The organism is Corynebacterium simulans, from assembly GCF_001586215.1.
Lineage (GTDB): Bacteria > Actinomycetota > Actinomycetes > Mycobacteriales > Mycobacteriaceae > Corynebacterium > Corynebacterium simulans.
On the sequence record NZ_CP014634.1, the window covers coordinates 689,682 to 746,965 of the forward strand.

Sequence of the window (57,284 nt, forward strand, 5' to 3'; positions counted from 1 at the left end):
CTTCGGACCGAGCGGGCCCTCGATGACCTTGCTCTGTTCATCCGTCGGCGGGAAAGGCTTATCCAGAGCAGCAGCAAGTTGCTGGGGGCTTAAAAGTTTAGTCTGCGAGCTCATCAGAAACCTGCTTTCCTTCTGCTTGGATGGGACAAATGGACCGGATTGCGCAGCGCCCACAGGACTCATTTTCCCGGGCGGTCAAGTGCTGACTGGAAAGTTCAGCTACCAGCGCGGGCAGCTTCCCAGCGAATTCTTCTAGTTCTTCCGGCAGCACAGCAGCTTGGTCGCGGCTGGTGATGGACTTTTGATCAGTGCCTGGATAAACCAGCACGCCACCACCTCGAGCCATACCCTCACCCGTGCGGATTACAGGACCGTGTGCCTTGTCTTCGTTAGCGTCGCACAGCTGACCATGCGCCAAAGCCAGCTGATAGGTCTTTAGCTGCGCATTGTCTTTGGCTTCCTCACGAGACGGCGCGCTGCTGCCCGTCTTGAGGTCAACCACCATGTAGTCTTCGCCTGCTTTAACCAGGCGGTCCATATAACCTGCCACCTTAATTCCCGGCATGACCTCCACGGAGACCGGAACCTCCACGCCAACCAGCTCAAAGGTAGAAGCAGTGTCCAGGGCCCACTGATGCGTGCGCTCAAGCAGGCGCTCAAAGTCCGCGAGCTCGGAGTCTCGCTTCCAGCTGGGCGCATTAAGGATGAGGCCAAAAGCATCCTTGACCATCTTTTTGCCAAGTTCTGGATCCACGCCGCGGCCCAGCGCCTCAAGATATGCATGCGCCATGGTGCCGCGCAGCAACGCCAGCGGCGTCTCTTCTTCCTCGCTCAAGTTTCCAAGTACTGCATTGAGCGGACAACGCAAGAGCGCCTCCACGCGGGATGGCGAGACACGGCCAGTGGGCGTGCCAGAGTCTTCCGTTTCTTCCGCTACCGCCACCGAGCGTGCAGCCCACCATTGCTCAGGATGGGCTCCGGGCACTCCGGCCTTGGCAAGCCGTGCGAGCTGACGTGCCGCCTGACTGCGCTCAGCCTCCCCGCTTTCAGGATCCATGACAACACGGCGCAATTGGGCCACGAAAGAAGGCACCGAAAGCACCGCTACCTCGAGCGGGTCAATTTCCCGCTCACCGCGCACTGATACCGGTTCGGGTTCGGCCACTTGCAAGCCCAACTCTTGCGGCAAACGCACCGCGCGCAGGCGCTTATTTGCTTCCCGGCGTTCGACTGCACCGGGCACGTCCACGCTGCCCTGCCGCGCAAACTCACTAATAAAGCGCGACGGCTCTTCGGGCACGTCAGCATCGGGTGCATCGACCGCGGCAAGCAACAAACGCGCACGATGGCGGGTCGTGGCCACATGGAACAAGCGGCGTTCCTCCCTCAAGCGGCTTGCCACATGGCTTACCGGCGTGCCCGGGGTAATCGACCGATCCAGCAGATCAATTAACGCTTCCTGCTCAAAGATCGATCCCGTCTCACCGAGGGAAGGCCAAGCACCTTCCTGAGCGCCAGCGATGACAACAGTGTCCCATTCCCGGCCCACCGCACCGTGCGCAGTAATCACCTCTACCGCCTGCGGGATAGCGCTGCGGCGGTCACGCACGCCGGTGGGCAATTCTTGTTCTTCGATGTGCCGCAGGAAGGAATCGAGCGAAGCTCCGGGACGGCGCTCAGAGTAGTCACCTGCAGCATCAAAAAGCGCCATCATGGCATCCAGGTCGCGGTCTGCCTGCGAGCCGGTTGCACCACCGCGCAACGCAGCCGCCTGCAAACGAGCATCGAGCCCAGTGGCATTCCATACCTCCCACAGGATTTCCTCGATAGAGGCTTGCGCACCAATGGCAGCGCGGCCTGCCTGCACAATCGCGCGGATGCGCTCCAAGATGGTTTCTTCGCGCTCGGTCAAAAGCCCCGCGAAATCCGGCAACTGCCCTTCCAAAAGTCCACGCAGCGAATCAATGCCGCGCGCTTGTGGCGCCCACCGCCGCAGGCCACGAATCAGGCGGCGCAAGGTTACGGGATCCGCTCCGCCCACAGGCCCGGTGACTAGGTCTTCGAGTTCCGCATTGCTGAGCTCATGCTCGAGCGCCCGTAATGCCAAAAGTACCGACTTGACCAGCCTTTGCTCGGCCAAGATTACGTCCGTGGGATTGATATGAACCGGCACGCCAGCGGCTAGCAGCGTGCGGCGAATCTGGCCGATATCTCCGCTAGAGCGGACGATGACGGCGATATCGCGCCAGTCGACGCCGTCTTCCAAGTGCCGGCGGCGCACCGCGTCGGCCACCACATCACGCAAGGTCGAGCGCGAGTCCACGATGCTGATGCAGGCAGGCGCTGGACGACGCCGCGGTTCATCCAGCACCAGCTCATGCTCTGCGGGAAAAGAAGTCAAGAACTCCGAATTGGCACCGCGGAAAGCAAAGACCGCTTGGTCAGGGTCACCTGCTACTACGGTCAGTTCCGCCCCACGCGAGAGCTTTTGCACAAGCAATCCGGAGGTTGGATCAAGCAGCTGGGCATCGTCAACGATGATGGTGTGCCACGGGTGGTTTTCGGTAGCGCTAGAGCGCAGCAGTACCTCGTTGACTAACTCCGCCGCCGAATAAGAGTGTAGGCCGGCTAGCTGCTGGGTGCGCTCATATTCCAGCAGGAATTCACCCGCCGCAGTCCACATCGGTCGGTCATACTTCTTACCCAACTCCATGAGCTCATCAGGACCTTGGCCGCGCTCGATAGCGCGCAACAGAAGGTCGCGCAATTGGCGCGCGAAACCCTCGAAGGTCAGTGCCGGCCGTACCTCCGCCGGCCAGCTGCCGCGATGTTCTTCGGCTTGGCCCTCGAGTAGTTCACGGATGACGGCGTCCTGCTCCGCGCCGGTGATAAGGCGGATCTCCTCGTCCGCTGCATTACGCAACAGCGCAAAGGCCAGCGAGTGCACGGAGCGCACCATGGAGGCCTGCGCCGCGTAATCCTCAAGGTGTTCTGCCAATTCACGGCGCAGGATGGCGCCAGATTCCTTGGAGGTGGAAACAACCAGAATGCCCGAAGGATCGGCGCCGCTGCGCAGCTTTTCCAAAACCACGTCAATCAGCAGGCTGGAAACGCCGGCACCAGCCGAGCCTAAAACGCGCCAGGCACCTTTTTGCGGCAGCGGAAAATCCCAAGTGCGCGTGCTGTAATTGGCATGGCGCGGCACGAGGCGCACTTGAGGGGAAGGCGGCAAAACGACGCCTACACGGGCAGTAGAACGGGGATCGTAACTCACCCGTTTAGTATTTCAGATGCCCTGGACACCAGCAGAGCTTCGACCCTTTCAATATTCGAACGCGTGGTTGACTTCGAAGCGGGATGCAAGTTATTGACGTAGCGGCGATAAGCTGAGGCACGCAACAACAACTGCGGCATACCTGGCACGTGTCCAAAGCGCGAACAAATTCCATCATCCACAGACTCGGCTACTAGGCCGTCGACAATAACGAGTGCCGCGCTCCAGCCCAGTGGACGTGGGGCTGCGGAAGGCACGACGTCGACAAGCGCCGGCGGATTCGCCCCAGAGTAAACGGTCGTGCCCAGCACGTCCACGTGCGCGATGCCCACGGGGAGGCTATCAGTTAGCTCCGCCGAATAGGCCTCCCCTGTCTCCGCCCAAGCGGCACGCTCGGCGCGAGCGAAAACGTCGTCACGCTGGCCAACATTCGGCATAGGAAATGTAGAAAGCGCCGCGTCCAAGCGCAAGGCCATCTGTGCGGTTTCATCGATGCGCCCACGCAGCTGCCCTGGAACATACTGATTGGCCTTCCAGCCCGCAGCTGTAAAACGGGCATCCGTGCTAAGGACCGGCCTCACCACGCGCGCGCCTTCTACGACGAGCTTCTCACGGACCTTGGCGGACCATCCGGAAAGCTCGTTGGCGCGGGCGAAGACAACGTCACCTACCTTGATGCCGTGATCCCACTCCGGTCCCAGAACCTCACTTTGGACCTGGCGGAGATTGGCGCCAGCGTGAAATGCATTCAGCACGTGCTCTGGAGGAAGCAACATTTAGTTCTCCTATTCCGGCTTATGCGGATCTTTAACCCGCGGGTTTGGATACGGCCATGGATTCGGCTCGCAGGTTACATCCTCGTTGGGATAGACTTCTTTGGAATCTTTTTCATAGAGCTCAGCGTTGTTCAAGCTAAGCGTCTGCTGCATCATGACCGGCGCAAGCTTCCCGTTGCCGCCACACGCCTGGTGGGAGGCATAGCCAATGGCATGGCCAAACTCGTGGTTGATGAGGTACTGGCGGTAATTGCCCAAGTCACCTTCGAATGGCAGCGCCCCGCGCACCCAGCGGGACTCGTTGAGATTGACCGTGGACTCACCAGTGATTCCGGTGTGGCAGGAAGTTTCCGTTTCCAGCTGCGCGCCGCAGAGCTCAGCGGTGGTTTCCAGGGAGGTCAAGCGAATACGCGTATCCGGATTTTCATCGGCCTTTACGTGGGCGAATTCGAAGTCACCGGTAGCCGTCCAACCGCGTGGATCCCCCAGCGTTGCATCGACCATGGCAGCAAAGGCGGAGTCGCCTCCGTACGGGGTCGTGTCGACGCCGTTTTCAATCTCTACCGAGTAACGAACCTTCTTCTTGCCGCCCTTACCCGCATGCGCGCCGGCGGTACCCGCATCGCGGTAAGTATCGTCGCCCTTTTCCGAGAAATCACCGCCGGCAGGTAGCCCCTCCTTCGCCACAGCAATGTGGCTGGCCTTGGCGGGATCGGGGCCTACTCGGTCTTCTTCGGAGGTAGCCGCCGCGTCTCTGCCGGAAGCTACGGTGGCCTCTTCTTCTTGCGCGGGACGTGCGACGTCGACAAGCACCCACACGGTCAGCACCACCATCACTGGGATCGCAACAACGCGCCACCAACCATAAGCCTGTGCAAACCTGACGATCCACGGATCTTGGCCAGGCTTGCGGTGCGGGTGACGTGGGGCGCGTTGCGAACTATCCACAGGGCTTTTCATGAGGAAATAGATTACCCGTTGCGCCCTTTTTGAGGGCAATTCCTCGCTTGGGCGCAAACCTCATGGGTTTAAGCGCCTGCAAAACCGACGGCATGGGTCTTAGCGACGCCGATTTCTGCATAGACCACACGGTCAGTGCGGACGATGTACTTGCGGCCCTTGGTGTCTTCCAACTCCAAGGTAGCGTTATCTGCCAATGCGGAATTGACCTTGGCTACCAGCTCTTCCTGAGTGCCCTCTGCGTGAATGACGAGCTCACGGGCGGTGTCTGCGAAACCAATCTTGATATCCATGGAAAGGTCTCCTCCTTAAAAGTTTAATTTAAAGTCTCAATGGCCCCACTATAGCCGTACCGGCTACTATCAAGTTGTGTCATTTCAACAGTCTGAGCCCTCGCAATCACCTACCTTTGCGTCCCTCGGCGTCGCAGCAGAGATCGTAGATGCCCTGGCCAGCCGCGGAATTGAGCGCACGTTCGCCATTCAGGAACTGACTCTTCCGATCGCGCTCGGCGGACAAGACCTCATCGGCCAAGCCCGCACTGGCATGGGAAAGACGCTCGGCTTCGGCATCCCAGTTCTAGATCGTGTGTTTGACGACGCCGATATTAAGGAACTAGACGGCACCCCTCGCGCCCTCATCGTGGTTCCTACTCGCGAGCTTGCGGTCCAAGTCGGCGAAGATCTTTCAGCTGCTGCTCGCAATCTCCCGGTCCGCCTTGCCACTTTGTACGGCGGGCGCCCTTATGAAGAGCAGATCAAGATGCTCAACAAAGGCGTCGATGTTGTCGTAGGTACCCCGGGCCGCCTTTTGGATCTGGTTCAGCAAGGCCACTTGAACCTCGAGCACGTGGCAATCCTCGTGCTCGACGAGGCCGACGAGATGCTTGATCTGGGATTCTTGCCAGATATTGAAAAGATTCTGGAAGCTCTCCACGGCAATGCGCACCAAACCATGCTGTTTTCTGCCACCATGCCTGGCCCTATTTTGACCTTGGCACGTACTTTCATGTCGCGGCCTATCCATATCCGCGCCGAATCAGGCGACGAGAACCAAACTCATGCTTCTACCCGCAAGGTGACCTTCCAGGCTCACCGCATGGACAAGTTGGCAATTGTCTCCCGCGCGCTGCAGGCGGAAGGCCGCGGCAAGACCATCATCTTCGCCCGTACCAAGCGCTCGGCAGCGGAAGTTGCAGACGAACTAGCTCAGCGCGGGTTTAGAGTCGGCGCAGTGCACGGTGATTTGGGCCAAGCAGCGCGTGAAAAGTCCCTCAACGCATTCCGCGGGGGCAAGGTGGAAATTCTCGTCGCCACCGACGTTGCCGCACGCGGTATCGACGTCGACGATGTCACCCACGTCATCAACTATCAGGTTCCAGATGACCCTATGACCTTTGTCCACCGCATTGGCCGCACTGGCCGCGCAGGCCATACCGGCACCGCAATCACCTTGGTGGGCTACGACGAGCTGGGTAAATGGCGCTTTATCAACGACGAACTCGACCTCAACGAAGCAGAACCGCCGCAGTGGTTTAGCACCTCCCCCGAGCTTGCCGAGGCCCTAGGTTTTGAAGAGGGCATTGCCGAGTCCGTCGGCCCCGCGACTAAGGTAATCGGCACAACCCGCCTGCGCGAAAAGCCTTCGCCACGCAATTCCACCCGAACCCGCCGTTCCAGGAGCCGCCGTCGATGAGCAAGACCCCAATCCTTCGCGCGAGCGCGACTGACTGGAAGTTGACTGGCGCCATCGCTGCGGTGTGTGCGATCGCTGTAGGAGGAGCCTACTTTAGCGCCGATATCCGCGACTCTGAGCTGGTTCCGGCAAGCCATGCCATGCCTGACGACGTCGAGGTGCTCGCGGAACCCCCGGTCAAGCTTGCCGAATCCTTCCGCTTGCCCAATACGCCCGTGCCGGGCCAATACCGCGCGCTTTCTGCGAAGGGGCTGACCATCACGCACGAGGGTGAAACAATTACTGCCTCTGACCCGAATGGCAATCCGGTATGGCACTACACGCGTGCGGGTTTAGACTTGTGTTCCCTGGGCACTGCTTGGGGCAAGGTAGTTGCCACCTACCGCACCGGCGTGGGCTGTGGCGATACCGTGGCTATTGATGCGGCGACGGGTCAGTACTCGGATACGCGCAGCGCTATCAATTCCGAAGATGTCGTGGCCATTGCCTCCAATGACCGAGTAGGCACCGTCTCTACTGAACGCGTAGACATTTGGCGCTCGGACATGGTGCGCACCATCGAGTACGGCGATGTTAAGGCCAAGCAAGAGCCGGATATGCAGGAACACGAGGAGTGTTCCATCACCTCGGCTCTAACGCGCACTGAAAACCTCGCCGTTACTGAGTCCTGCCCAGAGAATCCAAACGTTACGTCGCTGCGCCTGATGGGCGCCACCCCGGAGGATTCGCGTAAGCCGGAGATTTCCGCCGATGCCACCATGGATAATCAAGGCTCGAGGCTAATTGCAGTGGGCCAAAAGGCCGCGGCGGTCTATCAGCCCGGCGAGACCCCGCGCATCGATTCTTACTCTGAGACCGGCGAAAAGACCGCCTCACAACCGGTTGCGCCTTCCCCGGAGGTTAATAACTCTTCGACGCCTTTCGCACCGGCTACAGCGGATCTTCCACACCACATGTCTTGGTTTGATGGCCAGCGCCTCTATTTGTTTACTCCGACTACGCTCAAGGTGGACCACGTCTTTGAGGACGCAATCGGAACCGGCATGGCAGTAGGAGATCGCCTGCTTATGCCAACCGATGAGGGAATCGCAGTGGTCAACTGGAGCACCGGTGAAACCGAACGCAACATCCCCGTCGACCGCGGCGACTACGAGGGCCCCGTCTTCCTCACGCAGTCTGGAACCGCCATCGTGGAACAACGCGGCGACACCGCAGTGGGCCTTAGCGCGCTTTAAAGCGCTGCCCGCACAATCGCCGCTGCCAGCGGCCCTAGCTAGCCACGAAAGTTGGCCTCGGCCCACTTCGCGGAGTCCGGCACGACCATCACGAAATACAGCGCGGCAAGAGCGCTGGCAAGAGTGATAACACCCAGCACCGCAGCGCCGCCGCTAAACATCTGGAAAGAGCTCGCGGCAAGGATGATCTCGACGAGGACCACTGCTCCCCTGCCCCAGCGCTTACCCTTTACAAAGGCTAGGGCACCGATAATCACAAAGCCGAACACGATGAAGATGAAGACAGCGGTGCCGAAACCAACGAAGTTGGAAGCGCCTGCCTCAGAGACCATCGAAGCGTTCTCAGCACCCTTCAATTCACGGATAATGAGGAAGAGGCCGAAGGCAATAACAGCCACGGACTGCACGATGGCAATGCCCGCAGCAATCAGCACCGAGCGCGGCGCGCCCGAATTCGCCGCGGCGCTTTTTTCAAACTTTTTGGCAGTGTTCTTCTTCGAATTCTTCTCAGTCACGCGCCACAGTCTACTCACCTGTTTAAAGCATGAGACGCATTGTCATGCCGTTACGGCGCGCGGATTTGATAACGCGTGGAAACAAGTACTGCCAATACGCGCCCTTAACTTTCGACGCGGATGCGCATCGGGGGCATCTGTCCAGAAGTAGATTTGACGGGATCCAAGTCACCACACTCACCTAAAATCACCCAAAGTGGCAGGTAAACTAATTATTGCCAGCTTTCTTGCAGGAAGAAGGGCGCCATTTTTCGCCGTTCACTTGCATGAAAGTCAGTGATCTTTGCCACAATTTATCTCTTAACCCTAGCGGGATGGAGGTAAACATGTCATGATTCTCAAGTAGCAAAAACAACGGGCTGTTTAAGCAGTCCAAAACTTGGAAAAACATCCAAGTGAACACAAAGTGAATCATGGCGGTGCCGACGCTGGCCCTAACTCGAGACAGGGCCCCACTGAGTGCAGACCGGTTCACTCCCACCCCTGTTAATTGCTGTAGTCCGCATTTGTGGACCGCAGAGACCTGTCATGCTGTCTAAATTTTGTTAGGAGATTTCAATCATGGATTGGCGCCACGAAGCTGTTTGCCGCGACGAAGACCCAGAGCTGTTCTTCCCAGTAGGCAACTCCGGCCCTGCACTTACCCAGATCGCAAAGGCCAAGCTGGTTTGCAACCGCTGCCCAGTTTCCTCCGCTTGCCTGAAGTGGGCACTGGAGTCCGGCCAGGATGCCGGCGTCTGGGGCGGTATGTCTGAGGAAGAGCGCCGCGCTCTCAAGCGCCGCCGCAACCGCGGCCGCGGCCGCGCACGCGTTACCGTTTAAATTTCACTCCCCTAATTCTCCGCTGACCTAACCCGATTTCCCACCGGCTGATCCAGCCACTAAAGTCAGTGGGTAAGTAATTTATCCGCTCACCTATTAGCAAGGAGGCCGCCCATGTCTAAGCGTGGTCGTAAGCGCAAGGATCGCCGTAAGAAGAGTGCAAATCACGGCAAGCGTCCTAGCGCATAAATAAGCAGCACGACAAAGGCTCGCTCTCCCTTCATTGAAGGAAGGCGAGCCTTTTGCTGTATCTAAAATAAGCTGCTGAATCTACCTTTGGATTTTAATTCCAGCGAACCTCGGTACGAGTTATTTCGATGGTGATGCGCTGACGCAGCGACTGTGGCGCTTTGGTGCCAGAACAACACTTGCGAACGAGCGCACGAACCACTTCTTCGCTTTCAAGCCGTGCTTGGCATTCGTCGCACTGGGCAATATGTTCACGGATTTCTAGCGCACGCGCATAGCTTGTGCGCTCATCCAATAGCTCGCAAAACAGTGCCTGGACCTCAGGAGAATTACATGCGCCGCAATTGTTTCCTGTAGCGTTGCTCATTGCTTCTCCTCCATGTCTGGGTGGTTGAGACCGATGCCTTCTTCTCTAGCCACGTCTTTCAACGCGCCACGAAGGAGTTTTCTTCCACGATGTAGCCGGCTCATGACCGTGCCAAGTGGAGTGTCCATAATTTCTGCGATTTCCTTGTACGCCAGGCCTACGACGTCGGCGTAATAGACAACCATGCGATAATCCTCCGGCAAATCATTCATAGCCTCGGAGATCGCGGAATCCGGCATCAACTTCAATGCTTCAACTTCGGCCGATTCCAGGCCGGTCGAATCATGGCCGGCAGTTGTATAGAGCTGAAAATCGCTCAAATCATCTGCTGAAGATTCCGCCGGGCGGCGCTTCGCCTTGCGATAGGAGTTGATGTAGGTATTGGTCATGATTCGGTAGAGCCAAGCTTTGAGGTTGGTGCCTTGCTTGAAGGAGCCAAAATTCTTATAAGCCTTCAGATAGGTCTCTTGAATCAAGTCTTCGGCGTCCTGCGGGTTGCGCGTAAGACGCATGGCTCCACCGTAGAGTTGGTCGAGTAAAGGCAGTGCTTGCTCCTCAAAGAGGCGCTGACTGTCCTTAGCGCTAGTAGTTTTTGTAGCCACGTATCCCATCCTAATGGGTTGGCATGACGCGGCTACTAAAATGCGGCTTATGTCCAAGTCCAAGAAAACTCCGCATGCCGCTACCCCAGCTTTAAAGCTCTTGGAAGAGGCGGGAATCCCACATAAGGTGGCAATCTTCGAGGGCGGTACGGATCATTTCGGCGACACTGCCGCAGCGGAACTAGGCATCGATGCTGATCGCGTATTCAAGACTCTGGTGGTCGATCTCACCGCGGGCAAAGGCGCCAAGCGGGAATTAGCGGTTTGCGTGTTGCCAGTCTCACACAAGCTCAGCCTAAAGAAGGCGGCCGCGGCATTCGGTGCGGCGAAGGCGACGATGGCCGATCCTCAGGATGCCTCGAAATCCTCCGGCTATATTCCAGGCGGAATCTCTCCGCTAGGCCAAAAGCACGTTCTTCCCACCGCAATTGATGAAACGGCTGTCCTCTTCGACACCATCTTTTTCTCCGGCGGGCGCCGTGGCCTCGACATCGAAATGAATGCGGAGGACTTAGCCAAGGTTCTCGATATCACTTTCACCGACCTGGTCGCGCAGTAGTTGGCGCAACCATCGTTCTAGAACAGCCCTTCCGAGGGTTGTTCTGCAATAAGCTCGGCATAGTCGTTACGCACGTTGCCCACGGCTGGATCCGCGGGCCGCGCCTGAAAACCGGTGACGGTGCTTGGCTCGAGCAAAGGCTCGCCTGCCAGCCATGGCCCGATTTCCTCCTGCCGCAGGAACTTAGGCAGGCGGCCGTGCAGCCACGCCATTTCTTCGGTGGCTTCGGTGGTAATCATCGTGGCTGAAAGCCTGTCTTGGCCCGAGGACCACAGCCCGGCAGCAAAGAGCATGCCCTCTGGGCCGGTGACGTAATAGGGCGTCTTCTTGCCCTTGCCCTTGGCCTTGGTTCCACCGCCTGGGCTTGAAACGTCAGCTTTCCATTCGTAGTAGCCATCCAACGGAATGATGCAGCGATTGCGTGCGAAAGCCTCGCGGAACGAAGGCTTAGTCGCCACGGTTTCGGCACGCGCGTTAAAAAGCGGCGGACCGTTTAGGTCCTTCTTCCAATGTGGGATAAGACCCCAGCGTGCTGGCTCCACACGTGCTACGGATTCCTGTACACGCACCACGGCAATCGGCTGTGTCGGGGCGATGTTATAACGCGCCGGCGGCAGCCCTTGTGGGGCGTGGACCTCCTCAATACCTGGCCAGTCGCCAACCGCGGCGAGTAAAGACTCGCTGAACAAAACAAATCTTCCGCACATGAACTTATATTATGGACTACATGTCTTTGTATTGGTCAGCCCCGCGTGCCACCGGCCCACTGGATTGGGAACAACCCATTCCAGGGTCGAAGTCGATCACTAACCGCGCCTATATTCTGGCAGCGTTGGCTGACTCTCCATCTATCCTGCGCAATCCGTTGCAGTCACGCGATACGCGTCTTATGGAGGCAGCGCTTGAGTCCATGGGCGTTGCCTTCCGCCACGAAGGCAACGACGTCCACGTCAATCCGGGCCCGCTGCACGGCGCCACCGTCGAGTGCGGTCTCGCAGGAACGGTCATGCGCTTTGTCCCACCCGTCGCAGCACTAGCCAATGGCCCTGTCCGCATCGACGGTGACCCGCAAGCACGCAAGCGCCCAATGGGCACGATGCTTTCCGCACTGCGCAGCCTCGGCGTTGAGGTCGAGGGCGAGGGCCTGCCCTTTGCCATCTCGTCCACGTCAGTTCCAGTAGGCGGCGCAGTGACTATCGACGCCTCCGGTTCCTCCCAGTTCGTCTCCGGGCTCTTGCTTTCGGGCGCGCGCTTTAGGGAAGGCATCACCGTCACCCACGAAGGCGGCCCGCTTCCTTCCCTGCCGCATATCGAGATGACCTGTGCGATGCTGCGCCAAGCCGGCGTCGAAGTCGAAGAAAGTAACAATACCTGGCGCGTTAGCCCCGGCCCCATCGCCGGCGGGGAATGGAACATCGAGCCCGATCTCTCCAACGCCACTCCGTTCATGGCCGCAGCAGCGGTTGCTGGCGGTCGCGTAACCATCCCGCAGTGGCCACAGCACACGACCCAGCCGGGCGCTGAGATGTGCGAGATCCTGCAAGCCATGGGCGCCCACGTGGAACAAACAGAAGATTCCGTCACCGTCATCGGTGCCGCGGACGGCGACCTGCATGGCATCGAAAAGCACATGGGCGATATCGGCGAGCTCACGCCTACCGTCGCTGCCCTGTGTGCGCTTGCTTCCTCGCCCTCGCGTCTTAACGGCATCGCTCACCTGCGCGGCCACGAAACAGACCGTCTGACAGCGCTCGCAACCGAAATCAACGCCCTAGGTGGCAAGGTCACGGAGCTTTCCGACGGCCTCTATATCGAACCGGCGCAGCTCCACGGCGGGAAGTGGAATTCCTACGCGGACCACCGCATGGCAACCGCCGGCGCCATCATCGGGCTGCGCGTTAAAGGCGTGGAAGTAGAAGACATCAACACCACTGCGAAAACACTTCCTGGCTTTGCGGGAATGTGGGAAGAAATGCTGGAGGCCGCCCGTGGCTAGAAGTGCACGCTCATACGACGAATCCGACGTACGTATCCGCCCCGGTAAGGGCTCGCGTCCGCGTACAAAGGACCGCCCCAAGCACAAGGACGCCAAATTCGGCATGGTGGTGACCAAAGACCGCGGCCGCTGGGGCGTAGCGCTCGACGAGGGACCGCAGGTCGTCGCCATGCGTGCACGCGAGATGGGCCGCACCCCGGTCGAGGTCGGTGACCGAGTCGGCGTCGTCGGTGATACCAGCGGGCGCAAGGACACCCTCGCACGCATCGTCAAGCTTGCGGAGCGCACTTCTGTTTTGCGCCGCACTGCCGACGATACGGATCCTTATGAGCGCATCGTCGTCGCCAACGCCGACCGCATGCTCATCGTCACCGCAGTAGCGGATCCTCCCCCACGCTCTGGCTTTGTAGAGCGCGCACTCATCGCCGCCTTCGTCGGCAACGTGCACCCAGTGCTCTGTCTGACCAAGACCGATCTCACTGACCCGACACCTTTTGCTGCCGAATTCGCAGATCTTGACGTCACCGTCGTCGAGGCGGGCGTCGATGACTCCTTGGACCAAGTGCGTGATGTGATAAATGGCCACGTCACGGCCCTTATCGGGCACTCCGGCGTAGGTAAATCCACGCTCGTTAATCGCTTGGTTCCCGACGCTAAGCGCGAGACCGGTGAGGTCTCCGCCGTGGGCAAGGGACGCCATACCTCCACGCAATCCGTCGCTCTTCCGCTGCCAGAAGAGCTTTGTGCAGACGGCGGCTGGATTATCGATACCCCAGGCATCCGTTCCTTTGGCCTAGCGCATGTCGACGCCGATACAGTCCTCGGTGTCTTTGAAGATCTAGCCGCGGCAACAGAATATTGCCCACGCGGCTGCACGCACGTCGGTCCCCCAGCCGATCCAGAATGCGGGCTGGATCTGAAAATCCCCGAAGGCTCAGCCTCCGCCCGCCGTCGTGACGCGGTGCGCAAGCTGCTCGAAGCGCTGCGCACCAACGTCGATTGGGAAAATTAGAGCAGCTCCACCAAGAAGGGCAGCTCAGATGGGTCGTAGAACGCCATAAAGTTATCCAGGGCGTCTCCTACGGCCAGCTCCGCGTCTTCGTCACCAAGATCGGCGTTATCGATGACCTCGATGGCCTTCGCGGTAGCTTCCTCAGACTCTTCCACGTCCACGTGGATAGCCTGCAGGTTTTCCTCCGTAATGACTGCAGGATTCAGCTTGACTACCGGATCACCCATGTCAGGCTGGGGAGTTAACACGGACTCGTCAACGTCTACCGAAATAACTACGCGACGATGCGGGAAATTCTCCTCGTCGCCAATGGCGAGCAGGCGAAGGGATGCCATGGAGGCTTCCAGGAAGGCGGAGTAGGCAATCTCTTCTTCATCGCCCTCGGTGTAGAACTCGCGCAGCGCTGGGGTCACGGTAAAGCCCCAACCGGAGCGTGCGGCCAACTGGCCGGTCTCCTTAAGCTCGCTGAGCATAGCGAAGGTCGCTGGCAGATAAACGCGCACCTTAGCCACTTAGAACTCACCCTCGATGTCGAATACAGCCTGGACCTCGACGCTGGTGCGGTCGAAGACGGTATACAGCATGCCGAGCATTCCGAAATCAACGGCAGCACGTACGTTGAGAATGGAGTCATCGACCATGACGCAGTCATTGATTGGCAGCTCGATGGCATCCGCCGCAGCCTGGAAGGCAGCCAACTCAGGCTTTTCTGCCCCAATTTCGCCGGAAAGAATGACCGCATCAACGATGCCGCGGTATTCCCACTCGCGGATATGCTCTGCGCCTGGGCCACCTGGATCATTAGACAGGATGGCGGTCGCTACGCCGTTAGCCTTGGCTGCAGCGAACAGGGAACGCCAGCGCTTGACGTCTTCCTCGGTGCCGTCCAAGACACCAACGAAATCTACGATAAGACCGCGCATTTAAACTTCCTTAATACTAAAAGAGCGGGTGTGCTTTTTGACGGACGAAAGTATATCTAAAAATAAAAAATATCGCGCCCACCCCTTTCAGTATTCTCACAGGAGCCAGCGCTTTCCGACGCCACGTGGCACAATGGTGGGTGCGTTCGCCTCCTGTATGACCTGCAGGAAGGCTCACTTAAGTTGTATTCACCTATCCCCGGTTTTAGCCACCTCAAGCTCTATACCGCGCCCGATCGAGTGCGCTATGAGAGAAAGCCCACGGAAGAAGACCTTTCCGCCCGCAAGGAAATCCTCGACCTTGTCATCTTCGCACTGGAGGTTACGGGCGGGCTGCGCCCACTACATCATCTAGCGGGCAATAAATACAACCGCGATATCAAAGTGCATTTACGCGCTTGGGCGCTCAATCACCGACCCCACGATAGGCCGCTGCGCGCACAGCTGCGAAGCCTGCACGCCCGTGCTAACGGTGAGTTCTTTGGCTCAGCCGATATTGGCGGCAAACACCATGGTTTTACCGGCTCCTTCAAGCACAATCGGCTAGAAGAGTTCCGCTTGCTCTCCCTTGGCCACAACCTGAATATCTAGGATTAAGGGGGCAGGACTCGCACCAACTACTTAGGGCCAAATATTAAAGCGAACCGAGGCGCAGAAGGATGTCGGTCCAATCCACCGAGGTCCATGCGTCGACGCCGAGACCAATCACAGAGGCGATGCCGCCGAAGAGCATGCCGATCTGGCCGAAGGCAGGGCGTTCTTCGGGGGTCTTACTGGGTTTTCCTTCTGCAATGCGTTCTGCGCATTCTGCAACCGTGAGATTCTCGGTTTCGGCAGCAGAAAAGTAGTCTTCCATGCCTGCAGCGACAACAGCCTCATGGCAGGAACGCGGTTCCTGCTCAACCTCGCCGTAGGCTTGTGCGGTTCCGCTCAGGAGCGTGGCAGACAAAAATGCCGAAAATCCCAGGCTGAGTGAACGACTGCGCACGGAGTTACCCTTCTTAGAAAAAGAAAATCTATTGTTAGCTTCCTTCTAGAGTATAGGAAACTGGCATAAAACTTAAAGCGCCTGACCAATTTCTTGGCCAGACGCTTCAAATGAGCTTAAATCCGTTAAGCCTCGGTGGTTTCAGGGGAAGCTGCCTGCGCTTCCTGCTGCGCCTTGAACTGCTTGCGGAGCATGAACAGCTGGCGGACGGTCTCTTCCTTGACGCCCTCATTCATGGCGTTGAACATCTCGCCGCCTTCCTTCTGGTACTCCACCAGCGGATCGCGCTGTGCCATCGCGCGCAAGCCGATGCCTTCCTTCAGGTAGTCCATCTCGTAGAGGTGTTCACGCCACTTCTGGTCGATAATAGGCAGGATGACCATGCGTTCGGTGTTGCGCATCTGGGACTCGCCGCCGATAGCGCTAACGGACTCTTCGAGTTCGTCGTACTCGTGGTTAGCATCGCTTAACAATGCATCGCGCAGCTGCTCTGCGCTTAGCTCGCCGGCAGAACCGTACTCGGTGCCCTCCACCAAGGACTCGTGGCTCATAGTCGGGCCATAGAGAGACTCCAGAGCATTCCACAGCTCGTCCAAGTCCCAGTCCTCGACGTAGCCGGTGGCAGTAGCGCCGGCAACATAAGCCGACACGGTGTCATCGATCATGTCGCGGATGTTGTCCTTGATGTCGCCAGAATCCAAGATGTCGTGGCGGGTCGCGTAGACAACCTTGCGCTGCTCGTTGAGCACTTCGTCATACTTCAGAACGTTCTTACGCATTTCGAAGTTCTGGTTCTCCACCTGTGCCTGGGCGCCCTTGATGGAGTTGGACACCATCTTCGCCTCGATCGGGACATCGTCAGGCACGTTCAGGCGGTTCATCATGTTCTCCATGGACTGGCCCACGAAGCGAACCATCAGCTCATCACGCATCGAAAGGTAGAAGCGGGTCTCACCTGGATCGCCCTGACGGCCGGAACGGCCACGCAGCTGGTTGTCGATACGGCGGGATTCGTGGCGCTCGGTGCCTAGAACATAAAGGCCGCCTGCCTCACGGACCTCGTCACCCAGGCGCTTGGAACGCTCACGCTCCTCGTCAATCTCAGCGTCCCATGCCTCCTGGTAACGCTCTTCATCCTCGAAAGGATCGAGGCCGCGCTCACGCAGCTTCTCGTCCAGAATGACCTCGGGGTTGCCACCCAGCACGATATCGGTACCACGGCCTGCCATGTTGGTAGCAACGGTTACGGTGCCAGGGCGACCGGCGCGGGCGACAATCTGGCCCTCTTCCTCGTGGTGCTTCGCGTTAAGGACTGAGTGCTTGACGCCACGCTTGGTCAAAAGCTGGGACAGGTACTCGGAGCGCTCAACGGAGGTGGTACCAACCAGGACCGGCTGACCGGCCTCGACGTGCTCAGCAATGTCATCGACGACTGCGGCGAACTTTGCTTCCTGCGTCTTGTAGATGCGGTCAGCCTGGTCAACACGCTGGTTCGGCTTGTTCGTCGGAATCGGTACAACATCGAGACCATAAATGGAGTGCAGCTCGGCAGCCTCGGTCTCTGCGGTACCGGTCATGCCGGAAATCTTCTCGTACAGGCGGAAGTAGTTCTGCAGAGTAACGGTCGCCAGAGTCTGGTTCTCGTTCTTGATCTCCACGTTTTCCTTGGCCTCAATGGCCTGGTGCATGCCCTCGTTGTAGCGACGGCCTGCCAGCACGCGGCCGGTGAAAGAGTCAACGATCATGACCTCACCGTTACGCACGATGTAGTCCTTATCGCGCGCAAACAGTTCCTTCGCCTTCAGCGCGTTGTTCAGGTAAGACACGAGCTGCGAGTGCTCTGGGGCATAGAGGTTGTCGATGCCCAGCTGGTCCTCCACGAATTCCACGCCATCCTCGAGCACACCGATGGTGCGCTTCTTGTGGTCCACTTCGTAGTGGATGCCCTCGCGCATCTTCGGCGCAATCTGGGAGAAGACGTTGTAGAACTGGGAGGTTCCGTCCACCGGGCCGGAGATGATAAGCGGGGTACGGGCTTCGTCGATAAGAATGGAGTCAACCTCATCGACGATGCAGAAGTTATGGCCGCGCTGGACGACGTCGTCAAGCGTGCGGACCATGTTATCGCGCAGATAGTCAAAGCCCAGCTCGTTGTTGGTGCCGTAGGTGATATCGCAGCCGTAGGCTTCCTTGCGCTGTGCAGGGCGCATCTCGGAAAGAATGACGCCAACGCTAAGGCCCAGCCAGCGGTGCACACGACCCATCATCTCGGCGTCACGCTTTGCCAAGTAATCGTTGACGGTAACGATGTGCACGCCCTTGCCCTCAAGCGCATTGAGGTAAGCCGGCAGCAGCGAGGTCAGAGTCTTGCCCTCACCGGTGCGCATCTCGGCAACGTTGCCGAAGTGCAGCGCCGCGCCACCCATGATCTGCACCTTGTAGTGCTTCTGATCGAGCACGCGCCAAGCGGCTTCACGGACGGTGGCAAAAGCCTCGAGAAGAATGTCATTCATCTCTTCGCCGGCCCCCAGGCGGTCCTTGAATTCCTGGGTCTTTGCCTTTAGTTCTGCATCAGATAGCGCAGCGTACTCCGCATCGAGAGCAATAACGTCATCAGCCATCTTTGCTAGGCGCTTGACGGTGCGTCCTTCGCCTGCGCGCAGCAGCTTGGAGAGTCCAAACACTTCTAGATAGTCCTTCTTGTCGCGACAAAATAGTTAACTTCTCGTCATTGTACCCACTGGGTAGTTAACGCTTGATTCCGACCACCTTATGAAACCCTGAACGTTTGCGGTGCGTCAGCAAAACTTTAGCCCCTCCTCCGCGGCGCATAGGCCCCGACAATCAGGGACTTAAGCGAACGCGGCGGAAGGGCTAAATCTTAAAAAGAGTTGGGTTTACTCCTCAGTTGCGTCCTCCGACAGGGAGATGATGCCGTAGTCGAAAGCATGACGACGGTAGACCACAGATGGCTTGTTGTTTTCTTCGTTGATGAAGAGGTAGAAGTCGTGGCCCACGAGCTCCATCTCGCTCAAAGCATCATCGACGCTCATCGGGGTAGCCGGGTGCTCCTTGGAGCGGACGATCTGGCCGGGGCGAACGTCCTCGACGGTTTCTGCATAGGGATCGATGTAGCGCTCTTCCTTCGCGCGCTCGTGCTCTGCAGCAGCAACGATCTCAGCAGCCAGCTCGCCGGTACCCTTCTGCGCGCGGTGACCGGACTTCACGTTCTCACGGCGGACCTTGACCTTACGCAGGGAACGCTCCATCTTTGCCAAAGCGGTTTCCAGCGCTGCGTAGAAGGAATCTTCCTTTGCTTCAGCGCGAGCGATGTGGCCCTTACCCGTTGCGGTGATCTGGATGCGATCAGACTCTGCTTCACGACGCGGGTTCGGCTCGTGCTGGAGCTCCACGTGGAAGAAAGTCAGAGTCGGGTCAAGGCGTTCAATCTTGGCCAGCTTTTCGGTGACGCGCTCTTGGAAGTGGTCTGGCACCTCGACGTTACGACCGGTGATGGTGACCTGAGCGTTGGTGGGCTGGGACATTGAATTGCCTCCCTTATCTCGTGGGGACTGAATGACTGCACATTCCGCAGGTGAAAGGCCCTTTCCGATGCGACTTTCCAAAATAGAAACCGGATGGTTTGGGACACTTTATCTGCTTCCCTGTGACACTCTTCATGGTAGCACTGGTCATAACCAAGGGGACCAATAGGGCCGGAATTACCCCTGCAACCAACCGAATCTAAGCTTCTGCCAGTACGATTGCCCCATCAGGGACTCCCCCGCTGCCCCGCAGACGGCTGGCGCTGGCCACCAAAGTTGCGCCGGTGGTTACCACGTCGTCGACAAGCAGCAATCGTCGTCCTACGATCCGGCTTGCAGCAGGCCTGACCTGCACCGCTGCGCGCATATTGTCCCAGCGTTGAGTTGCAGAAAGCTCGGATTGATCAGCCGCTGACTCCCGGACTTCCAATGCCTCGCATACGCTTACCCGCGGCAAGGTCTTGGCCACCTGCACGCAAATCTGCGCTACCGGGTCGCCACCGCGTGCCCGCGCCGAAGAACGCCGCGTAGGGGCTGGCACCAGCACTAATTCCTCCGGAATCTCGCCGCGCGCCCGCAAATGCTCAATGCCTGCGGCATATACTGCTGCCACATGGCTGCGCACTTTGCGGTTGCCCCGCTCCTTCATGGCCACGATGAGGTTTCGCCGCACGTCCGAATAGGGCCCGAGCGCCCATACCGGCATCCCCAATGGGACTGGCCTAGCAATCTGTTGCGGCAGCGCCCGCAAATGCAGCTGGCAACGCGCACATAGCTGTGCTGCAGCCTCTAGCTCTCCCCCGCATCCGGCACACTGATGCGGAACAACTATTTCGAACAAGGCCGCCGCACGCTGTGCCAAAACGCGCGAATCCCATTGCTTACCCACTGGTGCCACCTAACTTGTATAAGGCGCTTTTACTTGGCAACGATAGGTGAAGAACGCTGCCCCTGCAGGCCGGCAACCTCGCGCCAGAAAGTGTTGTCGGTGCTTTCGGCTGGCAGTTCCAGCAATGCGTGAGAGTCGGTGATGTAAAGCTTCGTTGGAGAAGCTGCAACTGCTACCACCGGTGCGGTCACGTTACCCGTTGCCAAAGTCGTTGCAGAAGAGCCATCCTGTTCGATGCGCCATACCGGGGAGTTCACGCTATCTGTGCCCACCATCAATCCGCCGTCGCTCATCCAATCCAGCGAAAGTGCGGTATTTTGAATCTCTTGGCTCACGCGATGCGCATTAACGATTGAGTACTTACGGTTTTTTCCGCGCACGACGACGCCGACGTAGACGTTGCCCTCAATAATCATCGCAACGCGTGCTCCGGTAGCTGAGAGGCGGATAACAGAAATCTCGCCCTGAATGCTATCCAGGCTAGAGGCATCAATTTCAGATTGATGTAGTTCGCCCTTCGCCGAGCGGGATACGCGAACAACTTTCTTGCCATCCACAACAGTCCAAACGCTCTGGCCATTTGCCTCAAAGGTCGGACGCGCCAGCGTCTTAGCCTTCAGGTCATCCTCCAGCTTTACGCCTAGCTCTCCCATGCTCAATTGATATTCATCGGAGGACTTCTTACGTATTGCGGCTACGATTCCTTCCTTGGAAATATCCGCAGACTGGACATCTGAGCCCCTGCCCAAAACGCTATTGGCTGGCTCCACCTGGTCACCTGCAACTTCAAACAAGGCTCCGTTGTTGACGGCGAAAAGCTGGGTGTCAGAGCTGACCAGATTTCCCGGGTTGAATTCGGCAAAATCGTCGACGGTCATCACGTCCAAGCCATCAACGAGAGGGCTGCCATCCGCCGTAGCTTTAACGGTGGTAGAGACACCGGCGTTGTTTAACGTCCATGTCAGCGCCGCGGCAAAGCGGAAACGCTCGTCCTTGCTCATCGAGCTCAACCCGCCGAAGTTGTAAGTGCCGTTTTCATATCCCAAGAACGTCGCCGAAGTTGGCGTTAGATCTGTAGTCGCCGGACGCAGATCAGTATTGGGGCCTTCCAACAACAAGGTGACAATTTCGCTGTCGATGGATTGCTGGCCGGTGTAGATCCAGCGCCTATCCGAAACGAGCGATTCGCCCGACTGCCCCAAGAAATAAAGCGAAATTGGCCGGTAATTATTACGCAAGTCATTGCGTTCAATGACCAACTTGGGCGGAAAATCTTGGATACGCCACTGCCCGTCCACCTTCTGCATTTGCACGGTGGCTGAATAATCGCGTCCACTCGGGGTATAAGCACCGTTAGGGCTCAAAGTACCGATATGTTTTCCACTGACTTCGAAGGTTTTATGGTCCAGGCCATTATCCGTGGTCAAGATGTCGATAGAGTCCACCACATCCACGGCTTCTTTCGGCGTCCATTGCTCTTGAGCGTCCGGTGTTAGGAAGTTGCGGGTGGATTGATAATCATTGGCCGGCTTTCCAGAGGCTTTGTAGAATTCACGCAGTACCAAGTCTGCATCCGCGCCCTGCTTCGGGGACATGATTTCCACTTGCGGATCGGCTTGCGGTGCAAAGGTGGCGATGACTTCGGGCGCAGTGTTATTCGGCAGCGTCGAGCAGCCGGCAGCCGAGAACAAGAAAAAGCCACTAAACAGCGCTAGACACTGCCGCGCCTGGTTTTTCCACTGCGTAGTCCTAGACGAGTTGGGACTATTCATCGCTGCTCCTTCTCGTCGTCTTGCACATCCTTATCCAGGTGCGCTACCTCGCTTTCGGCGACGCTACCAGAGCGATCACCGCTGGATTCAGGGCCAGGTTCCGGGGCGTCGTCAAGCACCGCGGACTCCAGCTCCACGAACTCACGCGCACGGCGCTCCGAAGGCCAGATGATGCCGACATCTTCTTGCTCCATTACCTCTGCCGTTTCCGGTTCCGGCTGCGGGGCATTGGGGACCTCAAGGGCAATCGGCTGCTCTTCGATGGCCGTGTTCGGCACGCGCGGCACGATGAGGCGGAAGCGCGAACCGACGCCGATATAACCGATGGCATCGAGCGTACCGCCGTGCAAGACCGCATCCTCGCGGGCGATGGCCAAGCCCAAACCGGTACCACCTGAATGGCGCTTACGCGAAGCATCTGCACGCCAGAAACGGTTGAATACGAGCTCTTCTTGACCGTCCTTCAGGCCCACGCCAGAGTCGGTCACCGCGATGCCCACCGCTTGATCATTTGCCTGCATATCGACGACCACGGGATTTCCCTCAGAGTGGTCGATAGCGTTGGCCAAAAGATTACGCAGAATACGCTCAATGCGGCGCGAATCCGCCTCGATAGTGACGGGCTCATCCGGCATATTAACCTGCACGTCGACGTTTAATTCCTCTGCCAGATGCTGAACCTGTGCCAGCGCAGAGTCAACACAGGAGCGGGCGTCGAATGAGGCCGTGGAAAGGTCAGCCACGCCCGCATCATGGCGCGAGATTTCCAGCAGGTCGGCGAGCAATTCCTCGAAGCGATCAAGCTCGCGAATCATCAGCGCAGATGCGCGGCGAGTATGCGGTTCAAGGGAATCCGGATCAGCAGCGATGAGGTCCGCCGCCATGCGTACCGTGGTCAACGGAGTGCGCAGCTCATGGGAGACGTCTGAAGTAAATTGGCGCTGGAGATCGCCATATTCCTCAAGCTGGTTGATCTGCTTTGAAAGCTTGTCGGCCATGTCGTTGAAAGAGCCCGCCAGACGGCCCATCTCATCATCAGAGTTGACCACCATTCGCTCGCGCAAGTGGCCTGCCGCGAGGCGTTGCGCAATGCGGGATGCGGAACGAATGGGAACGATGACCTGCTGCGTTGCCAGCCAAGCGATGCCGACCAGCAACACGACAACCACCACGCCGGCTGCCGAAAGCAAACCGCGCATGAGAGCCATTGTGGCTTCCTCAGACTCCATCGACAGCACCAGATAAACCTGGGCGTTTGGAATATCGGAATCGATAGGGGTGCCAATAATCAAGGCATTATAAGGATCGCCGCCGGGGTGATCCACGCTGGTGTATTGCTGCGCCACCTGGCCGTTAGACACCAAGTCCCGTAATTCATTGGGCAAGCGGAAGCCCTCAGGAGAGGTAGTAAGAGAGTTATCGTCGTTTTCTACGGCGATAACAGCTTCATAGGTTTCTTGGTGCTCGTTGTGATCAGCCGATAGCTGGCCGAGAGAAGAACGTGCGGAATTGATGCGCACCTGGTTCGAGTTGGCGCTGCCAGTAGCATCGATTTGCTGCTCCACGGTGGTGCGCGCGCGATCGAGCTCCTGGCGGGCTGCATCTTCTTTTTGACTGACCAAACGCTGCGTCAGCACCGAGACAAGCGCGTATGCCAACAAGAGCATGACCACCGTGGATGCCACGAGGATCATGCCGATGACCCTTGTCTGCAGCGATGTGCGCCACTTGTCTACAACGCCATCCTGCAGACGCTTAAACCAATCAAAAATAACTGCGGGTCCTCTTTATTCGCCGGTGCCAGTCTTGCCGGTCTTATAGCCAACGCCACGGACGGTCAGGACGATCTGCGGGTCTTCCGGATCGTGCTCGATCTTGGCGCGCAGACGCTGCACGTGCACATTGACAAGACGGGTATCAGAAGCATGGCGGTAGCCCCAGACGGACTCCAGCAGCGCTTCACGGGTGTGCACCTGGCCAGGCTTGCGAGCCATCTCAAGCAGCAAGTCGAATTCAAGCGGGGTAAGGGAAAGCTCCTCGCCGTCGACGCGCTTGACGGTATGTTCCGGGACGTCGATGACTAGGTCGCCGACCTCGATGAGCTCGCTGGAGGAAGAGTCGGTGCGGCGCAGGCGCGCACGAATACGCGCAACCAGCTCCTTCGGCTTGAAGGGCTTGGTGATGTAATCATCAGCGCCAGACTCCAAGCCAAGCACCACGTCGACAGTGTCCGTCTTCGCGGTGAGCATAACGATAGGAACTGCAGACTCCGAGCGGATGGCTCGGCAAATATCAACACCATTCATGCCCGGCAGCATGAGGTCAAGCAGGATGAGCTCTGGCTCGTGTTCGTGGAAAGCAGAAACTGCTTCATTGCCGTCAGTAACAGCGATGGGCTCGAAGCCTTCTGCCTCAAGAACGATGGTCAACATTTCCGAGATGGCTGGATCATCGTCAACGACCAGAATCTTCGGCGCCATTTTCCTACTCCTCTACGAGTTCCTTGACAGATTGCACAATCATATCGGTATCAGCGGTGGCGATCCAGCGTCCGCCCCACGCACGTTCCGCTAATCGACGATACGCCGCCGCAGTGTTCGACTGTAGATCACTGTCTTTTTCATAACGGTCACGGGCACGGCTGGCGTCCTCGGCTGCCCGTGCCTCGGCACGAGCTGCGGCGAGCTCGACGTCGGTGTCGAGAAAGATCTGCAGGCTGGGCTTAGGCAGCCCCAAACGCGAAAACTCAAGATCGTAGACCCAGTCTATGACCTCATCGGTACCCAAGCGCGCGGCCGAGTAGGCGGCGTTTGAGGCCACGTAACGGTCCAAAATCAGCAGTTCTTTGCCCTCTTGCGCTTCCAACAGGCGGTCTTTTGCGCCAAACCTGTCAAGAGCAAAGAGGGTAGCCATGGCATAGGCGGAATCCGTTAAGTCCCCCATCCGGCCGTAGAGAGCCTCTTGGGCCAGCTGCGCGTGCACGGATTCTTCATAGCGCGGAAAGCCCAAGACATCGACTTCCACAGAAAGCTCGCCTTTAATCCTGTTTACGAGCGTGTTCTTGCCCGCACCGTCAATTCCTTCGATGCTAACCAGCATTATTAGGACAAAGCCTCAATGAATGCTTCGAGGTCATAATCTTCTTCCACGCCCTCCAACAATTCTAGAGCCTGCTCGTTGAGCTCTTCGCTGCCGGAGCCGGCAAGTTCACGGATAAACGGATAGGAAGAAACAATTTCACCGGCGCTAAACGGCGCACCGGCCCAGATTGCGGCGATGGTCGCGGCCGCTAGCGCATTGCGCTGTTCCTCTTCAGATACGGAATTGCCATTCGTAGCCAAGGCACAAGCATCAGATACAGACTCAACGATGTCCTCGTCATCAAGGTTGGCGAGTTCATCCAGGAAATCAACGTTGACGTCATCTGCAAAGATGTCTTCGTCCCAAGCGCTCATTGCCTTCTCCTTTGATATAACGCGAAAGTTCTACTACTGGTGGCCTCCACCGCGGGCAGACAGTTGATGAAGGGGAGAAATCTTCCCGCGATGTTTACTTCTATATCTAGCCGCTGCCGCCGCTTTTGTCAGTGCGTTGCCACAGTCAATTTATACGTTAAAAACCACAGAGAGAATCATCACGCTTTAGCCTGAGCGCGGAAACAAAGGTCAAGCGCCAATTCAGTCCCGACGGACAGGCACTTTTGCCGTGTAGGACGCAAAGTTTCTCCGGCTGCGCACCGCGAAGCAGAAACCGAACTAGCTAAACCAATTTCCGAAATACTCTTTCAAGGAAACTTCCTTCTACATTGGCTACACGTAAGATGCCTATTCCACTAAATGCTCCTCCATGATATGGTCGTTACCGAGTTGTTACACATATCGGTTTCTAGCCCGCATCCCCGCTGGTCGGAAGCTATTTCTTTAAAGTCCATAATTGTAACGGTTAAAACTAAGCCATTCCCCGTAGAACCCCTCATAGATGGCTTGAGCAGGAAAGGAGCTCACGATGAAGCCCGATGCACGTCGCGTGTATGTCTTTATCGCCCTCGGTCTCCTTTTCGCGTTGTTCGTAGGCTACGGTGTCTGGCGCGTTTCCACGCCTGACACCGAGGCGTCGCACAGCACCAGCGAGTCTGTAACCCAAGTTGGCGAGACCGAATCGCAAAGCAAGCGCACCTCGCAAACCACCACCACGAGCAGCCGCCCCCACTCGAAGCACAGCAGCAAGAGCCACAAGGGCAACTCTTCCCACAAACGCGCGGCGGCACTCAAGAATGACCCATTCTTGGCCCCAAACGCCTTTACCGGCAGCACCTCTAACACTGGCCCCACGTCGGTTTACCGCCCGGAGAACCTCTCCTCCCAGTCCCACGCCACCGCGCAACAGAATGCCAACGGCACCTACGCAACGGGCTACCCACAGGAGCCTTCTAACAGCGCCCCCGGCACTGCTGCACCAACCACTTCTACGCAGGCAACTGCGCAACAGCCAACCAGCCAAGCTTCTGCACCAAACAACACGCAGCCAAGCCTGACTGAAACCGTCCGTCCAAAGCACGGGGATTCCGACTCCGGCCAGCCCACGGTAGCTCAGCCCGTCGAACCTTCCCCTTCGGGCGAAGCCACCCCAGGCAAGATGAACGGCACGGAAGCTCCTGCCACCGATACAGCGCCAGTTTCTGGAGGCAGTGGCGATACCGTCGATGCCCCGCAGCCAAGCTCCGAGCCGACCTATGCAGATACTTTTAAGGAGCCGACTGCTGTTGATGTCGAGGACACCAACATGACCGAAGCCGTCGATACCTCCGATCCAACCGGCTAATCTCCTACCCCAACGGAAGCGCCGACCACCGGCGCGACTACGGCCGCAGGTCAGGCAACTAACCTCGCCGAGGCCCCAACTACTGCCCCATAAAGCTGCTTTCTAATTGCTCCGCTGGGCGGATAAGGAATACACCCCATGCAAATCGATTTCCTAAGCGCTGAAGAGATCTACGGCTCCTTTCGCCCAACCCAAGCAGTTGAAGCCCTGCGCTCCATCGTGCAGGCAGGGTTCCGCCCCGGTGGGGATCCTGTCCGCAGCTCCCTCGCGGTCGATCACGGTAGCTTCTTGATGATGCCCGCGGCGTCTTCCGAGTTGGGCTTCGGCATCAAGTTGCTTTCGCTTACGGAAGCGGGCTACCGCCCTGATTTGCCACGCATTAAGGGAATTTATGTCCTCTTTGACCCCGAAACACTAGCCCCAGCGCAACTGCTCGATGGTCAAGCGGTGACCAATTTGCGCACTCCCGCGGTTTCGGTTGCCACAATTGTCGATTTTCTGGAAGGCCCCGGCAACGCTTCAGCCACGGCGAACGAGCCGCTGCGCGTTGTCATCTTCGGCACGGGCCCGCAAGGCCAGCATCATGAGGCAACCCTGCGCGATTGTCTGCATGGGCGCGAGCTTGAGGTGACCTTCGTTAGCCGCAGCCAGCCGGAGGAAAACCACGTTGCTGAGCATTGGGCGAAAGCCGAAAGCGTTAAGGCGCAAAAAGCCATCGCCGCGGCCGAATTAATCATCACGGCCACGAGCTCCCCGGAGCCGCTCGTTACGCTTGGCGACGTCCGCGCTGACGCCATCATCGTCGCACTGGGTTCGCACACTCCGGACGCACGCGAGCTTAGCGGCGAACTGGTGGGCGCTTCCACGGTTATCGTCGAAGATTTAGATGCCACGTTCATCGAAGGCGGCGATGTCATTCAGGCAGAGGCCGAAGGGTTTATTGAGCGCAAGGATGTAGTTTCTATGGCGGAGGTAATTCGCGGCGACGTTGAAATAACTCGCGAACGCCCCATCGTGTTCAAGTTCACCGGAATGGCCTGGGAGGATCTGGCTATCGCCCGCGCAATAGCCAGCGCCGCACAGGGCAGTTAAGCCGGCCACCCGAAGTCGGGGCCGTTTAGCGGTGACGCTACAGGTCTCCTAACAGGCCTTATACGCGAGCGATAAAGAGCTGGCTCGCCTCGCCCGCTGCAACCCGCGCCACCACGGTCTCCTCTGCTGCTGGCAGCCATGCCGCCCGCCCCGGCTGCAGCTTGAGCTCTTGGCCTTCGTTGTCACGCAGCTCCACTTCCCCACCAGTGCACAGCGCAATAGCCGGACCATCGAAGTTCAGCTCAACGGTATCGTCTGCGCAGAGCTCTACGCGGTCCAAGATGAATTCATCGATCGGCACCGGATAGGACCAAGCCTTTGCGCCGTGCAGGGTTTCTTCTACGCTCTTCTCTTTTTGCTGCACGCGCGGATCATCCACGCTTTCATAAGTGAGGACCTTGACCAATTCCGGAACATCCACGAACTTCGGGGTCAGGCCGCCGCGCAGGACGTTGTCGGAGTTCGCCATGATCTCCACGCCAAGGCCCGAGACATAAGCGTGCAGCGCGCCGGCGTTGAGGTACACAGCCTCGCCGGGCTGCAAGACCACGTGGTTGAGCAACAGCGCTCCCAAGACACCGATGTCACCTGGGTATTGCTCATTCAGGCTGATGACTGTGCGCATATCGCGTGCCATCCACGCCGCAGCCGAATCCGTGGAATCCGCTGGTTCTGCTTCAAGGCGCGAGATCAGCTTTTCACCAGCCTCGACGATTGCCGCGATGAGCTCCTTACGCTTTGTAGCCGGGATAGTGATCCAAGTGGTAAACAGCGCGCGCAAGTTTTCCGACTCCGCAGCGGCCTCCGGCAGGAGCATGTTCAGGTAGTGCTCGAGCTCAGGGCATTCCAAAGCCTTCAGCAGCTCCAGCGTGCGCTCGAGGGGCCGAAAGCCAGCCATGGCGTAGAACTCAGTGAGTGCCACTATGAGCTCCGGCTTGTGGTTGTCATCCTTGTAGTTGCGGTTCGTGGCGCTTACCTCGATACCCTGCTCATTTTCGCGGGCAAAGCCCTCTTCCGCCTGCGCCTTAGAGGGGTGCGCCTGCAAAGACAGCGGCTCTGCGGCGGCCAATATCTTCAACAAGAAAGGCAGGCGCTTGCCATAATCTTGCTGCACGCGCTTGCCCAACTGCTCCGCCGGAGCGGCTGCAATAACCTCGTCGAGACGCTGGCCATCAACGGTCGAAGGGTCCCCCGGATGCGCGCCGAACCAGAGCTCGGCTACCGGGGTATCGCTCGCGGGCTCACCTTTAAGCACAGGAATCATGGTCCTTGAGCCCCAGGAGTAGTTGCGGGTTGCGCTATTGAGCAGCTGCATTTGTATTGCTTCCTTCTTTTAAGAAATCTCGTAGGCGGTCGCGGCATAGCTGCGCGTAATGAGCTGAAGAGCGCGCGCCAATTCCCCTAAGGTGGGTTCAGGATCATTGCTCGATTCAGCGATTGAATGGGGAAGGTTCGCCTCTTCCTCTCCCCACAAAACAATTTTCAATGGTACCAAAGCATTTTCTTCTTCTGGCGCGTCTATCTGCGGGTCAAAGAATATGTCACGCACCGCTGTTCCACCTCTTTGCTGTGCGCGCTCCAAAATATGTGGCAACGCCTCAGGGTCAACAAAAGTACCGCCCAGACCATGCGCAGCCCAAACCGCGGCGGCCATGCGGGCAACCAGGGCATTGATAAATACTCCGGAACGCTCCTCTGACCAGGAATATGGGTCGACGCCGCAGGAATGAATAACCCTCGCGCCCTCCACAAATTCCCGCAGCTCGCGGCCGGGGTTAGTTGCGGAATCATGCTCTGGGCTAAGCGCCTCCAGCTCGCGGTCCACTGCGTCGGCGGCTTCCTCCAACCTGCGGGCTACGAGCTCTCCTTCTTCTTCGAGGACCGCAGCCACCGCATACAGCGCGGCGATGAACCGAGCCGGCGAGGCTCCCTCCGCCGTGGGCAAAGTGGGTGCCACAAAGGTGGACTCGGGAGCGTCCTCCACGAGCGGACCGCGCGAGGGCCCGACCAGTACAGTAGCGGCTCCCCTTTTATCCGCAGCAATAAGTGCACGGGAGGCCCAGTCACACTCCGCACGCTCACCTACCACCACGACGACATCCAAGGCACCAACAAAGTGCGGGAGTGATTCCGCCACCACCAACGGAATGCGCGCTGGCTCGGCCAGCCCTACCGCTGTATAGGCAGCCGCGCGGGCTATCTGATCAGTAGGCAAAATGACCAGGCAGCGCGGTTTAGCCCCGCCCAAAAGGCCGGCCAGCTGCGAGATAGCACCGCCTAAGACCCTGATTTGGGCTCCTTCATGAGCGACGTCGAAATAACGCACGGTTTCTGGGTCATAAGCTGCGCCATCATAGTAAGCACTATCCATGCCGCCGAGCATAGTCTGGCCCTCGGACACGCAGTAGTACTAATTAGAACTTCCCCAGCCAATTATGAATAAAACCCCAGGTATATAATCCCTTTTTGCACGTGAGGTGAAATACCTCAACTAGAATCAACCAGCATGGTTGCAGCAGAAAGTCCGCAGATTCACCCCGTCGTTTTGATTGGTGGCGGCCCCGGCGCGTGGGACCTCATCACGGTACGTGGAATGCACGCCTTGCAGGAAGCGGAGATTATCTTGGCGGATCACCTGGGTCCAGTGCAGCAGCTGGACAAGCTGTGCGACGTTGCAAGCAAAGAGCTCATCGATGTCTCCAAGCTGCCGTATAAGCGCCAAACCTCCCAAGAAAAGATCAACGAGCTCCTCATCGAGCATGCGCTTGCCGGCCGGAAAGTAGCCCGCTTGAAAGGTGGCGACCCGTATGTCTTCGGCCGCGGTTTTGAGGAGCTGCAGGCACTTACCGCCGCGTCCATTCCGGTGGAAGTAGTCCCTGGCGTTACCTCCGCCATCTCGGTTCCTGCTTTGGCAGGCGTGCCCGTCACCCAACGCGGCATCGTGCATGCATTCACAGTAGTTTCCGGCCACCTGCCGCCAGGCCACGCCAAGTCTTTGGTGGATTGGCAAGCGCTAGCGCAATCGGGGGCTACGCTCAGCATCATCATGGGCGTGAAGAATTCTGCAGCCATCGCCCAGGCCCTTATCAATGGCGGTCGTTGCACATCGACGCCTGTGGCCATCATCCAGGAGGGCACAATGGCCAGCGAAAGGGTCTACAAGTGCGTCCTCGGGGACCTCGCGGAGACTGTCAGGAAAGAGCAGGTTGCTCCGCCCGCGGTCTTCGTCATCGGCGAGGTCGCCGGGCTAAACAGCCAGGATGCGCAGTAACCGCCACCTGGCTTAGTTCGCCTGCAGCGGCGAGTACTCCGCGGCACGGCTGGGCTCCGGGGCAGTTTGCGCCACCACCTTGAAGCCGCGACCCCCGCGCGGGCGGTGTGGCACCACAACGTGAAATGCCGCATGCGCTTCGTGCTCTGCCTCCTCGGCAGCTTGTTCAGCAGCGCGCGCCGCACGTGCGCGCAAAGCACCAATCGCCGTGGCGGCCACTCCCGCTACGGCCACGAGGATCTGCACAGCCACCACGCGCCAAGGCGCGATGGCCCAACCGACGTAGGTTTCAGCACCGCTTATCACCTTGCCGATGTTCAGCGCCACAATTGCAGTTCCGACAACACCGCCCAGCACCACCGGGTTAACACGCGAAATCAACCAAGCGGCAATCGGTGCCGTAACCGCCCCGCCAACCAGCAGCGCAATCACCGCTGCCAAATTAGCCACAATGTCATTCCACAACCCCACCAGGAACCCGGCAGTCGCACCGAAAGTCACCAGGAATTCCGCCGTATTAACGGTTCCCACGATGCGCCGCGGCTGCTCTTTACCAATCGCCATCATCGTCGAGGTGGATATCGGACCCCATCCACCACCGCCCGTGGCATCGACGAATCCGCCGACTATCCCTAGACCTGCTAGAAATCCTGCGGAATGCTTGCTGCGATAGGCCGAAGGCTTCTTTTGCAGGCGCGCGAAACGCCACACGAGGTTGGTTCCAATGCCTACAAGAATTAACGCGGTTATCGGCGCCGCAGCCGCAGTCGAGATATTAGACAACACGCTCGCCCCCAGAAAGGCCGCGAGCGCCCCGGGCAGTCCGAGCTTGAATACCGTTGGCCAATGCACGTTTCCAAAGCGCCAATGGCTAATGCCTGATACCAGCGTCGTTCCGAGTTCCGCCGTGTGCACCACCGCAGAGGCTTGTGCCGGCCCAAGACCAGCCAAAAGCAGCATGGTCGTGGAGGTTACGCCGAAGCCCATGCCAATGCCGCCGTCGACAAGCTGAGCCGCAGCGCCGGCTAGAGCAATCAGAATGAACGACCGCATTTCTATTATCCGATCTGTGCAAGCATGTGAGTCTGGGTGGACAGGCCCACTGCATGGGCAAAACGGTCAGCAACGACCCCAGCAAGGTCAGTGCCTAGCGGGGAGTCTACCTGCGCAGGGGAATCCGCGAGCAGGTCCAGCAACAGCCCTGCCGTGCTAAACAGTGGCAACACCCGCACCGCACCGTGACTGCGCACCTGCTTGGCGACGCCCTCTTTCCCACCACGTGTTGCAAACACCGCCGAAGTGGACAGATGAGTGAGGCTTTCTACATTCGCAGCGAGGTCGCGCACAGCGCTATTCGCCTTCTCGTCTGAAGAGCCTACGGCATAGATGACGAGATGCTGTGGCTTCTTACCTGTCTGCGGCGCCATCGCACGCGCTGCTAGGAGCTCCGCGATGTCGGCCCCGGTGCCTAAGCCTTCTGCTTGCAGCAGCCGCAGCCCGGCGGATTGCGCAGCGCGATCGATCGCTTCCGGCACATCCACGCGCAGGTGATAGCCCCGCGTAAACAGCAGTGGTACGACCACCGCTTCCCTCTGCCCCGCGGCAGCTACTCGTTGCGCTGCAGCTTCCAAGTCAGATTCGTGAAAGTCGAGGTAAGCCGCTTCATAGGATGTGGCACCGGCAAGTGCCGCCGCCTTTCGCGTCAAAGCCTCAATGCCAAGAGCTGCCGCTGGATGGCGCGAACCATGTGAAAGCGTAATCAGTGCTCTCATCGTCTGCTCCCCACGCTTGCATCTTGCTTAGCAGCAGACAGATGCCCGCGGCGTTGTAGCGATCGTTGCAACGCCTCGTTGGAAGAAACCGTCTTGGCAGGTGCTACCGGCGCATCATCCTGACCGTGGAACATCACGGAAAAGATACGCAGGCACTCGCAGCACTTCCAAGCGAAATCGCCTTCCTCATCGGGAAAGAGGTTCATGCCGCCGCAGTAGGGGCAGTACATCGGATGGTTGCGGTTCGGATTCGGCTCGCGGCGAAAATTCACTGCAGATCTCCCTCATCTGCGCGCAGGACCCAGTGGCGGAACTGCTCGCCTTCCTCGCGCTGCTCCTTATATTTCTGCACCAACCGGATTACATAGTCTGGGACCTCATCCGCGATGACCTTGTGCCCGCGCAGCTTGCGCCCCCAGTCCGGGGAGAGCCCGAGCGCGCCGCCCAGATGCACCTGGAAGCCCTCAACACGGTTTCCTTCGGAATCAGTAACGATCTGGCCCTTCAGTCCAATATCCGAAACCTGGGAACGAGCGCAAGCATTCGGGCAGCCGTTGAGTGCGATGGAAATCGGCATGTCGAGGTCACCCAAGGTGTCTTCCAAGATGTCCACCAGCTCAATCGCCCGGGCCTTCGTGGTTACGTGCGCAAGCTTGCAGAACTCTAAGCCGGTGCAGGAAATAACGCCGCGCCGGAACTCAGATGGCTGCGAGTACAAACCGGTCTCATCGAGCGCCCGCGAAAGAGCCGGAATATCGTCTTCCTTGACGTCGAGGAAGAGAAGTTCCTTCATCGGCGTGGTGCGGATGCGGGTAATGCCGAAACGCTCCGCGACGTCGGCAATAGCGATGAGTTGCTCGCCCGTGGCATGGCCTACGGTGGGCTTGACGCCGAGATAAAAGTTGCCATCCTTTTGCCTATGCACGCCCAAGTGGTCGCGGGAGCCAGGCTCGACGGTAAGGGGCTCGCCGTCGGCAAGCGGGGCGTCCAAGTACTCGTTTTCTAGCACCTCGCGGAACTTCTTGATGCCCCACTCAGCGACGAGGAACTTCAGGCGCGCTCGATTGCGATTGCGGCGGTAGCCATAATCGCGGAAGATGCGAGCCACGCCGGCCCACACCTCCGGCACACGCTCAAGCGGCACCCAAGCGCCCAAGGACTGGGAAAGCATGGGATTTGTGGACAAGCCGCCGCCGACGAAGCAGTCGAAACCAGGGCCGTACTCGGGGTGATCGACGCCGACGAACGCGATGTCCTGAATCTCGTGAGTAACGTCCTGCCGGCGATTGCCCGAAATGGCCGTCTTGAACTTGCGCGGGAAGTTGTGGAACTCCTCGCGCGGGAGGTAATTATCCACGATTTCATCGATGGCCGGGGTGGCGTCGATGATTTCGTCTTCCGCGACGCCCGCCACCGGCGAGCCCAAGATGACGCGGGGAACGTCGCCACAGCCCAACAGAGTATCGAGGCCCACCGCGCGCAGCTTTTCCCAGATGCCCGGGACGTCCTCAATCTGAATCCAGTGCAGCTGGATGTTTTGACGGTCCGTGAAATCCGCGGTGGAACGCGCATGATCCCGCGAGATCTCCCCCACCGTGCGCAGCTGCTGCGGGCTGACGCGACCGCCGTCGAAGCGCACGCGCATCATGAAGTACTCATCCTGCAACTCCGCATTGCTGAGCTTGGAGGTTAGCTCGCCTCCCAGATTCTGGTTGCGCTGGGTATAAAGGCCAAGCCACTTAAAACGCGGCGCAAGGTCTTCCGGCGGGATGGACTTAAAGCCCTGCTTGGAGTAAATATCGATGACACGCTGGCGGGCGGAGAGACCGCCGTCCTCACGCTTGATCTCCTCGTCCGCGTTAAGCGGTTTTGTACCGTCGATTTTCCATTGTCCCTCTGGCTTGCGCGTACGAGACTTGGCGGTAGGTTTCGTTGCGGTAGTCATGGCGGTGAACAATTGCCTTTCGTAGTGGTTGCCCAAAACCTACCTGTCTAACCTCAATAGACAAAGCGGTTCGGATTAATTTCACCACTCCTTACAGTGTGACCTGCGACAACACCGCCAAGCTGGAAGAATCTAAATAACCCGGTTGCCGGATTTGCGATAGCGCGGTTCAATAAAACCCACGCTCACACAGTTTCAGCAGACTAATCAGTCTAATATTCATAAAAAGAATTAGAACGACTAGTATTACGACCAGTACCTGAACGATAACTTTTAGCGTTTAGCACTAGTCGTTCCAATATCCCGTAAAAAATCTTGAGGAAAGGCCCACTACTGATATGTCGCAAGCCCCACTGAAGGTAGCCGTCATCGGCGCTGGCCCAGCAGGCATCTACGCCTCTGACATCCTGGTTAAAAAGACCGGTGGCAATGTTGAGATCGATCTCATCGAGCAAATGCCAGCTCCCTTCGGCCTGATCCGCTACGGCGTGGCGCCGGATCACCCACGCATCAAGGGCATCGTCAACTCTCTGCACCGCGTTTTGGAAACCGAGCAAATTCGCCTCATCTCCAACGTGCACGTCGGCCGCGACCTCACGGTGGCACAGCTGCAGGAACATTACGACGCAGTCGTCTTCGCAACCGGCGCTGTCGGCGACCGCAACCTCGACGTCCCAGGCGCAGACCTCGAAGGCGTCCACGGCGCAGGCGAGTTCGTTGGTTTCTACGATGGCAACCCCCGCTTCAACCGCGAGTGGGATCTCAGCGCAAAGGAAGTAGCCGTCGTGGGCGTGGGCAACGTTGGACTCGACGTCGCCCGCATCTTGGCGAAGACCGGCGACGAGCTCAAGGTCACCGAAATCCCAGACAACGTTTATGACTCCCTGGCCAAGAACCAGGCTGAAACGGTCCGCGTTTTCGGCCGCCGCGGCCCCGCACAGGCTAAGTTCACTCCGCTCGAGCTTAAGGAGCTGGACCACTCCCCGACCATCAACGTTGTTGTCGACCCAGAAGACATCGACTACGACGAAGCTTCTCTCGAAGCACGTGCAAACTCTAAGTCCCAGGATCTGGTCTGCCAGACCCTCGAGGGCTACGCCATCCGCGAGCCGAAGGATGCGCCGCACACCCTGCAGATTCACCTCTTCGAGCAGCCGGTCGAAATCCTCGGCGAGAACGGCAAGGTCACCGGCATCAAGACCGAACGCACGGAGCTAACTGGCGACGGCAACGTTCGCGGCACCGGCAAGTTCACCGAGTGGCCTGTCCAGGCTGTTTACCTCGCCGTGGGTTACCGTTCCGATGCCATCGATACCGTTCCTTTCAATACCGACAAAAACGTCATCAACAACGATGGCGGCCACGTCATCGAGCAGGACGACAGCATCGTTCCGGGCCTCTACGCCACGGGCTGGATCAAGCGTGGCCCGGTCGGACTTATTGGCAACACCAAGTCTGATGCGACGGAGACCATCGGTATGTTGCTCGAGGACGCCGAGGCTGGCAAGCTTTCCCACTCCTCCGACGAGGACATCACCGCAACCTTGTCCGAAGCAGGCATCGAGTTCCTGACCTGGGATGGTTGGAAGAACCTCGACGCCGCCGAGCGTGCGCTTGGTGAGGCAGAAGGCCGCGAGCGCAAGAAGTACGTCGAGTGGGAGGACATGGTTACCCACTCCCGCGGCTAATTTTCCCGCATAAAAAGCGCCAGCATTGTGCTGGCGCTTTTTGTGTTGTGCGGCGCTCACCCGCGGCTCAGCCGCCGCGAATGTACCGTTTCTTGCAAATAGGCCAGCAAAGCTAGCCTGTTTGGGTTCACTATTTACAGGAAACGGTATACGCACCGGGGGGACCGAGACGCGCGGCAATCGTGGCGGCATCCAGGATCCTTTTTCCTGCAAATAGCGGGCCAAAACACGCAATTCTAGGGCGCTATTTGCAGGAAACGGTACACGCAGAAAGGCGCCCGCATGGGGAAGGCGCCTAAGCGCGGATAATGCCGAGAACCTTCTCCACTATGGCATCGACCTCATCAGCAGTCTTTGCCTCAACGTTTAGTCGCAACAGCGGCTCAGTGTTGGAAGCACGCACGTTGAACCACGCATCGGTGCCCTTCAGCTCCACGGTCACGCCGTCGAGCTCGTCGACGGACTCAATCTCCTCAGCCAAACCGTCGAGCACTGCCTGCGTAGCAGCCTTCTGATCCTCCACGGTGGAGTTAATCTCACCAGAGGCTTCGTAACGCGAGTACTGCGCCATGAGTTCAGAAAGCGGCTTATCGGATTCGCCCAACGCAGCTAGCACGTGCATCGCAGCGAGCATGCCCGAGTCCGCGTTCCAGAACTCCTGGAAGTAGTAGTGCGCAGAGTGCTCACCACCGAAGGCAGCCTTCTCCTTGGCCATCTGGGCCTTGATGAAGGAGTGACCCACGCGGGTACGCACAGCCTTGCCGCCGTTTTCAGCAATAAGCTCTGGGACCGTCTTGGAGGTGATCAGGTTGTGAATGATGGTCGAGCCGGGGAACTTCTTGAGGTAGCGCTCCGCAACAAGTGCACAGATAGCAGAAGGCGAAACTGCATCGCCGTTTTCATCGACCACGAAGCAGCGATCGGCGTCGCCATCGAAGGCGAGTCCGATGTCTGCCTTCTGCTCCTTCACAAAGGCTTGCAGGTCCACGAGGTTCTTCGGGTCCAAAGGATTAGCCTCGTGATTCGGGAAGGTGCCATCTAGCTCGAAGAACAGCTCGCGCACGTCAAAAGGAAGGCCCTCGAAGACCGCCGGAACCGTGTGTCCGCCCATACCGTTTGCTGCATCCACGGCCACAACGAGCGGGCGGGAAGACTCCAGCGGAACCAAAGAGCGCAAGAAGTTTGCGTAGTCAGACAGGACCTCACGCTCGGAGACGGAGCCTGCGGCGCCGTCGTAGGCTGGAACACCATCTACGAGCATGTCCTTGATTGCTTCCAGGCCAGTCTCCTGCCCCACCGGGACAGCACCGGCGCGACAAAGCTTGATGCCGTTGTACTTAGCTGGGTTATGCGAGGCGGTAAACATCGCGCCAGCGCATTCCATGGACCCTGCTGCAAAGTAGAGCTCATCAGTGGAGGTCAAGTTCAGCTTCACCACGTCCAGGCCCTGCGAAGCTACGCCTTCAGCAAAGGCAGCGGACAACGCCGACGAAGAAGGACGCATATCGTGGCCCACAGCCACCGTCTTCTCGCCTTCTTCGCGCAAAATAGCGGCGAAAGCAGCACCAGTGTCGCGGACGAAATTCTCATCAATGTCTTCACCCACGACGCCACGGACGTCATAGGCCTTAATAACGGCGTTTAGCTGTTCACGAGTACGCATAACCTGCAATAGTACTCTTTCCCCAGCCCCAAATACTGGAGCCGTGGCCTAAAACTAGTCCTCTTTCAAGCGATGACGGCCGCCCGCGGCGGATTCGGTGGCGTCCTGAGTCGAGGCGTCGTCAGGCACGACGCTCAAGTGTGCTCGGCGACGCTGCTTTGCCTCGCTTACGCGGCGCGTGCGGAAGACCGGGTGGTTGGAGCTATCAGGATCGGCGCCATCAAAGTTGGCGGCGTAGTCAATGGGGTCTTGACCGGAGCCCGAACCATCTTCCACTAGGCCGGTAGTGACGCGCCCGCCCTCGCGAACTGCCTCGGCCAGGGCCATGAGGTCGTCTTCCTCGTCAAGCTCAATGCGGTCCACACGCACCATCTCCCAGCCGATGGGAGCGGTGATGCGGGAGCTGTGCTTTTCGCACAAGTCCCAGCTATGCGGATCAGTCTCCTCCGCGAGCGGGCCTACGACGGCCGTCTGCTGTGAATACGCGTAGGTCAAAGTTGCCACGGCGGGTTTGCCGCAGCCTGGACGAGAGCAATGACGAGAATGATTCACGGCAATGAGTCTAAACCTTTAGTTGAGATTTGAATAGTCGAAACTCGGCGCGCCCCGCACGAAAATGGTCATGCGAAACCTTAAAATCACGGGCATGACCATGCGCCGCCCCCACACTCGTCCGTTCCGCGACCGCCGCGGAAGGGGTATGCACGGACCGCTTTTGCCACAATCGACGCCGCGTTTCCGCAGCAAGAGCGAGCGCTTCGACATGGCCGTACTCGAGGCCTATGCCCCCATCCAGAATGCTTTTGCAGAGCAGCTCGCCGGATTGGACTTGGCGGTGGACACGGTTCCACGCATGCGGCTTTCTGCTGATATGACGGTCCTGCCGGAAGAGATCATCGCCGACGGCCCGGTACCTTTAGGCCGGGTTGTCCCTGCTGGCGTTGACGCTGCCGGCCACCCAACACGCGCCCGCATGGTAATTTTCCGGATGCCCATCGAGGAGCGTGCCGAAACATCTAGCGAACGCGCAGAGTTGCTAGGCACGGTTCTAACTGCGTTGGTGGCCAATTACCTCAACCTTGATCCGCAGGACGTTGATCCTCGGTTTAGCTGGTAAGCAAAAATCCTCCACCACAATCCACGCCCTAGCGCCAGATGACACTAAACATAGATAGAGGTGAAGGATTTAAGAAGAAAGGTTTCCCTAGCCGGAGGTTAACCAATCTCGCGCTTGAGGCGGCGGCGTTCACGATCAGACAGTCCGCCCCAGATTCCGAAGCGCTCGTCATGCTCTAGTGCATACTCGAGACACTCATCTCGCACCGCACAAGCCTGGCAGATACGCTTGGCTTCGCGGGTGGAGCCTCCCTTCTCCGGAAAGAAGGCTTCAGGATCGGTCTGCGCGCACAGTGCCTGGTCTTGCCACTCCTGCTCGACGGCGCCAAAAAGCTCATCGAGAGACATCTCTGCGGCAGCACCGCCACGGAGAATAGCGCCATTATTCGAGTTTTTCTCCACGCTAATTCCTTTCTCCGAGGTTGGGTAGGTTTCTTCTAAGTTGCACCGACCTTACACCAAAGCCAAAGTTTGGCGGAGGCGTCGCCGATGCGCTTGATTACACTGATGTTATTTCACACCGGATCACTAAATATCGTCAACCCGAAAACGAGGCCTTCCGGGGATTCTCTCCAAAAACGCAGCACACGATCCCCAACTTTCACATCCGTCACACAGATCCCCCTCCGGGGGTAAGGGCCGGGGGTACCATATGTAGTGGTGGTCCATATTCCTGTGAACAATTCCAAGGTTTGATCGGCGTGTCGCCACCATCTAAGCCGATCTGCTGGATCTCTGCGCGCACAAGCTGCCCAGCAACCAAAACCGTAAAAGACCAGCCAAAAAGCGAAAACTCCCACCACCTGCGCCCCCCTTAAAAGGAAACGGGTCGTGGGAGAGATAGCTTAAATGTCTGCTCTTTTTAAGCGTCAGAGCTGAAGCGGACGCCGGCATCCGGAATCTGTACGCCCGGGAAGACACGCATGCCTCCCTTGAGCTCACAGCGTGCTCCGATGACAGCGCCCTCACCGATGACGCAATTGTCGATGTGTGCGTTGGCGCCGATTTGCGCGCCCGAAGCGATAATCGAGTTGCTGATGATTGCCCCCGGCTCGATGGTCACGCCGTCAAAGACAACAGTGCCGTCCAGACGCGAGCCTGCACCGACCTCAGAGCCGCGGCCAATCGCGGTGCCAGAAAGCAACAACACACCGCCGGCGATTCCGGCAGACTCATCGACGAGGGACTCACCGGTGCGGCCTTCCAGCAGCGGCGAATGAGCAATGCCGCGAACCAAGTCAGAAGAACCGCGCACGAAGTCATCTGGGCGGCCCATATCGCGCCAGTAGGAGTTGTCGACGTGGCCTACCACCATGCGTCCGGACTCCAACAGGCTCGGGAAGGTCTCACGCTCAACGGAGACCACGCGGTCAGCCGGAATGGTCTCAATGACTTTCCGCTTGAACGTGTAGCAGCCAGCGTTGATTTGGTTCGTTGGCGGGTCCTCGGTCTTTTCCAAAAACGCCGTCACGCGGCCATTGCTGTCAGTCGGAACGCAGCCGAAGGCGCGCGGGTCTGCCACGTTGAGCAGGTGCATGGTAACGTCCGCATCCTTTTCGTGGTGGGTTCGCAAGATGCCGCCCAGGTCCATACCGGAGAGAACATCGCCGTTGAAGACCATCACGGTATCGTGGCGCAATTTGTCGTAGACGTTGCGGATGCCGCCGCCGGTACCCAGCGCGGTCTCTTCTACTACGTATTCGATTTCCAGGCCCATATCGGAACCGTCACCGAAGTACTCTTCGAAGACCTCTGCCTTAAACGACGTCGACAGCACCACGTGGGTAATGCCCGCAGCCTTGATGCGGGCAAGAAGGTGCTGCAGGAACGGATAGTTAGCAGTCGGCAGCATCGGCTTTGGGGTGCCGATGGTCAGCGGGCGCAGGCGGGTTCCACGGCCACCGACGAGGATGACGGCATCGGTAGAAGCGCCCCATTGGACAGCTGCTTGACTCATAGAAGAATTCCTTATGCGAATAAATCGACGTGTTTTATCGGGGGTCAGTGTATATGCCCAAGGCGCCTAGCCACTGCTGCGGCACGCTAGGGCGCTTAGAGCAAACCCGCGCAACCGCAGTCCGGCCTTGAGCGCCAGTCGGACTGGCGCTTGCCACCACTGCGGATGGCGGTCGGCTTGGAAGCGGTAAGCCGAGTCGTGGTGGGCTCGCAGCATCGCGCCCGCATGCGCCTGGGTAGAGTGCCCTTTGGCATGGGTGATGATTGCCTCAGGGCAAAAGACGTTGCTCCAGCCCGCACGGCTAAAACGGTCACCCAGATCGACGTCTTCCATGTACATGAAGTAGCGCTCGTCAAAGCCGCCGATCTGCTGGAACGCATCCCACCGCACCAAAAGGCAGGAACCCGAAAGCCAGCCCGCCTCGCGCTCGACGGACATATGGGCGTCATTGCGATAGGCACGCGACCACGGGTTGCTAGGCCAGATGGTGCCAAACAGGGCGTGGCCGATGCCGGTGGTCAATGTGGGGATCGCACGCGCGGAAGGATAATACGAGCCATCCGGTTCCACGATGCGCGGGCCTACGGCTGCGGCTTGTGGATTCCGGCGCGCACACTCCACCAACTTATCCAAAGCTCCAGGAGTAAAAGTAACGTCTGGGTTGCTGATGAGGAAGAACTCTTCATCGACCTCACCCAACGCGCCGGAGCGGACAAGCCGCGCGCCGGCATTCATTCCGCCGCCGTAACCGATGTTGCCGCCCGTGTCTAAAAACACAACGTCGTCACGGCCAGCAGCCGCGGTCTGCGGCACTGAATCGGTGGAGCCGTTATCCGCCAAGACCACAGCCGTGGGCCGGTTGGTTGCGCTTTCCAGCGATTTAAGGAAATCCCCAAGGTAATGGCCCGGCGAATACGTCACCGTGACCACTGCGAGGGCAGTTACGTTATCTGTGTTCACAATGCTGCTTAGCGTACCCATACTCGCTGCTAGGTTGCTGCCAAGACACTACAAGCTTGACGAAAATCATGTATAGATCACGATTTCTTTCTCTTCTCGCCTAAACTGTCACAAGATCAGCCCCTAAATTGGCTACACGGCAAGCACCGAGAGAAGCCACCTTGCTTGCTGCCACCTTTGAACGCCACAATTAGAAAGTCCTCCTCCTGTGTCTTCTGAGAAAAAATCAGACAAGCAGCGTCGTTCCCGCGCCATCTCGCCCTCGCCCAATTCGGCGACGGCGGTAAAGCAACAGGGGTCCAAGCCCCTGAAGGCCGTCATGGCATTTGTATCGGCGGCAATCTTGGTGTTCTCTGGCGTTGGCTATGCCACCGTGGGCCGCGTGGGCGATGGCATGTCCTCTGTCTCTAACCTCGCGTTGGGCAACAAGGGTGGTTTTAAGGCAGACACCGAAGACGGCGCGATGGATATCTTGCTGGTGGGCAAGGATTCGCGCACGGATGCCAAGGGCAACCCGCTGTCAGACAAGGAACTGGCAGACCTCCACGCCGGCGTGGACGAGGGCGAGGAGAACACAGACACCATCATGATCATCCGCATCCCGGATGACGGCTCCCGTGCAACTGCGGTTTCGATTCCGCGCGATACCTACGTCGACGACGGCGAGTTTGGCAACACCAAGATTAACGCCGTTTTCGCTTCCCACAAGACGGACAAGGTCGAAGAGCTAGAGCAAGAAAACGCCGAGGCAGAGGTTGAAGGCAAGAAGAAACCACATTCCGCGAAGGAGATCGAGCAGCAGGGCGTGGAGGCCGGCCGCCAGGGGCTTATCAGCATGGTGCGCTCACTCACAGACATCGATATCGATCACTACGCTGAGGTCGGCCTGCTGGGCTTCGTGCTGCTTACCGACGCCGTCGATGGCGTCGACGTGTGCTTGAACAACGACGTTAAGGACGTCATGTCTGGCGCTGATTTCAAGAAGGGCCGCCAGACCCTCCACGGCGCCCAGGGCCTGTCCTTCGTTCGCCAGCGCTACGAGCTTCCACGCGGCGACCTGGACCGCATCGTGCGCCAGCAGGCATACATGGCTTCTTTGGTTTCCAAGGTGCTCTCCTCCGGCACCCTGGCTAACCCAAATAAGCTCTCCAAGATTGCTGACGCAATCGAACGCTCTGTAGTCATCGATGAGGGCTGGGACGTCATGGGTTTGGTCACCCAGCTTTCAGGCTTGGCCGGCGGCAACGTCACCTTCACCACCATTCCGGTGACCTCCATCGACGGCGTGGGTGACTACGGTGAGTCCGTCGTGACCATCGACAAGAAAGAGGTCCATAAGTTTATGGATGACCTCGCCAAGACTGCGGAGCAGACGGAGGAAGCCGCGGCGTCGTCAAGCGCAGAGGCAGGCTCCAACCCTTCCGAAAAGCCAGTAGCCGATGGCATCGAGGTCAACGTGCTCAACGCGGGCAGCATCGATGGCCTGGCCTCCGGCGTTGGCACATGGCTGACTGGCGTGGGCTACAAGGTCGACCAGACCAGCAATGCCGAGCCGGGCCTATACTACGAGTCCCAGATTGTCGCCGCGGATGAGAACGACCAACGCGCCAAAGACTTGGCTGAGCAGCTCGGTGGTCTGCCGGTTACTTCCAGCCCGTCGCTGGACGAAAACACCTTTGTCGTCGTGGCTTACGACGACTACAAAGGCCCATCTGACGAGGAAGCGCAGGCCGCAGAGCCCACCGACTCCGAACCGGGCGAACAGGTCGGCACCCCAGGCAGCGACATGGGCGCGGCAGAGGTTGCCCCGGAGATCGACGCCGGCGGCGAGGGCCCGCGCTGCGTGAACTAAACGCTACACAAACTAAGTAATTCTCGAGCCAGGGACCTAATTCAAAAGGTTCCTGGCTTTTCTTAGGGATCGTTCCCCAGTTTTTGGCAGGTAGTTGCCATTTAATGTTAAAAATGAGTATCCCTATCACTCACTTTCCGGGGCGCTCGAGGGCCCAGGGCCGTAGTGTGAAAGCATTCCCTGCCGCGCTAAGGCTCAGTCACCTACGATGGGCGGACATGGATATGCTTCAGCACCTACTTTCCGCAGATGCCGCAGCGCCGCGCCTGACTTTCTACAACGAAGCCACCGGCGCGCGCATGGATTTTTCCGCACAGACCTTGGATAACTGGGTCTCCAAGATTGCCAACATGCTCCTAGAAGAGCTTGAGCTCGATTCCGATTCCCTCATTTTCCTCGACCTCCCTGTTTCCTGGCAGCCCGCAGTTATCGCTTTGGGCGCCATTGCTGCCGAGGTCCACACAGCGTTCACTCGCGCTGAACTAGACGGTGCAAGCCCCGATGTTATTTTTGCCGCGCCCGAGGGCTACGCAGAGTTGACTGAGGAATTCGCAGGAGCCGATGTTGTGCTCGTTACCGATGACCCATTCGGGCGCGGCGTCATCGAATCCGGCGGCGAATTGCCCGCGGGCGCCATCGACTTTGGGCCCACCGTGCGTTTCTACGGCGATCAGTTCTATGGCCCCACCACCGCTTTGCCGGAGCTTTATTCTGCCGCCGGCCCTGCCCAACGCGTGATGTCCGCGGGGTGGAAGGACAAGGATTCCTTTAAGAAGTTGATTCTCGAACCGCTCGCATGTGGAGGCTCCGCCGTTATTGTCGCCGGCATGTGCACTGCCGAGCGTTTAGAAGAAATCGCCGCCAACGAGAAGGTGGATCTGCGTCTTTAGCTGGCACGAACGCCATCGGCGGGGTTAATTCCCAGAAACTCCTGGAGGCGCGTGACCACGGCATGGATTTCCGCGGTGGCAAAGTGCCCGCGACGCCAAGCCGCGTGCAGGGGCACACCGCCTAGCATCTCCTCCTCATTGCAGATGCGCAGGCCTACCGCGTCGTGGGCCTGCAGAGCACTGGAGATGGCGATTGCACGCCCGGCTCGCGCGAGGGCGATGAGCGTAACGGTGTCCTCGCACTCGACGACGTCGCCAAGCACAGCGTGGTTGCGCCCTACAAAGGCATCGAAGAGCCCGCGTGAGACGCTGCGCCGGCCTGACATGGCGAGACGATGAGTGACCAAGTCCCCCACGTCAATGCTGTCTTGGCCCGCTAGAGGGTGCTCCTTGTTTACCCAAGCCCGGATAGTGGCCTCCCCCAACGGAACGGAATCGAGCCCCTCCTTTACTGGAATTGGCGTCACCACCACATCGGCGGTGGTATCTAGCGCTTGGTACACCTCGTAGTGCTCGACCGCCAGCGTGGTCAGAAGCGGAATCTCCTCGCGCGCGTCAACGATGAAAGGCGCCAAGATCGTCGAGATGGTCGTCGGCGTTGCCGCCACCTGCAAGGCGCGCATCTCGCCGCGTTGCAGCGCCGAAACCGCCTGCGTAGCCCTGTTATTATCTGCCACCAATTGCTGGCACACGGGAATCAATGCCTTGCCCGCCTCGTTGAGACGCAGCACCCCAGCTGCGCGTTCGAAAAGCTCGAGCCCCAGCTCCTCCTCAAAGCGCCGCAGCTGGCGGCTTAGCGCCGGCTGGGTGATGCTCAATTGCTCTGCCGCGGTGGTCACGGAACCGGTGCGCGCGAGCGCCAAGAAATATTTCGCCCTCGTGTAATCCATAAAACTTCATTTAACACGAGCTATTACCAATGGGCATGGATTTGAAAAATCTTAGACATTAGACAACATGGACGAAATTCCTTCACAATAAGGTGAAATTGTTGTACCAATCACAGAAGAAGGATTGTCTGAAAACTATGACTCGTCGCCATGTTGGCACCGCCATCGCTGAATCTCTCGCAGCACACAACGTCAAGCGCGCATACCTCGTCCCAGGCGAGAGCTTCCTGCCAGTACTTGATGGGCTCTATGACAGCCCCATCGAAACCATCGTTACCCGCCAGGAAGGCGGCGCTTCCTACATGGCAGAGGCACACGGCAAGGCCACCGGTGAGCCGGGCGTCGCAATGGTCACCCGCGGCCCAGGCGCTTCCAATGCTTTCGTTGGTATCCACACCGCCTGGCAGGATTCCACCCCGATGGTCCTCTTCGTGGGCCTTATCCCCTTCCCCGACCGTGACCGTGAGTCGTTCCAGGAATTCGACCCAAAGGCGTGGTTTGGAACCCAGACCAAGCAGGTCTTCATCCTCGATGACCCATCCCGTGCTTCCCACGTGGTGGCGGAGGCATTCTTCCAGGCCAAGCAGGGCCGCCCAGGCCCAGTAGTGGTGGGCCTGCCGGAGGACATTCTCCACTTGGACTTCGACGGGGAGATTATCCAGCCAATCAACGTGACAGACGGCGCGGTATCCCCAAGCGATATCGCCGCGCTTTCCGAGGCCCTACGCTGCGCCGAGCGCCCACTCATCTTCGCCGGCGGCCCACGCTGGACCCCAGAGTCCGCACGCCAAATCACCGAGTTTGCAGAAACCAACCAGATTCCGGTGGTCCACGATTTCCGCGCCAGCGACCGCATCCCTTTTTCTTCCCCGGCCAACGCCGGCTGGCTGGGCTACGGCCGTGACGAGAAGGCAGCTGCGCTGCTCAAGGATTCCGACCTCGTACTCGCCGTTGGAGCAGTGCTTGGCGACGTCCCGACTGACGGCTACAAGCTGCGTCAAGGCGCAAATGACCGCAACTTCTTCATCAACATCGATTCCAGCCTGCGTGGCAACTCCGCAGCCGTCACCCGCCACATCCTGGCCAGCCCGGTAGCCTTCGCCGAAGCGCTGTCTGAGATCAATACGGGCGAGGTCTGCGCTGCCCAGCAGCAGTGGTTCGCGGATGCGCACGCGGCGCAGGTGGCTTTCTCTACGGTTCAGGACGAAGCCGACTGGCGCCCGGCTCCTGAGGGAACCGCACACATCGAATCACTCATGCGCGCCATTCAGGAGCAGGCCCCAGAGGATTCCATCTACACCTTCGGCGCCGGAAACCACTGCATCTGGGCGCAGCAGTTTATGCGCACCAACGTCTACCCCTCCCAGTTCAGCGTGCGCAATGGCTCGATGGGCTACTCCGTTCCAGGTGCGGTTTCCACCAAGCTGGAGTTTCCTGAGCGCACCGTCATCGCCATTGCTGGCGACGGCGAGTACCTGATGAACGGCCAAGAGCTGGCTACCGCCCTGCAGTACGGCGCTCCTTATCTGACTGTCGTGATGTCCAACGGCGAGTTCGGCACCATCCGCGATCATCAAAAGAACCACTTCCCTGATCGCGTTTCCGGTACCCAGCTTTCCAACCCGGATTTCGCCGCCGTCGCCCGTGGCTTTGGCGCACACGGCGAGCTTGTCACTTCCGACGCCGAGGCAGGCCCTGCCGTCGAGCGCGCCCTGCAGGCTATGCGCGAGAAGCAGATTCCAGCAGTCATCAACGTGATTGTGGATCAAGCTCTGTCGCTGCCTGACAACGACTAAAACTGTCCCCAAACAAAGGATTTTTCAATGAGCGATACCGTTGCTACCGCTGTTGAGCGTGCAGAGGCCAAACCTGCTGGCTCCACGATGACTTGGGTCATCACCCTGTTCGGCACTGCCGTCGGCGCAGGAATTTTGTTCCTTCCACTTAGCGCTGGTGGATTTGGTTTCTGGCCACTGGTCTTTGCCACGGTCTTCATCCTGCCGCTAGTCTATTTCTCGCACCGCACCTATGTCCGAATAGTCAGTGGCGCGCCGATCCGCGACCACGGCAAGGACGTCCTGGAACTGGCCACGCAGTATTTTGGCCGCACCTCCGGCATCGTTATCGCCATTTTGTACTGGCTCGCTATCTTCCCCACGGTGCTGATTTACGGCATCAGCATCACCAACTCGGTCGATAGCTTCATCGTCAACCAACTGGGTGGACCTTCCATCAACCGGTGGGTACTCGCCATCCTTTGCGTGGGCATTATGACCGGCGCGTTCGCCGTGGGCCGCAAGCCCATGCTGTGGCTGGCCCAGGTGCTGGTCTATCCGCTCATCTTCGCTTTGGCAGCAACGTCCATCTATCTCATCCCACGCTGGGATTTTCAGAGCTTCCTGCACTACGACAACGGTGAAGGCGACTTTGGAATCCTCAAGGGAATCCTGCTGATTCTGCCGGTGCTTGTATTTTCCTTTTCCCACATGGCGGCACTGTCTCAGTTCGCACTAGACATGCAGCCGGCCTATGGCGAGAAGACCGCCAAGCGCGTTGACCGCACGGAGATGCTTACCGCCATCTTGCTGGTGGTCTTTACCATGTTCTTTGTTTGGTCATGCGTCCTGGCTTTGGGCGCCGACGGAATGAATGAGGCGCTGGAACAAAACATTCCGGTACTGTCCTACTTCGCTAACGTCACCGGCACCCCGTTCATGGCCTACATGGCACCCGTTGTGGTCATGTGCGCCATCATCTCCTCCTACTTCGGCCACATGCTGGGCACCGAGGAAGGCACAGAGTACCTGCTGCGCCTAGCAGCGCCAAAGCTGGCTGAGCGCATCTCGCACCGCAGCCTGCTTAACATCATCTATCTCATCACCTTCGTTGGCACTACCCTGGTGGCGGTCTATAACCCATCCATCGTGTCGATGATTTCGGTCGTCGGTGGCATCTTCGTGGCTTTCCTCGTTTACCTGGTCCCGGTCTACATGTTCAAGAAGTTCGACGCTTATTCCAAGTTCAAAAATGACCCGTGGAACTACTTCGTATTCGGCATGGGAATCGTCATTATGGCGGTTACCGTGTGGAACATGTTCTAATTCTTATCTATCACTTCTTAAAAGTCGCTTTAAAGTTAGGAGTTTTATAGTCATATGCTTCGCTCTGATCTCAACAAGTTCCCTGATTACAAGCCCGGCAAGTCCGACGGCGACAAACTGAAGCTCTCCTCCAACGAAATCCCTAACCCGCCGCTTCCTTCCGTGCTCGAGGCAATGACGCGGGCGGCAGCGGAGACCAACCGCTACCAGATCGATGGCTGCCCAGAACTGACCACCGAGCTTTCTAAGTACCTGGGCGTTCCTGAAGATCACCTCACCATCGCAGCGGGCGCCTCGGCCATCGTTCAGCAGGCCATCGGAATGTCCTGCCACACTGGTGACGAAGTAATCTTCCCGTGGCGCAGCTTCGAGGCTTACCCGCTCTACGTGCGCATGGCCGGCGCGGAACCAGTGATGACTCCGCTTACCGAGGACGACCGCTTGGGCTTGGATGCCGTAATCGAGGCCATCACGGACAAGACCCGCGCCATCATCCTCTGCAACCCGAATAACCCAACCGGCACCACCATCACCAAGGGCGAGTTCCGTGACTTCATGGAGCGGGTTCCGAAGGACATCGTGGTTATCCTCGATGAGGCTTACTGGGAGTACAACGACGCGGAGGATACCCCGGACTCTGCCGAGGAGATTTTCAACTACCCGAACCTGGTGGGCGCCCGCACCTTCTCCAAGGCCTTCGGCCTTGCCGGTGCACGCGTGGGTTACGGCATCGCCTCCCCGGAGCTCATCCACGGCCTCAAGCTAATGACCATGCCGCTAACGGTTACCTACATGGCAGAAAAGGCTGCCATCGCAGCGCTTAACTCGGCAGAGGAGCTGCTTGCCCGCGTCGAAGAGACCAAGGTGCAGCGCGAGCGCGTAGCAGAGGCAATTGGCGCGCGCCCTTCCAAGGGCAACTTCGTTTGGATTCCACGCGGCGACGCCGAAGAGGTTGAACGCAAGCTTTCCGACGAAGGCGTCATCATTCGCCGCTACCTGGATGAAGGCGTTCGCGTTTCCATTACAACTGAGGAAGAAACAAACATCTTCTTGGCCGCCTGGGAGCGTGCGGGCATTCGCCCATACGGCGAATAATCGCCTTCTATCCCATCGCCCTTTCCCTACTTAGACGGCGGTTGCTCACCTGGAACCGTCGGCAGGAAATCTGCCAATAACGCCGCCAAACCCGTTTGAAACGGATCTTCCGCAAACGGGTTGGCGGCTTTTTGCTCTTTAGTTGCCGCAGCCGAAAGTTTTTCTTGCCATGCAGCACGAGCGCTGCGCAGATGCGGTGCTTCTATATCACCGTCTTCGGGAACCTCGAAGATTTCTTGGGGAGCATTGGCGTCGAAGGCGGAGCCGTAGATGAAGGACTCCAGCATGATGATCCGCGGCAGAATCTGCGCGGATTCGACGCCGGCAAATGCCAGTACCTCAGCTAATTTTTCGTACATTTTCACTGCCCGTGAAGCACCGGACACGGGGGTAGAAGCAATGACCTCCACCAGCGGATAGTGCCGCGCGAATACATCGCGGTAGGAACGCGCCCAGACCTCTAATGCGTAACGCACGCTCACCTCGCCCGCTAAGGCGGCGTCGAGAAGCGATGCGTCTACCTGCGCCATAACCGCATCCTCTACAAGGATGAGCAGCTCATGTTTGTTAAGTACATGGTTGTACAACGCACTCGGCCCCACCCCCACTTCGCGGGCAATTCGGGCCATTGTGAGTTTGGCATAGCCACTTTCCTCCACAATTTTTAAAGCGGCCTCGGCAATTTTCTCACGGTTTACCAGCGCCTTTGGTGGCCGACCTTTAGCGCGCGAAAAATTCATGGCTCAAACCTCTATCCAGAGTCACATTGATTCCTGTACAGTGACACGCAACACAAAATGAATGTTGTTCATTTTGCGCTGAGCTTTCAAACAATTTTCCCATAGACGTTTCCTCTGCACCGCGTAGAGGAAGATGTTCACCACTTCGCACAGGAGAACCCACCATGTTGTCATTATTTAGCAACGAATCCAACACCAACCCGGTCCTCGAGCGCGACGTTGTCGTCATCGGCGCGGGCCCTGCCGGCCTCATGGCAGCACGCACGCTGAAGAATAAGGGCCTTTCCGTCGCAGTCTTGGAAGCCCGCGACCGCGTCGGCGGCCGTACTTGGAATGGCAAGGTCAAGGATGCCGAGGGTGTCGAGCACTTCGTGGAGCTGGGCGGACAGTGGATTTCCCCGGATCAGACGCGGCTCATCGAGCTCGTTGATGAGCTAGGACTCGAAACCTTCCAGCGCTACCGCGAGGGCAAGTCCATCTACGTTGCCCCAGACGGCACCCGCCATGAGTACGAGGGCACCGTCTTCCCTGCTTCCGAGAAGACCATCGCGGAGATGGACCGCCTCATCAAGATCATGGATGACCTCGCAGCCGAAATGGACCCGGCGCGCCCCTGGGCACACCCGCGTGCGAAGGAGCTGGACTCCATCTCCTTCCGCAAGTGGCTCGAAGGCTTGTCTGATGACCCGGAGGCAATCGACAACGTCTCCATCTACGTCGCCTCGGGCATGCTCACCAAGCCTTCCTATGCTTTCTCCACCCTGCAGGCAGTCCTGATGGCTGCTTCCGCGGGCTCCTTCTCCAACTTGGTCGACGAGGACTTCATCCTGGACCGCCGCGTGGTCGGCGGCATGCAGTCCGTGTCTCTGACCATGGCCGAAGAGCTAGGTGAGGATGTTTACCTCGGCACCCCTGTGCGCGAGCTGCACTGGGCCGAGGTTGACCCAACCACCGCTGATGACCTCAACAAGGTCGCAGCCGACGTTCGCAACGGCGTGCCGAACAACGGCGAGGCCCGCGAGGTCATCGCCTACTCCGAGAAGGTCACCGTGAAGGCGCGCTACGCCGTGCTCGCGGTTCCACCAAACCTGTACAACCGCATCTCTTTCGTTCCGCCGCTGCCACGAGACCAGCAGATCGTGCACCAGCACATCTCCATGGGCTTGGTCATCAAGGTCCACGCCATCTACGACAAGCCTTTCTGGCGCGAAGAGGGCCTTTCCGGCACCGGCTTCGGCGGCGGCCGTTTAGTTCAGGAGGTCTACGACAACACCAACTACGGCAAGAACTTTGCTGCCTCTGCCGAGGGCGAAGAAGACCAGTACGGCACTTTGGTTGGCTTCGTCTCCGACGTTTATGCCGAGGAAATGTGGCACCTGCCTGAAGAAGAGCGCAAGGAGCGCATACTTTCTGCCATGGCGGACTACCTGGGCCCGAAGACCAAGGAGCCAATCGCGTTTTACCTCTCCGACATGGCCGCTGAGGAGTGGACCCGCGGCGCCTACGCCACCTCTTATGACCTGGGCGGCCTATCCCGCTGGGGCCACCTGCAGAACGAGCCGACCGGCTCCATCTACTACGCCTGCTCCGACATCGCTGCCGAGGGCTACCAGCACGTCGACGGTGCTATCCGCCAGGGCGAGCTCGTCGCCCAGGAGATTGCCGATAAGGGTTAAATATTGTCTGCTTCTGATTTTGATCGCCGCGCAGCCACCGGACATATCTTGGTGGGCTACGTTGCTACGGACTATGGCAAGGACGCGCTCCGCTTGGGCATCGCCCTTGCTAAGACCCGCAACGTCAACCTTGAGATCGTCATGGCCGCGCCGGCCAATAATTCCTTCTCCGGTGTCTACCCGCACGACCGCGGATACAGTTCCATCCTGGAAGAACAGATTGCAGGTTGGTTACAGGAGGCGCTGGGCGAAGTCCCCAGTGACATCCGCGCCACCGCCCGAATCGTCCCCGGCGAGTCTGAAGCCGAAGCGCTCAATCGCGCGGCGGAAGAACTGGACTGCGACATGATCGTGGTTGGTGCGCGCAAGGGCGGCCTTTTTGGCCGCTTCCAAATGGGTACTGCGGTCAACACGTTGTTGCACTCCGGTACTGTCCCTATCGCTCTCGCGCCACGCGGCTACTCCTACCCCGGTCCAATTAGCCGCATCACCGTCATGTTTGGTCCGCGCCCAGGCACCACGGACGTCATCGCAATTGGTTTGGACCGCGCGCGGCGCCGTCGCCTTCCGCTGCGACTGCTTTCGCTCGTGCTGCCTGGCGAGTCCGATCTGCATGGCCTCGGCACCGACGTTCCCAATGCGGTACGCGCTTATGCCAACCGCAAGCTGGGCGATATCGCCGAAGAAATGCTCTCGGCTGGTTACGCCACAACCGACGTCGCCACTGGGCGCGACGTCGAAGCCGCAATGGAAAACGTCACCTGGCAAGACGGAGAGCTCGCCGTGGTTGGCTCTTCTCGCCTCGCGGTTCCCGGCCGGCTCTTCTTGGGTGGCACGGCGTCGCGAATGCTGCGCTCCATTCCCGTTCCCATGGTCGTCGTACCAGCCGGCTACATGCACGCCGGCGCCGACCACGAAGCGATCTAGCAGACGCTTTCGCCCAGATCGCTTCCTACCACCAGACCGTATTTCCTAGTTCTTTTTGAAAGGCGGTGAGTAGTCATGACTAGTGCCACTCCTGCACCACCGATTCAGCCCACGCCAGGAAGCGGCGATAACATCGCTTCCACCAAGGGCCTGGCTACCGGGCGCGTCGGCTTACTCGGCGCAGTCGTCATCGGCATCAGCTGCATCGCGCCGACCTATACGCTGACTTCGGGACTTGGCCCCACCATTTCCGCGGTGGGCGAGTTTGTTCCGGCGGTCCTCCTTTTGGGATTCATCCCGATGCTCCTGGTGGCCTTTGCCTACCGTGAGCTCAACAATGCGGTTCCGGATTCCGGTACCTCATTTACTTGGGCCACCAAAGCCTTTGGTCCCTGGGTGGGCTGGATGGGCGGATGGGGCCTTATTACTGCCACCATCCTGGTGCTCTCGAACCTTGCCGCAGTCGCCGTGGACTTCTTCTATCTCCTCCTTGCCCAGATAGCAGGCCGCCCCGAAATTGCAGACCTAACGCGCAATCTCTGGATCAATATCCCCACCACGATGGTCTTCATCGCCATCGCAGCCTGGGTTTCCTACCGTGGCCTAGATTCCACGCAGAAGCTGCAATACGTGCTGGTTGCCATCCAGATCATGGCCATTGTGGTCTTTGACATTGTGGCCATCGTGCGCGCTTATAAGGGCGGTGGATTCGACTTCACCCCGATTTCAGTTTCATGGTTTAATCCGCTGGAAATCGGCAACTTTTCCCTCATCGCGGCCGGCATTTCCTTGTCCATCTTCATGTTCTGGGGCTGGGACGTCACGCTGACGATGAACGAGGAAACAAAGAACCCAGAAAAGACTCCGGGGCGCGCTGCAACCATCACGGTCTTGGTCATCATCAGCCTCTACATTCTGACGGCCTTGGCTGTCATCACGTGGGCAGGAACGGGTGATGAAGGCCTGGGTGCCGGCAACCCGGAGAACCAGGAATCGATCTTCGCCGCGCTCTCCTCCCCTGTGCTGGGCTCGGCCGCCCTGCTTATCTATGTCGCTGTGCTCTCCAGTTCCTTCGCCTCGCTGCAGTCCACGATGGTGGGCCCCGCCCGTACGCTGCTGGCGATGGGATACTACAAGGCGTTGCCGCCGGTCTTTTCCAAGATCAGCCCCAAGTTCCGCACGCCGTCTACGGCCACGATTGCCTCCGCTATTGCAGCGGGCGGTTTCTACACGGTCACGCGCATCCTGTCTGAGAACGCGCTGTGGGATACCATCTCCGCGCTCGGTCTCATGATCTGCTTCTACTACGGCATCACGGCGGTGGCCTGCATTTGGTACTTCCGCCACGAGCTTTTCAGCAGCGTGCACAACATCATCTTCAAGTTCATCTTCCCCCTGCTGGGTGGTGGATTCTTGCTGCTGATGTTCTTTATCACCGCATTCGACTCGCTTAGCCCGGAATACGGTTCCGGTTCCTCAATTTTCGGGGTGGGCACCGTCTTCGTGCTGGGCATGGGAATTCTGTTGCTCGGCGCCGTATTAATGCTGTTCACACGCTTTGCCCATCCGGATTTCTTCAAGGGCCGCACATTGAAGCGGATAACGTCCGGCGAAGACTCTCAATTGCCGCTAGTTTAGAGGCTAGCCCTATTTCAACCTAGTTCACTATTAGGCTCCAAAAAGAGCTGGATCACACAATAAGGAGAATTAATGTCTAACACTTACCGAGTTCAAAACCCTGCTACCGACGAGATCGTCGAGACCTTCGACTCCGCCACCGACGCCGAGGTAGAAGGCGCACTGGCGAAGGCCGCCGCAGCCTACCGTGAGTGGAGTGCGCGCCCGATGTCCGAGCGCGCGGAAATCGTTGCTCGCGCCGCCAGCCTCTTTGCGGAGCGCAAGGAGGAGCTGGCCAAGATTGCCGCGGAAGAGATGGGCAAGCCAATTTCCGAGGGCATCGAGGAAGCAGAGTTCTCAGCGGCCATCATCAAGTACTACGCCGATAACGGCGAGGAATTCACCAAGGATCAGCCGATTCCGGCTTCTGCCAATGGCACTGCGGTAATCCGCCGCCTGCCCATCGGCCCGCTGCTTGGCATCATGCCGTGGAACTTCCCCTACTACCAGATTGCCCGCTTCGTGGGCCCGAACCTGGTCCTCGGCAACACCATCGTCCTAAAGGATGCAGAAATCTGCCCTCGCTCCGCACTCGCCGTGCAGAAGATCATGGATGACGCCGGCATTCCGGAAGGCGTGTACAACAACATCTTCGCCACCCACGATCAGATTTCCACCATCATCGCGGATCCACGCATCCAGGGAGTTTCCCTGACTGGCTCCGAGCGCGCCGGCGCCATCGTGGGTGCCCAGGCAGGCCAAAACCTGAAGAAGGCAGTGCTCGAGCTCGGTGGATCCGATCCTTACATTCTTCTCGATACCGACGACGTCAAGGAAGCAGCCAAGCTGGCGTGGACGACCCGCATGTACAATACGGGCCAGGCCTGCAACTCCAACAAGCGCATGATTGTCATGGAGGACATCTACGAGGAGTTCGTGGCTGAGCTGACCAAGCTCGCACAGGCAGCAAAGGCAGCGCCTGCCGACGCCCAGGGCGAAGGCACCTACTCCTGCCTGTCCTCGCGTGCGGCTGCGGAGACCCTGCACGATCAGATTCAGCGCGCGGTGAAGGAAGGCGCTTCCTTGCGCGCTGGCGGCGAGCTGGCGGACAAGGGTGCTTTCATCTCCCCCGCCGTTATCACCGACATTCCAGTCGGCTCTGACATCTACTACGAGGAGTTCTTCGGCCCAGTTGCTGTGGTCTACAAGGTTTCCTCCGACGAGGAAGCGCTCGAGCTGGCTAACAACACCCAGTTCGGCCTGGGCGGCACCGTCTTTTCCAAGGACACCGAGCGCGCAGCCGCCATCTCTCGCCGCCTCGAGGTGGGCATGGCCAACGTCAACACCCCGGCCGGTGAGGGCGAAGAGCTGCCTTTCGGCGGCGTGAAGCGCTCTGGCTTCGGCCGTGAGCTCGGCCCATTGGGTATGGACGAGTTCGTCAACAAGCAGATGTACTACGTCGAGAACTAATCTCGACGCAGAGAATCACCCCAATATAAAAACTGGGTTAAGTAGCAAAAAAGTATGTCCGGTCGGCGTGTCGTCGGCCGGTCTTTTTGTTAGCGTCGGACCTGCCCCCTGTTTGGCCACGGACCTGACCCCTGTTTGGTAGACACCTGATATCCAGCCCGGTTGGGTTGGGAAGAAAGGTAATCTACCACCATGCCTAGGTATTCCGAACAGTTCAAACGTGATGCTGTGGCCCTCTATGAAAACAATGAGGACCTTTCACTTCACGCGGCTTCAGCAGAGCTTGGAGTCAATCGTTCCTCGCTTTTCTCCTGGCTTCAGCAATACGGCACCGGCAAACGTGCCCGCACGAAGGCCATGCGCGACAACGCCAAGGAGACGACTGATTCCGAGCGAATCCGCCAGCTAGAAAAAGAGAACGCGAAGCTGCGCGAAGAACGCGATATTCTGCGCAAGGCCGCGAAATATTTTGCCGAAGAGACACGCTGGTGATCCGCTTCCAGTTTGTCTATGACCACCGAACCGAGTACTCGGTCAAGCGGATGTGCCATGTGTTAAAGCTCAATCGCTCCTCGTTTTATAAATGGGTCAACACCCACGAAAATCGCAGGTTAAAGATATG

56 protein-coding genes (2 of these 56 cut by a window edge) are annotated in these 57,284 nt (G+C 58.6%); 23 read left to right on the plus strand and 33 right to left on the minus strand.

The features are described 5' to 3' along the window. The 5 genes from WM42_RS03215 to WM42_RS03235 all read right to left on the minus strand — a co-directional run. On the minus strand, positions 1–114 hold the 5' portion of the coding sequence (locus WM42_RS03215) for an ATP-dependent helicase (protein WP_062035658.1). 3,096 nt of this gene lie to the left of the window's left edge; 114 of the gene's 3,210 nt are visible here — the first part of the coding sequence; it begins with the start codon at positions 112–114; its stop codon lies off the left edge, out of view. After that, positions 98–3,274, minus strand: coding sequence for an ATP-dependent DNA helicase (locus WM42_RS03220; RefSeq protein ID WP_235591303.1), 3,177 nt, complete (start codon positions 3,272–3,274; stop codon positions 98–100). Before WM42_RS03220 ends, WM42_RS03215 begins: the two co-directional genes overlap by 17 nt. Then, complete coding sequence (locus WM42_RS03225) at positions 3,271–4,050, minus strand: hypothetical protein (RefSeq protein ID WP_061921039.1); 780 nt, start codon at positions 4,048–4,050, stop codon at positions 3,271–3,273. The genes WM42_RS03220 and WM42_RS03225 overlap by 4 nt, the downstream gene beginning before the upstream one ends. Positions 4,051–4,059: 9 nt before the next feature. Then, a complete protein-coding gene (locus WM42_RS03230) occupies positions 4,060–5,010 on the minus strand; it encodes a DUF3152 domain-containing protein (RefSeq protein WP_082787624.1) in 951 nt (316 codons plus the stop codon). A 68-nt stretch (positions 5,011–5,078) separates the two neighbouring features. Then, entirely contained in the window at positions 5,079–5,303 is a 225-nt protein-coding gene (locus WM42_RS03235; protein WP_061921035.1) for a DUF3107 domain-containing protein, read from the minus strand. Between the two features lie 76 nt (positions 5,304–5,379). Between WM42_RS03235 and WM42_RS03240 the strand changes: the two genes are divergently transcribed. Then, entirely contained in the window at positions 5,380–6,705 is a 1,326-nt protein-coding gene (locus WM42_RS03240; protein WP_062035660.1) for a DEAD/DEAH box helicase, read from the plus strand. Then, the gene (locus WM42_RS03245) at positions 6,702–7,940 is read left to right on the plus strand and encodes an Rv3212 family protein (RefSeq protein WP_062035661.1); all 1,239 of its coding nucleotides are present in this window, start codon (positions 6,702–6,704) and stop codon (positions 7,938–7,940) included. The genes WM42_RS03240 and WM42_RS03245 overlap by 4 nt, the downstream gene beginning before the upstream one ends. Before the next feature lie 38 nt (positions 7,941–7,978). Here the strand turns inward: WM42_RS03245 and WM42_RS03250 are convergent, their stop codons facing one another. Continuing rightward, positions 7,979–8,455, minus strand: a complete 477-nt coding sequence (locus tag WM42_RS03250; RefSeq protein WP_062035662.1) for a hypothetical protein — start codon at positions 8,453–8,455, stop codon at positions 7,979–7,981. Between the two features lie 561 nt (positions 8,456–9,016). On the opposite strand from WM42_RS03250, the gene WM42_RS03255 reads away from it, so the two are divergent. Together WM42_RS03255 and WM42_RS13830 are read left to right on the plus strand one after the other, a co-directional pair. Further along, positions 9,017–9,277, plus strand: a complete 261-nt coding sequence (locus WM42_RS03255; protein ID WP_061921027.1) for a WhiB family transcriptional regulator — start codon at positions 9,017–9,019, stop codon at positions 9,275–9,277. A gap of 114 nt (positions 9,278–9,391) precedes the next feature. Further along, the gene (locus WM42_RS13830; protein WP_096030696.1) at positions 9,392–9,466 is read left to right on the plus strand and encodes a 50S ribosomal protein bL37; all 75 of its coding nucleotides are present in this window, start codon (positions 9,392–9,394) and stop codon (positions 9,464–9,466) included. A 94-nt stretch (positions 9,467–9,560) separates the two neighbouring features. Here the strand turns inward: WM42_RS13830 and rsrA are convergent, their stop codons facing one another. Together rsrA and WM42_RS03265 are read right to left on the minus strand one after the other, a co-directional pair. After that, entirely contained in the window at positions 9,561–9,833 is a 273-nt protein-coding gene (rsrA, locus tag WM42_RS03260; protein WP_062035663.1) for a mycothiol system anti-sigma-R factor, read from the minus strand. After that, the gene (locus WM42_RS03265) at positions 9,830–10,444 is read right to left on the minus strand and encodes a sigma-70 family RNA polymerase sigma factor (protein WP_062035664.1); all 615 of its coding nucleotides are present in this window, start codon (positions 10,442–10,444) and stop codon (positions 9,830–9,832) included. The genes rsrA and WM42_RS03265 overlap by 4 nt, the downstream gene beginning before the upstream one ends. 31 nt (positions 10,445–10,475) lie before the next feature. Here WM42_RS03265 and ybaK point away from each other — a divergent pair, with 31 nt between their 5' ends. Next, on the plus strand, positions 10,476–10,994 hold the full coding sequence (gene ybaK, locus WM42_RS03270; RefSeq protein WP_082787625.1) for a Cys-tRNA(Pro) deacylase: 519 nt from the start codon (positions 10,476–10,478) through the stop codon (positions 10,992–10,994). A gap of 17 nt (positions 10,995–11,011) precedes the next feature. On the opposite strand, the gene WM42_RS03275 is transcribed toward ybaK, so the two are convergent. Further along, complete coding sequence (locus WM42_RS03275; RefSeq protein WP_062035666.1) at positions 11,012–11,701, minus strand: SOS response-associated peptidase; 690 nt, start codon at positions 11,699–11,701, stop codon at positions 11,012–11,014. A 20-nt stretch (positions 11,702–11,721) separates the two neighbouring features. Here WM42_RS03275 and aroA point away from each other — a divergent pair, with 20 nt between their 5' ends. Both aroA and rsgA read left to right on the plus strand, forming a co-directional pair. Beyond that, complete coding sequence (gene aroA / locus WM42_RS03280) at positions 11,722–12,990, plus strand: 3-phosphoshikimate 1-carboxyvinyltransferase (RefSeq protein ID WP_235591304.1); 1,269 nt, start codon at positions 11,722–11,724, stop codon at positions 12,988–12,990. Further along, entirely contained in the window at positions 12,983–14,002 is a 1,020-nt protein-coding gene (rsgA, locus tag WM42_RS03285) for a ribosome small subunit-dependent GTPase A (protein ID WP_062035668.1), read from the plus strand. The genes aroA and rsgA overlap by 8 nt, the downstream gene beginning before the upstream one ends. On the opposite strand, the gene WM42_RS03290 is transcribed toward rsgA, so the two are convergent. Together WM42_RS03290 and WM42_RS03295 are read right to left on the minus strand one after the other, a co-directional pair. Then, entirely contained in the window at positions 13,999–14,505 is a 507-nt protein-coding gene (locus WM42_RS03290) for a DUF6912 family protein (protein ID WP_201040661.1), read from the minus strand. The two genes, rsgA and WM42_RS03290, sit on opposite strands and share 4 nt — an antisense overlap. Positions 14,506–14,514: 9 nt before the next feature. Then, complete coding sequence (locus WM42_RS03295) at positions 14,515–14,925, minus strand: HAD-IA family hydrolase (protein WP_061921014.1); 411 nt, start codon at positions 14,923–14,925, stop codon at positions 14,515–14,517. 183 nt (positions 14,926–15,108) lie between these two features. Between WM42_RS03295 and WM42_RS03300 the strand changes: the two genes are divergently transcribed. Further along, positions 15,109–15,516, plus strand: a complete 408-nt coding sequence (locus WM42_RS03300) for a hypothetical protein (protein ID WP_061921012.1) — start codon at positions 15,109–15,111, stop codon at positions 15,514–15,516. A gap of 43 nt (positions 15,517–15,559) precedes the next feature. Here the strand turns inward: WM42_RS03300 and WM42_RS03305 are convergent, their stop codons facing one another. The 9 genes from WM42_RS03305 to WM42_RS03345 form a co-directional block, all read right to left on the minus strand. Further along, positions 15,560–15,913 (minus strand): hypothetical protein, encoded by a 354-nt coding sequence (locus tag WM42_RS03305; RefSeq protein WP_062035669.1) that lies wholly within the window; start codon positions 15,911–15,913, stop codon positions 15,560–15,562. Positions 15,914–16,038: 125 nt separating this feature from the next. Continuing rightward, positions 16,039–18,597 carry a preprotein translocase subunit SecA gene (secA, locus tag WM42_RS03310; protein WP_061921008.1) on the minus strand — a complete coding sequence of 853 codons (2,559 nt, stop codon included), beginning with the start codon at positions 18,595–18,597 and terminating at the stop codon, positions 16,039–16,041. Positions 18,598–18,810: 213 nt separating this feature from the next. Then, positions 18,811–19,458, minus strand: a complete 648-nt coding sequence (hpf, locus tag WM42_RS03315) for a ribosome hibernation-promoting factor, HPF/YfiA family (RefSeq protein WP_062035670.1) — start codon at positions 19,456–19,458, stop codon at positions 18,811–18,813. A gap of 199 nt (positions 19,459–19,657) precedes the next feature. Next, positions 19,658–20,347, minus strand: a complete 690-nt coding sequence (locus WM42_RS03320) for a ComF family protein (RefSeq protein ID WP_235591305.1) — start codon at positions 20,345–20,347, stop codon at positions 19,658–19,660. Positions 20,348–20,376: 29 nt separating this feature from the next. Further along, entirely contained in the window at positions 20,377–22,119 is a 1,743-nt protein-coding gene (locus WM42_RS03325) for an LpqB family beta-propeller domain-containing protein (protein WP_062035671.1), read from the minus strand. Further along, positions 22,116–23,813, minus strand: coding sequence for an MtrAB system histidine kinase MtrB (gene mtrB, locus WM42_RS03330; RefSeq protein ID WP_062035672.1), 1,698 nt, complete (start codon positions 23,811–23,813; stop codon positions 22,116–22,118). Before mtrB ends, WM42_RS03325 begins: the two co-directional genes overlap by 4 nt. Positions 23,814–23,906: 93 nt before the next feature. Continuing rightward, on the minus strand, positions 23,907–24,599 hold the full coding sequence (gene mtrA / locus WM42_RS03335; protein WP_062035673.1) for an MtrAB system response regulator MtrA: 693 nt from the start codon (positions 24,597–24,599) through the stop codon (positions 23,907–23,909). A 4-nt stretch (positions 24,600–24,603) separates the two neighbouring features. After that, the gene (locus WM42_RS03340; protein ID WP_062035674.1) at positions 24,604–25,218 is read right to left on the minus strand and encodes a dTMP kinase; all 615 of its coding nucleotides are present in this window, start codon (positions 25,216–25,218) and stop codon (positions 24,604–24,606) included. Positions 25,219–25,220: 2 nt separating this feature from the next. Further along, a complete protein-coding gene (locus tag WM42_RS03345; RefSeq protein WP_062035675.1) occupies positions 25,221–25,574 on the minus strand; it encodes a DUF4259 domain-containing protein in 354 nt (117 codons plus the stop codon). A gap of 550 nt (positions 25,575–26,124) precedes the next feature. Between WM42_RS03345 and WM42_RS03350 the strand changes: the two genes are divergently transcribed. After that, positions 26,125–26,940: a hypothetical protein gene (locus tag WM42_RS03350; protein ID WP_062035676.1), complete on the plus strand. Its 816-nt coding sequence runs from the start codon at positions 26,125–26,127 to the stop codon at positions 26,938–26,940. 138 nt (positions 26,941–27,078) lie between these two features. Next, entirely contained in the window at positions 27,079–28,032 is a 954-nt protein-coding gene (locus WM42_RS03355; RefSeq protein ID WP_062035677.1) for an ornithine cyclodeaminase family protein, read from the plus strand. A gap of 58 nt (positions 28,033–28,090) precedes the next feature. Here WM42_RS03355 and manA read toward each other — a convergent pair whose 3' ends face one another. Both manA and WM42_RS03365 read right to left on the minus strand, forming a co-directional pair. Continuing rightward, the gene (gene manA, locus WM42_RS03360; protein WP_062035678.1) at positions 28,091–29,347 is read right to left on the minus strand and encodes a mannose-6-phosphate isomerase, class I; all 1,257 of its coding nucleotides are present in this window, start codon (positions 29,345–29,347) and stop codon (positions 28,091–28,093) included. Positions 29,348–29,365: 18 nt separating this feature from the next. After that, positions 29,366–30,403 (minus strand): hypothetical protein, encoded by a 1,038-nt coding sequence (locus WM42_RS03365; RefSeq protein ID WP_062039099.1) that lies wholly within the window; start codon positions 30,401–30,403, stop codon positions 29,366–29,368. 135 nt (positions 30,404–30,538) lie between these two features. Between WM42_RS03365 and cobA the strand changes: the two genes are divergently transcribed. Next, positions 30,539–31,303 (plus strand): uroporphyrinogen-III C-methyltransferase, encoded by a 765-nt coding sequence (cobA, locus tag WM42_RS03370; protein ID WP_062035679.1) that lies wholly within the window; start codon positions 30,539–30,541, stop codon positions 31,301–31,303. A gap of 12 nt (positions 31,304–31,315) precedes the next feature. Here the strand turns inward: cobA and WM42_RS03375 are convergent, their stop codons facing one another. The 4 genes from WM42_RS03375 to WM42_RS03385 are packed head-to-tail and all read right to left on the minus strand — an operon-like array spanning position 31,316 to position 35,020. After that, complete coding sequence (locus WM42_RS03375) at positions 31,316–32,356, minus strand: sulfite exporter TauE/SafE family protein (RefSeq protein WP_062035680.1); 1,041 nt, start codon at positions 32,354–32,356, stop codon at positions 31,316–31,318. A gap of 5 nt (positions 32,357–32,361) precedes the next feature. Next, positions 32,362–33,075 (minus strand): sirohydrochlorin chelatase, encoded by a 714-nt coding sequence (locus tag WM42_RS03380; protein ID WP_062035681.1) that lies wholly within the window; start codon positions 33,073–33,075, stop codon positions 32,362–32,364. Continuing rightward, a complete protein-coding gene (locus WM42_RS12880) occupies positions 33,072–33,347 on the minus strand; it encodes a hypothetical protein (RefSeq protein WP_082787626.1) in 276 nt (91 codons plus the stop codon). The genes WM42_RS03380 and WM42_RS12880 overlap by 4 nt, the downstream gene beginning before the upstream one ends. Beyond that, on the minus strand, positions 33,344–35,020 hold the full coding sequence (locus WM42_RS03385; protein WP_062035682.1) for a nitrite/sulfite reductase: 1,677 nt from the start codon (positions 35,018–35,020) through the stop codon (positions 33,344–33,346). Before WM42_RS03385 ends, WM42_RS12880 begins: the two co-directional genes overlap by 4 nt. Before the next feature lie 338 nt (positions 35,021–35,358). Between WM42_RS03385 and WM42_RS03390 the strand changes: the two genes are divergently transcribed. Next, the gene (locus WM42_RS03390) at positions 35,359–36,708 is read left to right on the plus strand and encodes an FAD-dependent oxidoreductase (protein WP_062035683.1); all 1,350 of its coding nucleotides are present in this window, start codon (positions 35,359–35,361) and stop codon (positions 36,706–36,708) included. Between the two features lie 295 nt (positions 36,709–37,003). On the opposite strand, the gene WM42_RS03395 is transcribed toward WM42_RS03390, so the two are convergent. Both WM42_RS03395 and WM42_RS03400 read right to left on the minus strand, forming a co-directional pair. Next, positions 37,004–38,371 carry a phosphomannomutase/phosphoglucomutase gene (locus WM42_RS03395; protein WP_062035684.1) on the minus strand — a complete coding sequence of 456 codons (1,368 nt, stop codon included), beginning with the start codon at positions 38,369–38,371 and terminating at the stop codon, positions 37,004–37,006. A 54-nt stretch (positions 38,372–38,425) separates the two neighbouring features. Further along, a complete protein-coding gene (locus tag WM42_RS03400) occupies positions 38,426–38,923 on the minus strand; it encodes a DUF3499 domain-containing protein (RefSeq protein WP_082787627.1) in 498 nt (165 codons plus the stop codon). A 94-nt stretch (positions 38,924–39,017) separates the two neighbouring features. Between WM42_RS03400 and WM42_RS03405 the strand changes: the two genes are divergently transcribed. Then, entirely contained in the window at positions 39,018–39,488 is a 471-nt protein-coding gene (locus WM42_RS03405) for a metallopeptidase family protein (RefSeq protein WP_062039102.1), read from the plus strand. Positions 39,489–39,586: 98 nt separating this feature from the next. Here WM42_RS03405 and WM42_RS03410 read toward each other — a convergent pair whose 3' ends face one another. The 3 genes from WM42_RS03410 to WM42_RS03420 form a co-directional block, all read right to left on the minus strand. Then, positions 39,587–39,835 carry a WhiB family transcriptional regulator gene (locus tag WM42_RS03410; protein WP_005528147.1) on the minus strand — a complete coding sequence of 83 codons (249 nt, stop codon included), beginning with the start codon at positions 39,833–39,835 and terminating at the stop codon, positions 39,587–39,589. A 514-nt stretch (positions 39,836–40,349) separates the two neighbouring features. Beyond that, positions 40,350–41,444, minus strand: a complete 1,095-nt coding sequence (gene manB / locus WM42_RS03415) for a mannose-1-phosphate guanylyltransferase (protein WP_062035686.1) — start codon at positions 41,442–41,444, stop codon at positions 40,350–40,352. Between the two features lie 66 nt (positions 41,445–41,510). Beyond that, a complete protein-coding gene (locus WM42_RS03420; RefSeq protein WP_062035687.1) occupies positions 41,511–42,425 on the minus strand; it encodes a glycosyltransferase family 2 protein in 915 nt (304 codons plus the stop codon). A 187-nt stretch (positions 42,426–42,612) separates the two neighbouring features. On the opposite strand from WM42_RS03420, the gene WM42_RS03425 reads away from it, so the two are divergent. Both WM42_RS03425 and WM42_RS03430 read left to right on the plus strand, forming a co-directional pair. Beyond that, the gene (locus WM42_RS03425; RefSeq protein ID WP_201057410.1) at positions 42,613–44,256 is read left to right on the plus strand and encodes an LCP family protein; all 1,644 of its coding nucleotides are present in this window, start codon (positions 42,613–42,615) and stop codon (positions 44,254–44,256) included. A gap of 218 nt (positions 44,257–44,474) precedes the next feature. Then, positions 44,475–45,146 (plus strand): TIGR03089 family protein, encoded by a 672-nt coding sequence (locus WM42_RS03430; protein WP_062035688.1) that lies wholly within the window; start codon positions 44,475–44,477, stop codon positions 45,144–45,146. Here WM42_RS03430 and WM42_RS03435 read toward each other — a convergent pair. Then, positions 45,143–46,036 carry a LysR family transcriptional regulator gene (locus WM42_RS03435; protein ID WP_062035689.1) on the minus strand — a complete coding sequence of 298 codons (894 nt, stop codon included), beginning with the start codon at positions 46,034–46,036 and terminating at the stop codon, positions 45,143–45,145. The two genes, WM42_RS03430 and WM42_RS03435, sit on opposite strands and share 4 nt — an antisense overlap. A gap of 137 nt (positions 46,037–46,173) precedes the next feature. Here WM42_RS03435 and WM42_RS03440 point away from each other — a divergent pair, with 137 nt between their 5' ends. Genes WM42_RS03440 through WM42_RS03450 form a run of 3 tightly spaced genes read left to right on the plus strand, consistent with a single transcriptional unit; the run spans position 46,174 to position 50,232 of the window. Beyond that, on the plus strand, positions 46,174–47,832 hold the full coding sequence (locus tag WM42_RS03440) for a thiamine pyrophosphate-dependent enzyme (protein ID WP_062035690.1): 1,659 nt from the start codon (positions 46,174–46,176) through the stop codon (positions 47,830–47,832). A gap of 27 nt (positions 47,833–47,859) precedes the next feature. Next, positions 47,860–49,137 carry an amino acid permease gene (locus WM42_RS03445; protein ID WP_062035691.1) on the plus strand — a complete coding sequence of 426 codons (1,278 nt, stop codon included), beginning with the start codon at positions 47,860–47,862 and terminating at the stop codon, positions 49,135–49,137. Positions 49,138–49,191: 54 nt separating this feature from the next. Next, positions 49,192–50,232 (plus strand): histidinol-phosphate transaminase, encoded by a 1,041-nt coding sequence (locus tag WM42_RS03450; protein WP_062035692.1) that lies wholly within the window; start codon positions 49,192–49,194, stop codon positions 50,230–50,232. A 26-nt stretch (positions 50,233–50,258) separates the two neighbouring features. On the opposite strand, the gene WM42_RS03455 is transcribed toward WM42_RS03450, so the two are convergent. Further along, positions 50,259–50,972, minus strand: coding sequence for a TetR/AcrR family transcriptional regulator (locus WM42_RS03455; protein WP_062035693.1), 714 nt, complete (start codon positions 50,970–50,972; stop codon positions 50,259–50,261). Positions 50,973–51,136: 164 nt separating this feature from the next. On the opposite strand from WM42_RS03455, the gene WM42_RS03460 reads away from it, so the two are divergent. The 5 genes from WM42_RS03460 to WM42_RS03485 form a co-directional block, all read left to right on the plus strand. Continuing rightward, positions 51,137–52,648, plus strand: coding sequence for a flavin monoamine oxidase family protein (locus WM42_RS03460; protein ID WP_062035694.1), 1,512 nt, complete (start codon positions 51,137–51,139; stop codon positions 52,646–52,648). Between the two features lie 3 nt (positions 52,649–52,651). Further along, positions 52,652–53,575, plus strand: a complete 924-nt coding sequence (locus tag WM42_RS03465; RefSeq protein ID WP_062035695.1) for a universal stress protein — start codon at positions 52,652–52,654, stop codon at positions 53,573–53,575. A 75-nt stretch (positions 53,576–53,650) separates the two neighbouring features. Further along, positions 53,651–55,213 (plus strand): APC family permease, encoded by a 1,563-nt coding sequence (locus tag WM42_RS03470; RefSeq protein ID WP_062035696.1) that lies wholly within the window; start codon positions 53,651–53,653, stop codon positions 55,211–55,213. Positions 55,214–55,285: 72 nt separating this feature from the next. Beyond that, positions 55,286–56,662, plus strand: a complete 1,377-nt coding sequence (locus WM42_RS03475) for an NAD-dependent succinate-semialdehyde dehydrogenase (RefSeq protein WP_062035697.1) — start codon at positions 55,286–55,288, stop codon at positions 56,660–56,662. Between the two features lie 192 nt (positions 56,663–56,854). Continuing rightward, a protein-coding gene (locus WM42_RS03485) for an IS3 family transposase (RefSeq protein ID WP_370633393.1) occupies positions 56,855–57,284 on the plus strand; the annotation gives its coding sequence in 2 pieces (ribosomal slippage) (positions 56,855–57,137 and positions 57,137–57,284; 1,194 coding nt in all) (it continues 763 nt past the right edge of the window).

Coding starts and splice junctions, on each gene's coding strand:
- WM42_RS03225 (WP_061921039.1), bottom strand. CDS start 4,050: ATGTTGCTTCCTCCAGAGCACGTGCTGAATGCATTTCACGCTGGCGCC.
- WM42_RS03230 (WP_082787624.1), bottom strand. CDS start 5,010: ATGAAAAGCCCTGTGGATAGTTCGCAACGCGCCCCACGTCACCCGCAC.
- WM42_RS03235 (WP_061921035.1), bottom strand. CDS start 5,303: ATGGATATCAAGATTGGTTTCGCAGACACCGCCCGTGAGCTCGTCATT.
- WM42_RS03245 (WP_062035661.1), top strand. CDS start 6,702: ATGAGCAAGACCCCAATCCTTCGCGCGAGCGCGACTGACTGGAAGTTG.
- WM42_RS03255 (WP_061921027.1), top strand. CDS start 9,017: ATGGATTGGCGCCACGAAGCTGTTTGCCGCGACGAAGACCCAGAGCTG.
- rsrA (WP_062035663.1), bottom strand. CDS start 9,833: ATGAGCAACGCTACAGGAAACAATTGCGGCGCATGTAATTCTCCTGAG.
- WM42_RS03265 (WP_062035664.1), bottom strand. CDS start 10,444: ATGGGATACGTGGCTACAAAAACTACTAGCGCTAAGGACAGTCAGCGC.
- ybaK (WP_082787625.1), top strand. CDS start 10,476: ATGCGGCTTATGTCCAAGTCCAAGAAAACTCCGCATGCCGCTACCCCA.
- WM42_RS03275 (WP_062035666.1), bottom strand. CDS start 11,701: ATGTGCGGAAGATTTGTTTTGTTCAGCGAGTCTTTACTCGCCGCGGTT.
- aroA (WP_235591304.1), top strand. CDS start 11,722: ATGTCTTTGTATTGGTCAGCCCCGCGTGCCACCGGCCCACTGGATTGG.
- WM42_RS03295 (WP_061921014.1), bottom strand. CDS start 14,925: ATGCGCGGTCTTATCGTAGATTTCGTTGGTGTCTTGGACGGCACCGAG.
- hpf (WP_062035670.1), bottom strand. CDS start 19,458: ATGTCCCAGCCCACCAACGCTCAGGTCACCATCACCGGTCGTAACGTC.
- WM42_RS03325 (WP_062035671.1), bottom strand. CDS start 22,119: ATGAATAGTCCCAACTCGTCTAGGACTACGCAGTGGAAAAACCAGGCG.
- mtrB (WP_062035672.1), bottom strand. CDS start 23,813: ATGATCCTCGTGGCATCCACGGTGGTCATGCTCTTGTTGGCATACGCG.
- mtrA (WP_062035673.1), bottom strand. CDS start 24,599: ATGGCGCCGAAGATTCTGGTCGTTGACGATGATCCAGCCATCTCGGAA.
- WM42_RS03340 (WP_062035674.1), bottom strand. CDS start 25,218: ATGCTGGTTAGCATCGAAGGAATTGACGGTGCGGGCAAGAACACGCTC.
- WM42_RS03345 (WP_062035675.1), bottom strand. CDS start 25,574: ATGAGCGCTTGGGACGAAGACATCTTTGCAGATGACGTCAACGTTGAT.
- WM42_RS03350 (WP_062035676.1), top strand. CDS start 26,125: ATGAAGCCCGATGCACGTCGCGTGTATGTCTTTATCGCCCTCGGTCTC.
- WM42_RS03355 (WP_062035677.1), top strand. CDS start 27,079: ATGCAAATCGATTTCCTAAGCGCTGAAGAGATCTACGGCTCCTTTCGC.
- manA (WP_062035678.1), bottom strand. CDS start 29,347: ATGCAGCTGCTCAATAGCGCAACCCGCAACTACTCCTGGGGCTCAAGG.
- WM42_RS03365 (WP_062039099.1), bottom strand. CDS start 30,403: ATGGATAGTGCTTACTATGATGGCGCAGCTTATGACCCAGAAACCGTG.
- cobA (WP_062035679.1), top strand. CDS start 30,539: ATGGTTGCAGCAGAAAGTCCGCAGATTCACCCCGTCGTTTTGATTGGT.
- WM42_RS03375 (WP_062035680.1), bottom strand. CDS start 32,356: ATGCGGTCGTTCATTCTGATTGCTCTAGCCGGCGCTGCGGCTCAGCTT.
- WM42_RS03380 (WP_062035681.1), bottom strand. CDS start 33,075: ATGAGAGCACTGATTACGCTTTCACATGGTTCGCGCCATCCAGCGGCA.
- WM42_RS03385 (WP_062035682.1), bottom strand. CDS start 35,020: ATGACTACCGCAACGAAACCTACCGCCAAGTCTCGTACGCGCAAGCCA.
- WM42_RS03390 (WP_062035683.1), top strand. CDS start 35,359: ATGTCGCAAGCCCCACTGAAGGTAGCCGTCATCGGCGCTGGCCCAGCA.
- WM42_RS03395 (WP_062035684.1), bottom strand. CDS start 38,371: ATGCGTACTCGTGAACAGCTAAACGCCGTTATTAAGGCCTATGACGTC.
- WM42_RS03405 (WP_062039102.1), top strand. CDS start 39,018: ATGACCATGCGCCGCCCCCACACTCGTCCGTTCCGCGACCGCCGCGGA.
- WM42_RS03410 (WP_005528147.1), bottom strand. CDS start 39,835: ATGTCTCTCGATGAGCTTTTTGGCGCCGTCGAGCAGGAGTGGCAAGAC.
- manB (WP_062035686.1), bottom strand. CDS start 41,444: ATGAGTCAAGCAGCTGTCCAATGGGGCGCTTCTACCGATGCCGTCATC.
- WM42_RS03420 (WP_062035687.1), bottom strand. CDS start 42,425: ATGGGTACGCTAAGCAGCATTGTGAACACAGATAACGTAACTGCCCTC.
- WM42_RS03430 (WP_062035688.1), top strand. CDS start 44,475: ATGGATATGCTTCAGCACCTACTTTCCGCAGATGCCGCAGCGCCGCGC.
- WM42_RS03435 (WP_062035689.1), bottom strand. CDS start 46,036: ATGGATTACACGAGGGCGAAATATTTCTTGGCGCTCGCGCGCACCGGT.
- WM42_RS03440 (WP_062035690.1), top strand. CDS start 46,174: ATGACTCGTCGCCATGTTGGCACCGCCATCGCTGAATCTCTCGCAGCA.
- WM42_RS03445 (WP_062035691.1), top strand. CDS start 47,860: ATGAGCGATACCGTTGCTACCGCTGTTGAGCGTGCAGAGGCCAAACCT.
- WM42_RS03450 (WP_062035692.1), top strand. CDS start 49,192: ATGCTTCGCTCTGATCTCAACAAGTTCCCTGATTACAAGCCCGGCAAG.
- WM42_RS03455 (WP_062035693.1), bottom strand. CDS start 50,972: ATGAATTTTTCGCGCGCTAAAGGTCGGCCACCAAAGGCGCTGGTAAAC.
- WM42_RS03460 (WP_062035694.1), top strand. CDS start 51,137: ATGTTGTCATTATTTAGCAACGAATCCAACACCAACCCGGTCCTCGAG.
- WM42_RS03470 (WP_062035696.1), top strand. CDS start 53,651: ATGACTAGTGCCACTCCTGCACCACCGATTCAGCCCACGCCAGGAAGC.
- WM42_RS03475 (WP_062035697.1), top strand. CDS start 55,286: ATGTCTAACACTTACCGAGTTCAAAACCCTGCTACCGACGAGATCGTC.